Source organism: Klebsiella sp. KPN54798 (assembly GCF_021184225.1).
GTDB lineage: Bacteria > Pseudomonadota > Gammaproteobacteria > Enterobacterales > Enterobacteriaceae > Klebsiella > Klebsiella pneumoniae.
The window spans coordinates 57,672-113,821 of record NZ_CP089234.1 but is presented as its reverse complement, the minus strand read 5'-3'; the positions used below and the strand labels follow the sequence as shown (position 1 = coordinate 113,821).

Here is a 56,150-nt window from a genome sequence, read left to right as displayed (position 1 = left end):
AGGTCGATCAGCATCATGACGATAATCAGCGTCGGCACAAAGCGCCCGACGCCCCACTGCCAGACCTGCGGCAACATCGACCAGTTCCCCGCCAGCAGCATCCACGCCAGAACCATCAGCAGCGCCCACAGCCCGGATTTGCCGCGATCGTGCAGCCGCTTGACCACCACCGCCGCCGTCGGCCACAGCAGGCAGACGATAATAAACGCCGCCGTCTGCAGGTTGAGCAGATTGCTGCCTGCCAGGGTAAACAGGGCGCTCATGGTCACCAGCCAGATGGCAATCCAGATCCAGAAATCGCGGCGGCCAATGCGCCCTTTAATTGAGAATAACCACTGCTGTAGGGTCATGCGTTTTTCCTTATCATCATCGTCTGCGTAGTTTACCCTGGCGTCGTGACTTTTTGACAAGCGCCGCGCTTCCCGATTTAATCGTCAGCAGGCAAAAAAAGGAACGACGGGCATGAAGAAGTGGACAATTTTGTGGTTAAGTGGGCTGATGGGCCTTGCCGTCGGCCCGCACGCGTTGTCCGCAGAGAGCGAATCGACGACCGCGGCAGCGCCCTACCTGCTCGCCGGCGCGCCGAGCTTTGACCAGTCGATCAGTCAGTTCCGCGAGAAATTCAATGCCGATAACCCAAAGCTGCCTCTGAACGAATTCCGTTCCATCGCCACCAGTCGCGATCGGGCTAACCTGACCCGCGCCGCCAGCAAAATTAACGAAAATCTCTATGCCTCCACCGCGCTGGAGCGCGGCACGCTGAAGATCAAATCCATGCAGATCACCTGGCTGCCGATCCAGGGGCCGGAGCAAAAGGCGGCCAGGACCAAAGCGCTGGAGTATATGAGCGCCATGATCCGCGCCTTCGTGCCGACTTTTAGCCAGGCGCAAAGCCAGCAAAAACTGCAGAAACTGCTGGCCGCCGGCAAGGGCAAGCGCTACTTCGCCGATACCGAAGGCGCCGTGCGCTATGTGGTGGCAGATCATGGGGAAAAGGGCCTGACCTTCGCCATTGAACCGATTAAGCTGGCGCTATCTGAAACGCTGGAAGGTAACAATAAATGACAAAAAGCAAAGCCTTTCCAGTGACGAGTCTCTATACTGTTTCACAGACCATGCTGCCCTCTGGGGCGGCTATATTCCTTAATTCGCTTAAGTAGCGTGGAGAATTAAAATGCGACATCCTTTAGTGATGGGTAACTGGAAACTGAACGGCAGCCGCCACATGGTAAACGAACTGGTTGCGAACCTGCGTACCGAGCTGGCTGGCGTAAGCGGCTGTGCAGTTGCCATCGCCCCGCCGGAAATGTATCTGGACCTGGCTAAGCGCGCGGCAGAAGGCAGCCACATTCACCTGGGCGCGCAGAACGTTGACGTGAACCTGTCCGGCGCATTCACCGGTGAAACCTCCGCCGAAATGCTGAAAGATATCGGCGCGCAGTACATCATCATCGGCCACTCCGAGCGTCGTACCTACCACAAAGAATCCGACGAGCTGATCGCGAAGAAATTCGCCGTGCTGAAAGAGCAGGGTCTGACCCCGGTTCTGTGCATCGGTGAAACCGAAGCCGAAAACGAAGCGGGCAAAACGGAAGAAGTTTGCGCGCGTCAGATCGACGCCGTGCTGAAAACTCAGGGCGCTGCCGCTTTCGAAGGCGTGGTTATCGCTTACGAACCAGTATGGGCTATCGGTACCGGCAAATCAGCGACCCCGGCTCAGGCGCAGGCGGTGCACAAATTCATCCGTGACCACATTGCTAAAGCTGACGCCAAAATCGCTGAGCAAGTGATCATCCAGTACGGCGGTTCCGTTAACGCTGGCAACGCCGCAGAGCTGTTCACCCAGCCGGACATCGACGGCGCGCTGGTTGGCGGCGCCTCCCTGAAAGCTGACGCTTTCGCGGTGATCGTTAAAGCAGCAGAAGCAGCGAAAAAAGCGTAATTCGCTTTTCCCGGTGGCGACACGCGACCGGGTTGACTGACAAAACGTGGGAGCCCGGCTTAGCACAGCGCAAGCCGGGCTTTCTTTTGCCGTTACAGTTTCCCCAACAGCTGATACCAGGCGTAGTCCAGCGGCAGTAAAATCAGATAACTCACCGCCGCCAGCGCCAGACACAGTTGCATCCCCGCCCTCGCCGGGACCTTGCCTAACCCCATCGCCACCACGATCGGCGACGCCTGATAGGGCAGCAGCGGCGTGGAATAGCCCAGCACCTGAATCATAATCACGCTTAGCAGCGGGAAGCCGGTGGCGTCGGCAAAGCTCTGGGCAAAGGTGGTATACAGCGCCGGCACGCCGTTGGCGGTCATAATAAAGTTCAGCGCGCTGGTTATCCCGGTCAGGGCGAGAAAGCTGGTGAAAGGATTGTCTTTATCCAGGGGCATCACCTGCAGCAGCGCATTGCCCACTGCGCCGCCAATCCCGGTTTGGGTGACGGCGATCGCTAGCCCCAGAATCCCGGCGACGTAAATGCAGGTGCGCATATTCACCCCGCTGGCAAACTCCTCGCCGTTGATAAAGCCCACCCGCGGCAGCAGCGTGATCACAGCCGCCGCCAGGCCGGTCCACGCCGGGCCGACGCCGTGCCAGCTCTCGGTCACCCATAGCGAGAGGACCACCGCCAGCAGCCACGCCAGACGTTTCTCGTCGCGGCTCATCGGCGGCAGCGGCGTCAGGTCGCGCGGTGGATACGGCTTGCCGGGAAACAGCCAACAAATCAGCGCCACCAGCACCGCCCCTTTCAGCCAGCCAAGCACCGGCGTATGCAGCAGTAAATAGGGAACATAATTCAGATGCATACCGTACGAGCCTTCCGCCGCGCCACTCATCACCAGATTCGGCACGTTGGCGGGCAAAATCGTCGCCGACAGCTGAAAGGTGCCGAACCCCACCGCCAGCGCCAGGCCGAACCAGCCGCGGCTACCGTCGGCAATGCCCGCGCGGCGGGCCATCGCCGCCACGATCGGCATCAGCAGCGCGATGCGCCCCATGTTGGAGGGCATCACGAACGCCAGGGCGTAGCTCAGGAGTACCACGCTGGCGACCATCCGCGGCCAGGAGTCGGTGAGCCTGGCCGACAGCGCCTGCGCCGCCCGGTCCGCCAGTCCTGTTTTACGGATGGCGATGCCGAGCACAAAGCCGCTGAACACCAGCCAGAACGCCGAAGAGGCAAAGCCGCCGAAGATCACCTCCGGCGGAGCGATTTTCGCCATCATTGCCGCTGCGAAGAACAGCAGCGCGGTGATAAATTCCGGCAGCAGCGACGTCGCCCAGAGCACGATGGTGACGCCGACAATCAATGAAGGAAGGAACAGCGGGTGGGTAAGCCAGAGCGACATGCCTGTCTCCTGTCGTTTTTTTCAGCAAGAATACGACGACAGGTAAGACAGGTAAACGCCAGAACTAGTGGTTTGCGTTAAGGATGGCGCAGCGATGATCCTGAATTTCTTCCGCTGAAGCCCGGTTCAGGGTCAGCAGGTTACGCTCCGTCGCCAGCAGCACCAGCGAGCCGTCGCTCTGTTGCGCCATTGCCAGCGCGAAGCGTCCCATATGTTCACGCGCCTCCGGCACCTCTTCCGCCAGCATCAGGAACGGGCTACGCTGGGCCAGCTCCGCCTCCGTCACCCGGCGCGCCAGGTATTCGTGGCCCTGAAGCCCGCCCGGTAGCGGCAGCCAGCGGCTGCTGATCGCTGCGGCATCCTTATCTAACTGCGCGCGCACATCGGGGCGCAGGCAGGAGATATGAATATGGAAATGGTTTTGCGTACGTCCACTGCGCGAGTTGATCGCCAGCGATACCGCGTTATCAGGAACCGGCGCGCCGTGGCGCTGGCTCATGATTTCACGCCCCTGCCAGGCCTGCCAGAAAAAGTTCGGCGTCAACGGATCCAGCAGCAGCGGGCTTTCGGTGCCGTTGATGCGGTAGGTCGGCATCAGCAAATACTGCAGCGGGCCGTTACGGTCTTTAAACAGCACATAGCCGCCCTTGAGGTTCACTTCCGCGCACGGCGACGGGTTTTGCTGCTGTTGCTGATGGGGTACGCACTGCTGCAGGACAATCTTGCGTAATGCGTCCGGGTTGCCAGAGTGCAGCCAGTAGTAGCCGCCCGCCAGCGCCGCGAGGATCGCCACCAGCAGCGCCAGCAAAAAGTATCTTACTCTTCTCATTTTCATTCCCTGTTAAGCCTGAAGCGGAAGAGTAGCGTAATTTGATGACTAAATGAAAACAGATGGTGGACGGGGCGTTATCCCGGGTAGCGGCTGACGCCTTACCCGGGCTACGCACCGCGCAAAACTGTAGCCCTGCTAAGCGTAGCGCAAGCAGGGACAAGAGAATTAACGCTGGCTAATCTGGTCGAAGGTGCCGCCGTTGGAGAAGTGCTCTTTCTGCGCTTTCGTCCAGCCGCCGAACTCCTGATCGATGGTAAACAGCTTCAGTTTCGGGAATTCGTTAGCATATTTCTTCGCCACATTCGGATCGCGCGGCGGTAGAAGTTCTTCGCCGCAATCTCCTGGCCTTCCGGCGAGTAGAGATACTTCAGGTACGCTTCCGCCACCTGGCGCGTGCCTTTCTTATCCACCACTTTGTCGACCACCGAGACGGTCGGCTCAGCCAGAATCGACTCACTCGGGGTCACGATTTCAAACTTGTCTTTGCCCAGTTCGTTGGTCGCCAGCAGCGCTTCGTTTTCCCAGGCGATCAGTACGTCGCCGATGCCGCGTTCTACGAAGGTATTGGTCGAACCGCGCGCGCCGGAGTCCAGCACTTCCACGTTTTTATACAGCGCCTTGACGAATTCCTGGGCTTTCGCCTGGTCGCCGTGATTCTGATGCAGAGCATAGCCCCAGGCCGCCAGGTAGTTCCAGCGGGCGCCGCCGGAGCTTTTCGGGTTCGGGGTAATGACCGACACGCCCGGTTTGATCAGATCGTTCCAGTCATGGATCTGTTTCGGATTGCCCTTGCGGACGAGGAACACGATGGTGGAGGTATACGGCGCAGAGTTATCCGGCAGGCGTTTCAGCCAGTTTTTATCGATGCGGCCGCGTTCGGCAATAGCGTCGACATCGTAGGCCAGCGCCAGCGTGACCACATCCGCTTCAATACCGTTAATCACCGAGGTCGCCTGTTTGCCAGAGCCACCATGCGACTGGCGGATCACCACGTTGTCGCCGGTCTCCTGCTTCCAGTGTGCGCTAAACGCTTTGTTGTACTGTTCGTACAGCTCGCGCGTTGGATCATAAGATACGTTTAATAGCTGAATGTCTTTTGCCAGAACGCTGGCGGATGCCAGCAACAGAGTTAACCCTACGCCCCACTTATTCATCGCACCGCTCTCTTTATGTGTGTTGTGATGGGTTAAGCGTGCCAGAAAGCGATTCAATGATTAAAGAATAAAAAAAGATTGGCTATAACTTGCGGGTATAAAGACGCGAGTAAGGATGACCCCCTCCCGGGCGGGAGAGGGCGCGAAGCGATTAGACTTCTTCCATGCGACCCAGCAGCGCCTGCAGACGTTCCTGCCAGCCCTGCTGCTGCTCTTTCAGCTGGCTGTTTTCGCGCTCCAGCTCTTCACGACCATGCTGCGCGCTCTGAACTTCCTGCACCAGGGTGTTGTTCTTTTCTTTCAGCTCTTCGATTTCCATCTGCAACAGAGTGATGGTATCAATCGCCTGCTGAACCTTAGATTCTAATTTCTCAAACACTTCTAATGACATCGTCATACCTCTCCTGAACTTGCAAGGCGTTGATAGAAACTCGTGTTTCGTATACGCGGTCCCGCCTTAACGAAAATTAGCGCACATAGCGGTGTTATCGTCGATTGTATGAATCCCCGCCGCCCCTGTCCAGCGGCAAGCCGCGTAGATTGCGGTTTGCAACACTTTTCAGTCTTTACCTGGTGCTTTCAGCGCAGTTCGCTCGTAGTTCATGGGTCAATGTTAATTTTATGGTTAACAAAATGCGTGGTGAAACGCTCCGGCAGCGCTCTCGATGCGCGCAAATGGCGCGAAAACGCTCATTTTCTTGACGAGGTACACACATTTGAAGTTCGATATTTCTCGTTTTTGCTCGTTAACGATAAATTAACACTATGCCTACATGGCAATATGGTCGTCTGTGACCACCCTACATACAATAATCATCACCACGCTTCAGGATTCGATTATGAGCCAAACATCAACCTTAAAAGGCCAGTGCATCGCAGAGTTCCTCGGTACCGGGTTGTTGATCTTTTTCGGCGTTGGGTGCGTGGCTGCGCTCAAGGTCGCGGGAGCCAGCTTCGGACAATGGGAAATCAGCATCATCTGGGGTCTGGGCGTCGCCATGGCGATCTACCTGACCGCCGGGGTCTCCGGTGCGCACCTTAACCCAGCGGTGACTATCGCGCTGTGGCTGTTCGCCTGCTTCGAAGGCCGCAAAGTGGTTCCTTTTATTATTTCGCAATTCGCTGGCGCCTTTTGCGCTGCGGCATTAGTTTACGGGCTTTACTACAATCTTTTCCTCGATTATGAAACCACCCACCATATGATTCGCGGCAGCGTGGAAAGCCTCGATCTGGCCGGCATTTTCTCCACTTACCCGAACCCGCACATCAATTTTGTGCAGGCCTTCGCGGTAGAGATGGTGATTACCGCTATCCTGATGGGCGTCATCCTGGCGCTGACCGACGATGGCAACGGCATACCGCGCGGCCCGCTGGCCCCTCTGCTGATTGGCCTGCTGATTGCGGTGATTGGCGCCTCCATGGGACCGCTGACCGGCTTCGCCATGAACCCGGCGCGTGACATCGGCCCGAAAGCCTTCGCCTGGCTGGCGGGGTGGGGTGACGTCGCCTTCACCGGCGGCAAAGATATTCCTTATTTCCTGGTGCCGCTGTGCGCACCGGTGGTCGGCGCGGCGCTGGGCGCATTCAGCTATCGTAAGCTGATTGGCCGTCACCTGCCTTGCGACACCTGCGTGGAGGAAGAGCAACAGAGCCCCTCCTCTTCCACCGCTCAACATAAAGCTTCGCTGTAATCTGACTACGGGACACCGACTATGACCGACAAAAAATATATCGTTGCGCTTGACCAGGGCACTACCAGCTCCCGGGCCGTTGTGATGGATCATGATGCCAATATCGTCAGCGTCTCCCAGCGAGAATTTGAACAGATTTATCCTAAGCCAGGCTGGGTCGAACACGACCCGATGGAAATCTGGGCTTCCCAAAGCTCGACGCTGGTCGAAGCGCTGGCCAAAGCGGATATCAACTCCGATCAGATCGCGGCCATCGGCATCACCAATCAGCGTGAGACCGTGGTGGTGTGGGAGCGAGAGACCGGTAAACCCATCTACAACGCTATCGTCTGGCAGTGCCGCCGTACCGCGGAGATCTGCGAGCAGCTCAAGCGTGACGGGATGGAAGAGTATATCCGCAAGGCCACAGGCCTGGTGGTGGACCCGTACTTCTCCGGCACCAAGGTGAAATGGATCCTCGACCATGTCGAAGGTTCCCGTGAGCGTGCGAAGCGCGGCGAGCTGCTGTTCGGCACCGTTGACACCTGGCTTATCTGGAAGATGACCCAGGGCCGCGTGCACGTCACCGACTACACCAACGCCTCGCGTACCATGCTGTTCAACATCCACGACCTCGACTGGGACGACAAGATGCTCGACGCGCTGGACATTCCGCGCGCCATGCTGCCGGAAGTGCGCAAGTCTTCCGAAGTGTACGGCCAGACCAACATCGGTGGTAAAGGCGGGACCCGTATTCCTATCGCCGGGATCGCCGGTGACCAGCAGGCGGCCCTGTTCGGCCAGCTGTGCGTCAAGGAAGGGATGGCGAAAAACACCTACGGCACCGGCTGCTTTATGCTGATGAATACCGGCGAAAAAGCGGTCACCTCCACCCACGGTCTGCTGACCACCATCGCCTGCGGCCCGCGCGGCGAGGTGAACTACGCTCTGGAAGGGGCGGTGTTTATGGCCGGCGCGTCTATTCAGTGGCTGCGCGACGAGATGAAGCTCATCAGCGATGCCTTCGACTCCGAGTACTTCGCCACCAAAGTGAAGGATACCAACGGCGTGTACGTGGTACCCGCGTTCACCGGTCTTGGCGCACCGTACTGGGACCCGTATGCCCGCGGCGCGATTTTCGGCCTCACCCGCGGCGTGAACTCCAACCACATTATCCGTGCGACGCTGGAGTCCATCGCCTTTCAGACCCGCGACGTGCTGGAGGCGATGCAGGCTGACTCCGGCATTCGTCTGCACGCCCTGCGCGTAGACGGCGGCGCGGTGGCTAACAACTTCCTGATGCAGTTCCAGTCCGATATCCTCGGCACCCGTGTCGAGCGTCCGGAAGTACGCGAAGTGACGGCGCTGGGCGCGGCCTATCTGGCCGGTCTGGCGGTCGGTTTCTGGCAGAATCTGGATGAACTGCAGGAGAAAGCGGTGATTGAGCGCGAATTCCGCCCGGGGATTGAAACTACTGAGCGTAACTATCGTTACAGCGGCTGGAAGAAAGCGGTGAAACGCGCGTTAGCGTGGGAAGAGCACGACGAAGCGTAAGATTGTGAAGTTATTCCCGGCTTGCGGCGTAAACGCCTTAGCCGGGCTACAAAACCCCAAACAGCACGATCTTGTAGCCCGGACAGGTGCGCAGCACCGCCTCCGGGTTTTTTATCAACCAAACATCGGCAGCAGCAGGTACAGCTTAATCACCAGCGCGTTGACGATATCGATAAAGAACGCCCCCACCATCGGCACTACCAGGAAGGCCATATGCGATGGCCCGAAACGGTCGGTAATCGCCTGCATATTGGCGATCGCCGTCGGCGTTGCCCCCAGGCCAAATCCGCAATGCCCGGCTGCCAGCACCGCGGCATCGTAGTTTTTGCCCATCATCCGATAGGTGACGAACACCGCATACAGCGCCATCGCCAGCGCCTGCACCGCCAGGATAATAATCATCGGCAGCGCCAGCGAGGCCAACTCCCACAGCTTGAGGCTCATCAGCGCCATGGCGAGGAACAGCGACAGGCTGACGTTGCCCAACACCGATACCGCGCGATCGAACACCCGATACAACCCCGCCAGCGCCAGGCTGTTGCTGAGGATCACGCCGATAAACAGCACGCAGACGAAGGTCGGCAGCTCGAAGACGCTCCCCGCCAGCAGTTGCGCAACCACCTTGCCCAGCGTCAGACAGATGGCGATCAGGGCGATACTTTCGATCAGCACCAGCGAGGTGATCACCCGCCCCACGTCCGGCTTTTCAAAGGCGGTTGGCGCCACCTGATCGTCCGGTGTCCCGTCCGGTGAGGAAGAGTGCTTCACCAGATAACGCGCCACCGGGCCGCCGATCAGGCCGCCCAGCACCAGGCCGAAAGTCGCGCAGGCCATCGCCACCTCGGTGGCGTTGGCAAAACCGTAGCGCTCAACGAACAGCTTACTCCACGCCGCCCCGGTGCCGTGGCCGCCGGATAAGGTAATCGACCCGGCCAGCAGACCCATTAGCGGATCCAGCCCCAGCAGCGTCGCCATGCCGATACCGAGGGCGTTCTGCAGCAGCAGCAGGCCAACCACCACGATCAGGAAAGTGCCCAGCACCTTGCCGCCGGCCCGCAGGCTGGCGAGGTTGGCGTTAAGACCGATGGTGGCGAAGAACGCCAGCATCAGCGGATCTTTCAGACTCATATCGAAATCAATTTCGATATCCATGCTTTTTTTCAGCGCCAGCAGCGCCAGCGCCACCAGCAGACCGCCGGCAACGGGTTCAGGAATAGTGTATTTCTTAAGGAAGGGAACGGTTTGTACGAGTTTTCTGCCGAGTAACAGCACGAGCGTTGCGGCAACGAGCGTCGATAAGGTATCGAGATGAAACATAAAAAGCTCCTTATGGGCGCATGATCCATTCACACGCGACGATATTCCTGGTGTCTTTAGCTTCTCATCATGAGGAGTCAGAGGGGGATTTTACGCAGAACGGCGGAAAAATTGACAGAAAAAGATATTTTGTATCCTGAATGATGCGATTTAGCATACAAAATGTTAATTATCTCGTTGCGCATATTCACGGTATAAATTTTTATGAGCAAACGCTGGCAAACGTTTGCTTTTGGTCTACAGTCCGATAAAATTCCCGCTTTGCCACCTTGGGATTGCTTGTGATGTCCGTTAACACCGCAGAGTCAGAAAATGCGCAACCGGTTGCGCATAAACCAGCCAGCGAATTAATCTACCGCCTCGAAGATCGCCCGCCGCTACCGCAAACCCTGTTCGCCGCCTTCCAGCACCTGCTGGCGATGTTTGTCGCGGTGATCACCCCGGCGCTGTTAATCTGCCAGGCTCTCGGTCTCCCGGCGCAAGATACCCAACATATCATCAGCATGTCGCTGTTCGCCTCCGGCGTCGCCTCTATTATTCAGATCAAAGCCTGGGGCCCGGTCGGCTCCGGACTGCTCTCCATCCAGGGCACCAGCTTCAACTTTGTCGCCCCGCTGATCATGGGCGGTACCGCCTTGAAAACCGGCGGCGCCGACGTCCCCACCATGATGGCCGCCCTCTTCGGCACCCTGATGCTGGCCAGCTGCACCGAAATGGTCCTCTCCCGGATCCTGCACCTGGCGCGCCGTATCATTACCCCGCTGGTTTCCGGCGTGGTGGTGATGATTATCGGCCTGTCGCTGATTCAGGTCGGACTGACCTCCATCGGCGGCGGCTACGCGGCGATGGCCGACCACACCTTTGGTGCGCCGAAAAATCTGCTGCTGGCGGGTATCGTGCTGGCGCTGATTATTATCCTCAACCGCCAGCGCAACCCGTACCTGCGCATCGCCTCGCTAGTGATTGCCATGGCTGCCGGTTATCTGGCGGCGTGGTTCCTCGATATGCTGCCAGCCAACACCGCCCCGACCAACAGCAGCCTCATCACCGTCCCGACGCCGCTCTATTATGGCCTCGGCATCGACTGGAGTCTGCTGCTGCCCCTGATGCTGGTGTTTATGATCACCTCCCTGGAAACCATCGGCGATATCACCGCCACCTCCGACGTCTCCGAACAGCCGGTTTCGGGTCCGCTGTATATGAAGCGCCTGAAAGGCGGCGTGCTGGCTAACGGCCTGAACTCCTTCGTTTCCGCGGTCTTCAACACCTTCCCGAACTCCTGCTTCGGCCAGAACAACGGCGTGATCCAGCTGACCGGGGTCGCCAGCCGCTACGTCGGCTTTGTGGTTGCCCTGATGCTGATCGTCCTCGGCCTGTTCCCGGCGGTGAGCGGCTTTGTCCAGCATATCCCTGAGCCAGTGCTCGGCGGCGCCACGCTGGTGATGTTCGGCACCATCGCCGCGTCCGGCGTGCGCATCGTCTCCCGTGAACCGCTGAACCGTCGGGCAATCCTGATTATCGCTCTGTCGCTGGCGGTAGGCCTCGGCGTGTCGCAGCAGCCGCTGATCCTGCAGTTCGCCCCGGACTGGCTGAAAAACCTGCTTTCCTCCGGGATTGCCGCCGGCGGTATCACGGCGATTGTTCTGAATTTAATTTTCCCGCCAGAAAAGGCGTGATCTCATGCGTTCCCGGTCGCGCATCGGCCGGGACGTCCTCCAACCACCAGCCCCATCACGGAAATAAACCACGCCTGCCTTGAGAAGTGCGCCTAAATCGGGCATAACACGGTGATGTGCATCTCACAGAATGGAAGACCATGAAATTTCTTGGAAAGCTGATTCTCTGGCTGCTAGTCGCTCTGCTGCTCGTCATTATTGGCGCGTGGTTCCTGCTGCAAACCCACTGGGGCGCCCGCCAGGCCAGCGCCTGGCTCAGCAATGGCACCGGCTGGCAGGTCTCCTTCGATGAGATGGAGCACGATTTCTCCTCCCCCCTTCATGTGCAGTTGCGAAACGTCACCTTTGGTCGGGAAGGCAAGCCTGCCACTTTGGTGGCAAAAACGGTCGACATTGGCTTCAGCACCCGCCAGTTTAGCGATCCGCTGCATGCGGATGAGATAGTCCTTAACGACGGCACTCTGAATCTGTCACCCCACTCTGCAGACCTACCGTTCGCTGCCGACCGGCTGATGTTGCGCAATATGGCTTTCAACAGCCCGGAAACCGGCTGGGCGCTCAGCGCGCAGCGCGTCACCGGCGGCGTCAGCCCATGGACGCCGGAGGCGGGCAATGTGCTGGGGAAAACGGCGCAGATCCAGATGAGCGCGGGCTCGATGACGCTCAATGGCGTCGAAGCCAGCAACGTTCTGATTCAGGGTAAGATTGATCAGGGCGAGGTCACCCTCTCCACCCTCGGCGCCGATGTCGCCCGCGGCACCTTAACTGGCAATGCCAAACGCAGCGCCGATGGCAGCTGGCGGGTGGATAACCTCCAGCTCAACGAGATTCGACTGCAGAGCCCCGCCTCGCTGGCCGAGTTTTTCGCGCCGTTAACCACGGTCCCCTCTCTGCAGATTGGCCGCCTGGACATCACCGACGCCCGCCTGCAGGGACCGGACTGGGCGGTAACCGACCTCGACCTGAGCCTGCGCAACCTGACCCTTAGCCACGGCGGCTGGCAGAGCGAGGACGGCACGCTGTCGATGAACGCCAGCGAATTTATCTACGGTTCGCTGCACTTCTTCGACCCGATCCTCAATGCTGAATTCTCTCCCCAGGGCATTGCGCTGCGCCAGTTCACTTCGCGCTGGGAGGGCGGCATGGTGCGCACCTCCGGCAACTGGCTGCGCGCCGGGAACGCCCTGGTGCTCGACGACACCGCCTTCGCCGGACTGGAGTACACGCTGCCGGCGAACTGGAAACAGCTGTGGATGACGCCGCTGCCAGCCTGGCTGCAAAGCCTGACGCTGAAAAAATTCAGCGCCAGCCGCAATCTGATCATCGATGTGGACCCTGCTTTCCCGTGGCAAATTACCGCCCTCGATGGCTATGGCGGCGAGCTACAGCTGGTGAAAAACGGCAGCTGGGGAGTATGGAACGGCAGCGCGACGCTGAACGCCGCGGCGGCGACTTTCAACCGGATCGACGTGCGCCGCCCATCACTCAAACTGAACGCCACAGCCTCGACGGTCAATATCACTGAGCTTAGCGCCTTCACCGAGCGCGGCATTTTGCAGGCCACCGCCGCGGTATCCCAGCTGCCGCAGCGCCAGGTCAATCTGAGCTTCAGCGGCCGCGGCGTGCCGCTGAATATTCTGCAGGCCTGGGGCTGGCCGTCGCTACCTATAAGCGGGGATGGCAATCTCCAGCTGACCGCCAGCGGCAGCGTGCAGGCCGATGCCCCGCTCAAACCGACGATCAACGGGCAGCTCAGCGCCGTGAATATGGAGAAACAGCAGGTGGCGCAAATCATGCGCAACGGCGAGGTCAGCCCCGCCCCCGCCGCGCCAGCGCCCGCTCCCGTCACCCCATAGCGATGCCCATTCCCTCTCCTCTATGGGGAGAGGGATTGCTTCCCGGCAAAACTCCACTCTGACTACTCTCTCCCTTTCAGGGAGAGAGTTGGGGTGCGAGTCCTGAAACCTGTGCGCAATACGCGGCTATCTGTACCTATTTAGCGCAACAGGTTCCTTTCAAATATCAGAGTTGCTATAACCAAATCACTGGAAGTCGATAAAAAACCGCTCCCTGTACCTACAAAAATATAAAAGGATCAATCATGCCTGAAATACGTCAGCGTATTCTGGAGAATATGCAAAAATTCTCCCGGGCCATGATCGGCGCCGTATTGTTCTTGCCGGTCATTGGCTTAATTCTGGCCCTCAGTTCAGTATTAACTAATCCGACATTAATTGCTGAAACCAGTTTCTTACATCAGCTTGGGCAAATGCTCGGCGACACCTTTTGGCCTTTATTTGGCAACCTCGGCTTATTATTTTGCGTCGGCATCAGCTATGGCCTGGCAAAGGATAAAAAAACCGAAGTCGCACTGGTTTCAGTGATGTGCTTTATTATGTTTCTTGGCGCCAACCACTCCTGGCTGGAACACACCCATGGACTCGCCGAAAAAATTAACGGTGAATATTATGGCACCGGGCAAACCCAGCTGCTGGGCTTTGTGGTGGTGGATATGGGCGTTTTCCTGGGCATTATTCTCGGCTGCACGATTGCGTGGGTGCACAATAAAGTCTCTGCCATTGAGCTGCCTGGCGCGCTGTCGATGTACGGCGGCGCCAAGCTGACGCTGGTGGCGATGACGCCGGTGGTTATCTTCTACGCCATCGCCTTTACCTGGATTTGGCCCTTTATGACCCACGGCATCTCCGCCCTCATCGGTTTTATGAAAAATGCCGGGGTCGCCGGGGTCTTCGTCTATGGTTTCTTTGAAAAATTCCTTATCCCCACCGGCCTGCACCATTTCGTCTGGTCCCCCTTCCAGCTCACCCAGATTGGCGGCACGCTGAACGTGGATGGTCAGGTGGTCTCCGGCACCCAGGCCATTTTCCTCGCCTATATGCGCCATCCCGACCTGACGCCGGTCATGAACGACGCATTACGTTTTTCGCAGCAAGGGATGACCACTATCTTTGGCCTGGCGGGCGCCTCGCTGGCGTTCTACCACACCGCGAAACCGGAGAAGAAAGCGATGGCGAAGGCGATTCTGCTGCCGGCGATTATCACCTCGATGCTGACCGGCATCACCGAGCCGATTGAGTTCACCTTCTTATTTGTCTCACCGCTGCTGTGGGTGATCCACGCGACGTTAACCGCCGCCTCGCAGGCCATTTGCGACATCTTCACCGTACGTCCCTGGGGAGCATCGGGCCTGATCGAGTTTCTGATCTATAACCTGCCGCTGCCGGTCTCCTTAACGCGCTGGCCGGGCTATGTCCTTATCGGTATCGGCCAGTTCGCCGTCTACTACGTGATTTTCCGCACCCTGGTGGTGAAGCTGAACCTGAAAACGCCGGGCCGGGAAGATGACGAGAACGTGAAGCTCTACAGCAAAGCAGAGTACCGCCAGAAAGTCGCGCAACCGCAGTCGGTCACCGATGACATTATCCGCGGCCTCGGGGGCAAGGAGAATATTCTCTCCGTCGATAATTGTTTTACTCGCCTGCGCGTGGCCGTGCGCGATATGGCGCGGGTTGATGACACGCAATTAAAAAATACCGGCGCCAACGGCGTCGTACGCAATCGAAATGAAGTTCAGGTTATTTATGGCGTCAAAGTGGGACAGGTACGTTCCCGGGTTGATAACTGGTTAGCAGAAAATTAATGAGGAGTATTTATGAAATTAACCGTATTAGGCGGGGGCGGCGTTCGCTCTGCATTTTTAGCGAAATCTCTGGCCTATAACGCTCACCGCATTGGTTTAACAGAAGTCGTTTTTCTCGATAACTCTGCTGATAATCTGGCGATATTTGGCGAAATTGCCCGCTATGTATTTAATACCATTCGCCCGGATATTCAGTTTAGTACCACCACCGACCCGGTCGCAGCGCTGCAGGACGCCAACTATATCATTACCACCCTGCGGGTTGGCGGCGATGAAAGCCGCATTCGCGACGAACGAATTGCGCTTGAGCATAACACTCTCGGCCAGGAAACCACCGGCGCCGGCGGTTTCGCGATGGCCATGCGCTCGATCCCGGCGATCCTTCGCTATTGCCGGCTGATCGAAGAACATGCCGCCGAAGACGCTATTCTGTTTAACTTTACCAACCCGTCAGGTCTGGTGACGGAAGCGATTATTAAGTCCGGCTTTAAGCGCCGGGTCTATGGAATCTGCGATGCCCCCTCCGAGCTGATTCGTGAACTGCCGGCGATCCTTGGCTGTGAGGAGCGCGACCTCAGCGTGGAATGCTATGGTCTGAACCATTTCTCCTGGTTTACCCACTTCACCGTCCGTGGGGAAGAGGTGACCGAACGGCTGATCGCCAGCCCGGAACTGTACCAGAAGACGGCGATGCAGTACTTCTCCCCGGAGCTGGTACGGCTTTGCGATAATCAGCTCCTCAATGAATATCTCTATTATTACTACTATCGCGACGAGGCGCTGAAGGCGATTCAGGGGGCCGGCGAGACGCGCGGAGAGCAGATCGCCCGCATCAATCAGGAGATGCGCGAGGCGCTGCGCACCGTGGATGCCAGAACGCAACCGGAGGCCGCCTTCACCATCTGGATGCAGCATTATCTGCGCCGGGAAAACAGCTATATGCAGAACGAATCCCGGCAGGAGAAATTCCACACCCGCGAACCGCTGACGCTGCGCCAGTTTATCGAAGAGCCGGACACCGGCGGCTATGCCGGAGTGGCGCTGGATATCCTGGAAGCGGTGAACAGCACCACCACCAAGCGGATCGTGGTGTCGATCCAGAATAATGGCACGCTCGATTTTTTACGCCCGGACGACGTGATCGAGATCAGCTGCGACCTGAGCCGGGATGGCCTCAAGCCGGTGACGCCGGTGAAGGTGCCGACAGCGCAGAAGAATATGATTGCCTGCGTGAAGGAGTATGAGCGGCTGGCGGTGGCGGCGATCCTGCAGCAGGATAAATCGCTGGCGGTGCGGGCGCTGATGGCGCACCCGCTGATCGGTTCCTATTCGCTGGCGAAAACCCTGGTCGAAGCCTACCTCGACGATGAGCAGTTCGCCGCCTGGCGGTAATCCGCTGCCGATGGGATTCCCCCGCTCGCACCGCGCTTAGCGGGGCTACGAACGGAGCGGTTTGTGTTTTATGTAGGCCGGGTCAGGCGTAAGCCGCCACCCGGCAAAATAGCCGTATCACCCGGTAGCCCGGATAAGGCGCCAGCCGCCATCCGGGAACTCCCCCCGCTCGCACCGCGCTTAGCGGGGGCTAACTATTGCTGCGTAGACTGGTAAACCACATCTTCAATAGTCGCTCAAAGCCTAAGATGCAGTAGCCGAAAAACGGGTTGCTCCAGTAAATATCATCATCGAACTTCTGCGGGTCGTGAATAATAAACGCCGTATCCGCGGCCTGCGCCAGCGGGCTTTGGTAGTCGCCGGTAAAGCAGACCAGATTAATCTCCTTCCCCTCCAGGGCCTTCACCCAGTTAAGCGCCGAGCTGCTGCGCCCGGATTTAGAAACGATCCAGATGGAGTCGAAGCGGGCGGCGTTTTTCTGTTCGAGGATTTCATAATCCGGCCACAGCGCCAGGCTGGCATTCACGCCGGTGACGAGGAACTTGTTGTAAATATACTGGGCGATTAGCTGCGAAAAGCCGCTGCCGTGGATCAGGATGCGCTGCTGTTTAAGGCTTGCCAGCAGCGGCGTCAGCGCTTCTTCCGGCTGAACGCTCATGTAGTCGATATCGTTGGTGACATCGAGCTTCGGCATGGTGATATTGAACTTGATGAAATAGACCAGCTCCAGCCAGCCGCTGAACTTCAGTTTCTTTGCCAGCCGGACCAGGGAAGAGGGGTTGCTGTAGCACTGTTCGGCCACAGCGCGAACTCCCTGGCGGATACACTGCTCCGGGTCGTTCTGAATAAAGCGCAGCACGGTCATTTCCGTTTTGCTTAGCTTCACGTCACGAAAGATATTTTCTACGTCCATGGCGGGCTCCTCTCAGCGGCAGAATACGCTAACACCGTTCGACAACCGCGTCTGCGGCCTGAGTCACCACAATGAAATGAACGTTACTTTTTGTACAAAAATGGAATAAAAAAACCCTCTCCGCCGGGCGAAGAGGGCTGCTGCTGTTAACCTATTTACAACGTAATCGTCAGCGTATTGCCCTCGGCGCTCACCACCACTCCCCATTCGCTACCGGTCTGCGTACCGCCCTGCACGCCCGCGACCTGCGGGATATTGCGCAGACATAACGTCCAGCCGCGGGCCTCGCCTTCGCCGCTCACGGCGATGGCGTTGCCCTGGCGCCTGGCCTTCAGGGTGAAGATCGTCGAGCCGTCTGCCGCCGGAACGTCACAGCGTGCCTCGCGTCCATCCTCAAGGTGGAACAGCTGGAAGGCGGTGCCCTCATGCCAGGCGTAATCCGGCTTCTGGTCATTGTTGCCCAGCGCCAGCAGGGTGTTGTCGCGAACGTAGACCGGCAGGCTCAGTGCATCGTGATGCTGCTTATGCCAGCGGCTACCCGGCAATTCATCGTTATGCCACAGATGCGTCCAGTGCCCTTCCGGCAGATAAAACTGCACTTCGCCGGCCTCGGAGAACACCGGCGCCACCAGGACCGAATCGCCCAGCATATACTGGCGGTCGAGATAGTCGCAGGCCGGATCGTCCGGAAACTCGAGCATCATCGCGCGCAGCATCGGCGTGCCGCACTCGTTGGCCAGCGCCGCCTGACGATAGAGATACGGCATCATGCGGCATTTCAGCTGCGTGAAGTGGCGCACCACGTCGCAGGACTCGTCATCGTAGGCCCATGGCACCCGATAGGATTTGCTGCCGTGCAGCCGGCTGTGGCTGGAGAGCAGGCCGAAGGCGCACCAGCGCTTGTAGACGTGGGCCGGCGCGGTGTTTTCGAAACCGCCGATATCGTGACTCCAGAAACCAAAGCCGGACATGCCGATCGACAGCCCGCCGCGCAGGCTTTCCGCCATCGATTCGTAGTTGGCGTAGCAGTCGCCGCCCCAGTGCACCGGGAACTGCTGCGCGCCCACCGAGGCGGAGCGGGCGAACAGCACCGCCTCCTGCTCGCCGACGGTCTCTTTCAGCACCTTCCACACCAGCTCGTTATAGATGAAGGCGTAGTGGTTGTGCATTTTCTGCGGATCGGAACCGTCAAACCACTGGACGTCGGTCGGGATACGCTCGCCGAAGTCGGTCTTGAAGCAATCGACCCCCATCGCTACCAGACCTTTTAACTTGTCGGCGTACCACTGGCAGGCTTCCGGGTTGGTGAAGTCATAAATCGCCAGCCCCGGCTGCCACTTATCCCACTGCCACAGCGAACCGTCCGGGCGCTTCAGCAGATAACCCTTCTCTTTCAGCTCCTTGAACACCGGCGAGCGCTGACCGATGTACGGGTTGATCCACACGCAGACCTTCAGCCCTTTCGCCTTCAGGCGCTTGATCATCCCTTCCGGGTCCGGGAAGGTCTGCGGATCCCATTCAAAATCGCACCACTGGAAGGCCTTCATCCAGAAGCAGTCGAAGTGGAAGACGTGCAGCGGCAGATGGCGCTCAGCCATACCGTCGATGAAGCTATTCACCGTCGCTTCGTCATAGTTGGTGGTGAACGAGGTCGTCAGCCACAGACCAAACGACCATGCCGGCGGCAGCGCCGGGCGGCCGGTGAACTGCGTATAGCGGTTAAGCACCGCTTTCGGTGTCGGGCCGTCGATGACGAAGTACTCGAGGTATTCGCCTTCAACGCTGAACTGGACTTTAGAGACTTTCTCCGAGCCCACCTCGAAGGAGACGCGCTGCGGATGGTTGACCAGCACGCCGTAGCCGCGGTTGGTCAGATAGAACGGGATATTTTTGTAGGATTGCTCGGTGCTGGTGCCGCCGTCCTCGTTCCAGGTTTCTACCGTCTGGCCGTTGCGCACCAGGGCGGTAAAGCGCTCGCCGAGGCCGTAGACGGTTTCGCCGACGCCGAGGTCGAGGCGCTCAAACATGTAGTTGCGCTGGGTCTTACTATCCTGCACGTAGCCGTTGTTTTTTAGCTGGCTACCGGTGATACGCACGCCGTCGCGCAGAAAATCCAGCGCCCAGAATTCGCCTTTAGTCACCCGCACGCTGAGGCTGCCGCTTTTCAGCTCAGCGAACCCGGCCGTATTTTCTATTTCGACATGGACGTCTTTCTGCACGTTCAGCGGATAGTGCGGACCGTTATCCAGCGCGCCCTGAAAGTGCTCCATGCGCACGCCGATTATCCCTTCCTGAGGCGAGAAAAAGCGCAGGGTGAACAATGGCGTATCCAGCTGCCAGGCGCGTTCGCGGACATCGCGCGGCGCGGCATAGACCACCATTTCATTCCCCTGCTGCTCCACCTCGTAAACCTGTACGGGTTGGATCAGGTTGAGCCCTGGTTGAATGAGCCAGTTTCCATCACTGATTTTCATTAAAACGTCCTCTTAGTTTTGCCATTCTTTGTCGATCGGGGCGGCGGTGAATTCTTGTTCGTTGCGACGCGCGCCCTCGGCCAGCTCGGCCATCATTTTTTTCAGGAACGGCGTTTTCAGCGTGTAGTAGCGTTTGGCGATCACCGCGCTCAGCAGGTAGCACACCGCCGGAACGAGGGTGAACAAGGCGATAATGATGGTGAGGGTGGCGCTGTTCTGGGTTTTAGCGGCGGCGTCATAGCCGCCGCCGGCCAGCATCCAGCCGATCAGCGCGCCGCCCAGCGCCAGCCCTAACTTGAGCACAAACAGGGTACCGGCGAAGCTGATGCCGGTCAGGCGTTTGCCGTTACACCATTCGCCGTAGTCGACGGTGTCGGACATCATTACCCACTGGATTGGCGTCACCAGCTGGTGCAGTACGCCAATGACGAAGATAAAGACAAACATGGTGATTTCGGCGTCCATCGGTACGAAGAACATCGCCACGCTGAGCACCGCCAGGAGGGCGTTGGTCCACCAGAAGACGCTGACTTTGCATTTCCAGTCGGTCAGCGGTTTCGCCAGCGCCGAGCCAATCAGGTTGCCGACGCAGTAGGTCGTGAGGAAGGCGGTGAACAGCGCCGCCGAGCCCATGATCCAGGTGGTGTAATACATCATCGCGCCGCCGCGAACGCAGACCGCGAGGATATTGAGGATGGTGAGCACGCCGACCACCCGCCACTGGTCATTGCGCCAGATATCGCGCAGGTCTTCACGCATCGAGGTACTGCTCGGCGGCGCTTCGACACGCTCTTTGGTGGTAAAGAAGCAGAAGGCCAGCATCAGGAAGGCAATCACCGACAGCACCGCGATGCCCCCCTGGAAGCCGAGCGCTTTGTCTTCGCCGCCGATAAAGTTGACCAGCGGCATCATCAGCACGGTAGAGAGCATGCCCCCCGCCGTCGCCAGCACGAAGCGCCAGGACTGCAGCGAAATGCGCTGCGTCGGGTTGTCGGTGATCACGCCGCCCAGCGCGCAGTAAGGGATATTCACCACGGTGTAGAGCAGGGTCAGCAGCGTGTAGGTCACGGCGGCGTAGATCAGCTTGCCGTTGTGGCTTAAATCCGGCGAGCTGTAGGCCAGCACGCAGACGAGGCCGAACGGGATAGCGCCAAAGAGGATCCATGGGCGGAACTTACCCCAGCGGCTGCGGGTACGGTCGGCAAGCAGACCCATACACGGGTCGGAAATCGCGTCCAGCGCGCGCGCCAGCAGGAACATGGTGCCGACAAAGCCGGCGGGGATACCAAAAATATCAGTGTAGAAAAACATCATATACAACATGACGTTATCAAAAATAATGTGGCTGGCGGCATCACCCATGCCGTAACCAATTTTCTCTTTGACGGACAAAATGTGATCTTTCATATGCGCACTATTCCCTTAGCGGCACCGAGGGTTGGTACCGGTTACGGTTTTTGTAAACCTTTGCCGCACTAAGATGAATTGCGATATCTCGTTATCAGATTACGTTTCTTGTTTTCTGTGATCGTGGTAGGGAATCAGGGAGTGAAAAAGTGTAACTCACGGATTTTGTGAGGATTTGTCCAGGACTGTTCTGTAAAGTCCAGTTTTAACAGTAAAAAAGTGCGTTTAGGTATGTGGTAAACGGCTGAAAGTAGCTATAATGCGCCCCGCCTCCATGTAGCAATCGAGGCGCGGAAGATCGTCATCTCCGGTGAGGTGGCTGGACTTCAAATCCAGTTGGGGCCGCCAGCGGTCCCGGGCAGGTTCAACTCCTGTGATCTTCCGCCAAAATTTCTCCGCAGCCATCCGAGAACGTCTAAAAAACCTTTATTTTCAACACATATTGTAAATGACTCATCCGTAACCGTCCGACAAGTTCTCACTGAATCCAAGATAAATATGTATAGTGATGTGTATAGATTTTTTATACACATTTTTGGCTTATACACATGGCACTTACAGATATACAAATCAAACGAGCAAAGCCCCAAGAAAAGCCATATACATTGAACGATGGGCAAGGCCTGTCGTTGCTTATCAACCCCGATGGCTCGAAGGGCTGGCGGTTCCGTTTCCGCCTTGCTGGGAAAGCGCGGTTAATGTCATTTGGTAGCTACGACCTTGTGAGCCTCGCAGAAGCACGTGAGAAACGCGAGACGTCCCGTAAGCAGGTTGCAAATGGCATTGACCCCGTTGAGGAACGCAAATCACAAAAACTCGCTCAGAAGCTATCAACAGAAAACTCTTTCGAAGCCATATGTCGAGAATGGCACACTAACAAAGCTGACCGCTGGACAGTGGCCTATCGCGAAGAAATCATTAAGACATTCGAGAAAGATGTGTTCCCGTTCATTGGTAAACGCCCTAACAGTGAAATCAAGCCGTTAGAACTGCTTGAAGTATTGCGGCGAATAGAGAAGCGTGGAGCGCTGGAGAAAACACGCAAAGTGCGCCAAAGATGTGGCGAGGTTTATCGATATGCAATTATAACTGGCCGCGCTGAATATAACCCAGCACCTGATTTAGCTATCGCCTTGGCCGTTCCTAAGCAGAAGCACCACCCTTTTTTATCTGCCGAAGAATTACCTCATTTTATTCGTGATCTGGAAGCGTACACCGGTAGCATCATCACCAAAAATGCTACAAAGATAATCATGCTAACTGGTGTAAGAACGCAGGAGATGCGCTTTGCTACGGGGGATGAAATTGATTTAGAAAAGGCAATTTGGGAAATCCCAGCAGAACGGATGAAAATGCGTAGGCCGCATATTGTTCCTTTATCTACCCAGGTCATTGACCTCTTTAGGCAACTCAAGCCTATTACCGGTCATTATCCTTATATTTTTATCGGCAGAAAAAACCGCAGTAAGCCAATTTCGAAAGAAAGTGTCTCTCAAGTGATTGAGTTACTTGGCTACAAAGGCCGTGCCACAGGTCACGGATTCAGACATACAATGTCCACTATCCTGCATGAGCAGGGATTTGATAGTGCATGGATTGAAATGCAATTAGCGCACGTTGATAAAAATAAAATTCGCGGCATTTACAATCATGCTCAATACATAGAAGATCGAACGAAAATGATGCAGTGGTATAGTGATCTTTTCACTGAGCCCAAAAGGTGAAAATAATGAGTGCAAGTTTAGATGATGTAAAAGATTTTGACTTTGTGATCTCAGAAGCATTTAGAATAGATGTTGGATTAGATTCACCTAATTTTAGAGAGTTTTATAATCAAGAGTACAATAGAGATTTTGGTTCAATCGGAATGACAATAAATGCACCGATTGAGTTAATCTCAAAGAATAGAACAATTCCACAAAGGCAAATACATCTTTCATACGCTTCAAATGAGAGATTGCATTTAATATCCGCAAGGTTCATAAAATCAAATAGGCTAGAAATGTTAGTCACAGTTGATGAGTTTGTTGAAAATATAAAGAAAAGTCTTTATGTTCATACTTTCATTGATGACGGTGACGATGGCATAAAAGGATATACCCAACTTCTCAATAAAGCACTAAAAAAAACAAAGAGAGAAATGATACAAGAAGATTTCTTTTTCCCTATCTTGGCCCATGGCCTTGATAAAGAGAAGATATGCATTGGTCGCGCTGAGATTATATCAGCACAGCATATGTACTCAATGATTAACGATAACCTTACAGAAGAACAAATATTATTATCCAGAAGATTTTGCTCTGCACATAAATATCACTACGGACATTTCTTAAGAATTCCAGTTAGCAAGCGCTCTAAGAAAAGCCGAGAGAGAATAGCTAAAAACATTGCAGGGTTTGTAGTTGGAATACTCCAATTATTCAGTGAACATTATCACATATCACCTGATTTCTTGAGCCTTTCAACGAGTCCATATCCTAATTATGAAGGTTTTTACTTCACAAGAACATCAAATAATGATTTCAACTATAATCACTCATCCAAGGGAAGAATAACTTGGAGCGACAAATTCTGGGATAAATTTGAAAGTGATTATAATTCAGACTTAGGGGAGGTACTGTCTCGTCTAATAGATCTAGCCATAGAACCCAATGAGAGAACAATAATTGCTGATCGATTGATTGATGCCATTTATTTGTTTAGCAGCGCTCAACAGGATAAAGATGATAGTTCACGCATAGTAAAATTAGCAACAGCCCTAGAACGATTGGTAAGCCTTCCAAGCGAGAAAAAGGATGAGTCTACAACTAAAAACTTCGTAAGCCGAGTATCGTCATTGGTTTCCATTTATTATCCTGATGAAAAAGACTGGGCTAAGGTTTCAAAAGAAATGTATGAAATCAGATCTAATATTACTCACGGCGCATGGTCTTTATATCGTGGGGTAGATCCATTATATTCATCTAGATATAGCGAATTAACAAGCAGAGCCATTTTCTCTGCGTGCATAGGGTTTTATAAACGAAGTTTTACTAGCGATAACAATGATCGATTAGTAAAAGAATTCTTCGATTTTTTAGAAAATGCCATAAAAGAAAAATAAATTGTTGTTGCTATCTCGGCGCGCAATGCTCTCCCCGCCACGCCTGCCCGCTTAAGGGACTACTTTTAATGCAGGTGCAAAGGTGGCCTCAGGCTGCGCCGCGGCTGGCGCTGGCAGGGAATGCAGGAGCAGGAAAACGCATGCAAAACCATGCACCTTATGGATGCATGGCTTAATTCGGGAAAAATGACGGGATTTACGGGGATTTTTTGACAGGCTACTGCGCGGCCAGCCCGGCGCGTCGGCGGGCGTAAATCATGTTCTGTGCAGGGGTGAATTTTTCATGATTATCATCCCGCGACGGCGCGTCAGGCCTGTATCCGATGGCCGTTAAAATATCGCTGTCCTGTGCAGAATAATTAATGTCATTTCCTGTGATCTTCCGCCAGTTTGCCTCTGCTCTCCCAAAGCCACGCCATACCAACCTGAGCCCCCAAACTCATCATCCCAGCCAATCATTTTCATCCAAACCCTGCGTTATTTTGTCTCTCGCAAACCCGTTACACTGGCGCGGTGGCCGCGTGCCGTTAGCAACCGAAACAGGAGAGCCATAATGACCCCGAACTCAGACACTGTTTTTCCATTACCATCCAGGTTGATAAACCGATAATCGTCTCCCGCAGCCCGCAGACCGGTAAGCGCCAGCTGATCCCGATTGTCGGCGGCAGCGTCTCGGGTCAACTTCGCGGCCACGTATTACCCGGCGGCGTCGACAGCCAGATAATCGAACCCGACGGCACCTGCAGGCTGTCCGCCCGCTATGCCCTACAGGTGGCGGAAGGCACGGTCTATGTGGAAAACAATGGCATCCGCCGGGTGCCGGCCCAGTATCATGACCAGCTTTTCGCCGACGATATGCGCTTTTTTAGCGATATTCCGCCTGAAGCCATCTATTTTCGCACCGTGCCCACCTTTGAGGTGGATGCTCCCGCGCTCAGCTGGCTAACCACCTCGCTGTTTATCTGCGCCGGTGGCCGGACCCAGGATGGGGTGATGCTCGACTTCTATCAGGTGGGCTGATTTTCACTTTCTGCATATAACTGTTATTGCCGTTAGCCCGTTTTTCCCCTCCCGGCAGCGGTCTACGATGGCTCCATCTTTTCATTCACCCGAATCACAGACCGGAGCAGTTATGAAAGCTATCGCCATTACTCAAGCCGCCGCTGACGGCAACAACATCCCTTCTTTAACCGAGATCGACCTGCCGATCCCCACCGCCCACGGGCGTGATCTGCTGGTCGCTGTGAAGGCTATCTCGGTCAATCCGGTAGACACCAAAGTGCGCGCCGGCTTTCAGGGTGACACGCCGCGGGTGCTGGGCTGGGACGCCGTTGGCGTGGTGCAGTCCGTCGGTGAGGAAGTGACGCTGTTCGCGCCCGGGGACGAGGTCTGGTACGCCGGCGCGCTGGGCCGGGCCGGCAGCAACAGTGAATATCAGCTGGTGGATGAGCGCCTGGTGGCGCACAAACCGCGCACCCTCGATAATGCCTCCGCCGCCGCGCTGCCGCTGACGGCGATCACCGCCTGGGAGCTGCTGTTTCACCGTCTCGGCGTTGAGGAAGGCGGCAATGCGGGCGACACGCTGCTAATCGTCGGCGCGGCGGGCGGCGTGGGGTCTATCCTGACCCAGCTGGCCAGTAAACTGACCGCCATGACGGTGATCGGCACCGCCTCGCGTCCCGAGAGCCAGCAGTGGGTCCGCGAGGCGGGCGCGCACCATGTGATCGATCATAGCAAGCCGCTCGCCGACGAGCTGGCGCGCATTGGTATCACGTCGGTAACCCATGTCGCCAGCCTGACCAATACCGAGCAGCACTTCAACGCGCTGATCGACGCCCTCGCCCCGCAGGGCAAGCTGGCGCTGATTGATGACCCGGAGACCCTGGACGTGGTGCCGCTGAAAGCGAAAAGCCTGTCCCTGCACTGGGAATTTATGTTCACCCGTTCAATGTTTGAGACGGATGATATGATCGCCCAGCATCAGCTGCTCACCCGCGTGGCGGCGCTGATCGACAACCACACTATCAAAACCACCCTTGGCGAACACTACGGCGCCATCACCGCCGCCAATCTGCAGAAAGCGCATCGCCAGCTGGAAACCGGACGCGCCGTCGGCAAGATCGTGCTGGAGGGGTTTTAAGATGATATCGCTTATCGCCGTGCTCAAGGCGAAACCGGGCCAAACGGACGCCCTGCGTCAGGCCCTGCAGGCGCTGCTCCTGCCGACGAGACAGGAGCCGGGCAACCTCGACTATGCCCTGTTTCAGCTGCGCGACGCGCCGGACACCTTCTATATGCGCGAGGCGTGGCAGGGACAGGACGCCCTCGATGCCCATGTCGCGATGCCCTATTTTCAGGCGTTTATGGCGCAGATGGAGTCTCTGCTGGCTGAGCCGCTGCGGCTGGACTTTCTGACGCCGGTTGAGCCTTAGCAGGTTTGATTCACGAGGGGTGGGAAAATCACGCCCCTCCGCCGCGCGGGTTTAAAAGTGGGCGGGAAGCGGGTGGGCGATGGTCCTCAGCACACCGCGATGGACCGTAATGTAACCACCTTTGCGCAGCTCCGACAGAATCGACATAATGCGGCTGCGCGACAGGTTGGTACGGCGCTGAATAAAGCTCAGGACGTTGATTTGGCGACGATATGCCTCCGGATAGTCCGCCAGCTCTGTTAGCAGGGTTCGCACCATCGGATAAGAATCCACCCCCACCATCTCCTGCGAACGCATGCTCAACACCATCAGCCGCTGCGCCAGAACATGGGCCATCTCCTGCCACAGGTTTTGCGCATTGAGGATCTCGACCGCGGCCTGGTGTCCTATCCAGCGTCCGCGCAAATCTGTCTCAGCAAACAGAGAGCAGTGGTGTTTTTCCGGAATACCGTTAAAGACGCCGTAACCATCGATTAATCCCAATAGCGAAGGGGCAAATATCGTTGATATCACCATGTTGTTTTCCGCATGGCATAGCGAGGCAATCCCCTCTTCGAGCAGAATTAATCCGGATTCAGCCTGGGTCGGCGGAAAACGATAATAGGTCGATCGCGGCAGCGCAAAGGGTGAGCTGGCGGGCAGGAACGCAGATAACAGGGATTCCACCGCGAATAACGGCTTTGTCTGTCTTCCGTAATAAAAAGACGGTAACGCCTGGTCAGTAGAGAGGCTGGCTGCAGGGATCGACATGGTTTTTATGCCATCAGGTCAGGTTGAAAAAGTGATTCGTTGAGAATCATAGTATCAACAGGTGAATTAACGAATAAAAGACAAGACGTTACGAGGATAAAAAGAGTGTAAGCATCATTATCTGCAATAACTATTTATCTCTATTTTACAGGAATAAAAAATACGATGAGCCTTAATTACCTATAAGGCTTAGCGGCGATAAAGATAAGGCCACCTTATTATTTACTGCGCTGGCTAACGCCGCGCCTGAGGGTTTCTCTACCGCTTTCCCCCTCGCATCTCGGCCAGTCCAGGCTACGCTTATCGATGCCACTGACCACCCGCATTCCCCTCCCGTTCTATTGAGTCCATTCATCAAGAAGAGGTTTCGCTATGCTGATCAACGCTATTGGTACCTACTCCGCCAGCCAGCCGCTGGAATCAATGGCCATCACCCGCCGCGACCCGGGGCCGCAGGATGTACAGATCGCCATCGCTTACTGCGGCGTCTGCCACTCCGATCTCCACCAGGCGCGATCGGAATGGGCAGGAACGCTGTATCCCTGCGTGCCGGGGCATGAAATTGTGGGTCGGGTGACCGCGGTCGGCAACGCCGTCTCGCGCTACGCCGTCGGCGATCTGGTGGGCGTCGGCTGTATGGTCGATAGCTGTCAACAGTGCGAAGAGTGCGCCGAGGGGCTGGAAAACTACTGCGACCACATGGTGCTGACCTATAACGGGCCGACCCAGGACGCGCCGGGACACACGCTTGGCGGTTATTCACAGCAGATCGTGGTCAATGAACGCTACGTGCTGCGGATAACCCATCCCGAAGCGCAGCTGGCCGCCGTCGCGCCGCTGCTGTGCGCCGGGATCACGACATACTCGCCGCTGCGCCACTGGCACGTCGGGCCGGGTAAAAAAGTCGGCGTGGTCGGCATCGGCGGCCTCGGGCATATGGGGATCAAGTTGGCCCACGCCATGGGGGCCCACGTGGTGGCCTTTACCACCTCCGAATCCAAGCGTAATGCGGCCAGAGCGCTGGGCGCCGATGACGTAGTGGTGTCGCGCAATGAAGACGAAATGGCGGCCCACGTCAAAAGCTTCGATTTCATCCTCAACACCGTGGCGGCGCCGCACAATCTCGATGCCTTCACCACGCTGCTGAAACGCGATGGCACCATGACGCTGGTTGGCGCCCCGACCACGCCGCATCCGTCGCCGGAAGTGTTCAATCTGATCTTCCGCCGCCGGTCGATTGCCGGCTCGATGATCGGCGGTATTCCGGAAACTCAGGAGATGCTCGACTTCTGCGCCGAACACGGCATCGTCGCCGATATCGAACTGATCCGCGGCGATGAGATCAACGAAGCCTGGGAAAGAATGGTCAAGGGTGACGTGAAATACCGCTTCGTGATCGACAGTGCGACCCTCGCCGGCTAAGCGCCGCGACGAAAGGTACGCCGCCATTCCGTCGGGCTGACGCCAAAGCGCGCTTTAAACTGCTGGCGCCAGGTGACCGCTGAAAGATAGCCCACCGCCTCCGCCACCTGCTCGACCGGCAGATCGCCCGCCTCAAGCAGAGTCTGGCTGCGGCGCAGACGTTCGGCGGTCAGCCAGTCGGTAATGCTCATCCCGGTTGCCCGGGCGAAGTGGCGGGTCAGGGTACGGCGGCTCATCGCCACCACCCGGGCCAGCGAATCGAGACTGTGCGGCTCGGCAATATGCTGCTGCAGATAATCCAGCAGGCAGTTGATTCGCGCATCGCGGGTGTTTTTCGGCACCGGCTGGGCGATAAACTGCGCCTGGCCGCCCTCGCGGTGCGGCGAAACAATCATCCGCCGGGCGATCTGGTTGGCCGCGAGGCTGCCGAAACGCTGGCGGATGATGTAGAGGCAACAGTCCAGCGCCGCCGCGGTGCCCGCCGAAGTAATGATCCGCTGGTCGTCGACGTACAGGGCGTTGATATCCAGCTGCACCTGCGGAAACCGGCGCTGGAAATCCTGCTCGAACTCCCAGTGAGTCGCCGCTCGCCTGCCATCCAGCAGCCCGGCGTAGCCGAGGACAAACGCGCCGAGACACAGGCCGACAATCTCCGCGCCGTTATCCCGGGCCCGCACCAGGCTATCAAGCAGCGCCTGCGGCGGACGCCGATCGACCTCGCCCCAGTAAGGCACCACCACGATATCCGCCTGTTCCAGCGCGGCGAAATCGCCGGTGGCGTACAGCGCAAAACCATCGCGGGCGCGCAGCAGCCCCGGCCGCTCGGCGCAAATGTGCAGATTAAAGCGTTTGATTTCCGAAACCGAATCGCCAAACAGCATGCAGGGGACGGCGTAGTGAAACGGGCTAAAGCCCTCTACAGCGACAATCGCCACGTCGGTGAGTTTCATCGTCCTTTCCCCTTGCGCATGTTAATAAACCACGGTTTCCCCATCCTGCGGGATACTCACCACATCGGCAATCTGATTATCCAGCGCATACTGGCGCATCTCTTCCCGGCTCACCAGACAGTGGTTGACCGCCTCGAGGTGGATAGCCATGATTTTCGCTTCCGGCAGGGTGAAGTGCACGTTCAGGAGATCTTCCTTGCCCATGATAATCGGGCCAAAGCCGATGACGTGGGCGTAGCCGGCGTTCAACACCACCACGTCCGGGCGCAGCTTCAGCAGGTCGGCTGCAATGTCATCACGCCAGATGGTATCCCCCATCAGCCACAGCGTCTTCTCCTGCGGATGGCGAAACACCACGCCGCAGGCCTCGCCCAGGCGTTCAGCCATCGCCGGCACCGCGTAGGTGCGGTCGCTGCCGTGTTGGCCGGAGGTGGTTTTCAGCAGACGCACGCCGGCAAATTCGCTGTCTGCCGACAGCAGGCGCAGATCCTGAAATCCCTGGCTGCGCAGCAGCGCGGCGTCGGCCTCATGCTGGACGAACACCGGCAGGGTTTTCGGGATCGCGGCGATCGCCGCCGCGTCCCAGTGATCGTCATGGGTATGGGTGACGATCACCGCATCAACGTCGATAATTTTATCGCGGGAAAACGGCAGCTCAACCAGCGGATTGCGCAATTCGCTGCGCGCGGTGCCCGGAAAACCCGGCCAGGCGCCTTTGTCCGCCAGCATCGGATCGATGAGAAATCTTTTCCCGGCGTAGTCAATAATCTGGGTCGCATTACGGATGTGGGTGATGTTCATGTTGGCGTTCCTCTGGGGTCATCTGACGAACATCGTACTGAGTCCCCGCCTGGCTCAACAGGGGCGTTTGGGCAATGATCGATGAAATCGGGCCAACCTGCGGCGGTTGCCATCCGCCTCCGGCTATGTTGTTCTTAAGGCTCAATTTTTGACAGGAGTGGCAGGATGAAAAAGAAACTGACCGCCGCCGATATGCACGACCCGCAGGTCATCGCCGAGACGCCGTGGTTCAGCATGCGTAAGGTGGGTATTGATGTCGCCCCCGGCGAGCGCCGCGACTTTTATTCCATTTATTACCCGCGCCCGGCGGTGGGGATTGTGGCCATCCAGGATGAGAAAGTGCTGCTGATTCGCCACTACCGCTACCTGATCGATAAGGTGGTGTGGGCGATACCTTCTGGCGGCGTCGATGAAGGGGAAGACCCGGCGGTCGCCGCACTGCGCGAGCTGCGGGAAGAGACCGGCTGGCAGGCGCAACGCGTTGAGGAGATCATTCGCTTTAACCCCTCCTACGGCAGCAGCGATCAGCTATTTATCACCTGGCTGGCCACCGGTTTACGCTGGGTGGGGATGGATGCAGATCAGGATGAGGTGATGGAGACCGGCTGGTTTACCTTCGACGAGATAAACCAACTGATCGCCCGCGGCGAGATGCCGGACGGGCTGTCGCTGGTGCCGCTGCTGCAGCTGATGGCGCAGCGGCGAAGCGGCTCGCTTACGGCTTAAGCATCCGCCAGCGGAACCACAGCTGGGCCACGAGGATCAGCACGCCGCCGATAATCTTCTGCAGCGGCAGCTGTTCGCCGTACCACAGCGCGGCGGCAATGACCGTCAGCAGCGGTTCGAGCACCATGATGATCGCCGCGCTGGCCACCGCCGCGTACTTCTGCCCCTTCATCTGCAGACCGAAGCGCAGGCTGGTAGCGATGACAATGCTGGCCACCAACCAGCCGAGAGTCGGCAGGGTCATCGGCTGGTCCCAGCGTTCAACGGCAGCGGAGATGGTCAACCCGACGATACCGGTGATCGCCAGCTGCACGGTGGTCAGGGGGATCAGCGGTACTTCACGCGCGCAGCGGCTGGTGTAACAGAACCAGATTGACTGCACCAGCGCCGTCAGCAAAAACCAGCCCTGGCTGGGGTGGAAGGCTATCGGCATATGCAGACTGAGCAGCCCCAGGCCTACCACCGCGATCGGCAGGCACTCCCACCAGGCGCGAGGCGGGCGCACCTTCATCATCACCCATGCGGTCAGCGGGACGAACATCATCGACAGGCTCATGATAAACGCCCCTTCGCCGAGCGACGCCGTCGTGGAGACCGAATAGATCCACAGGCAGAGGTTGAGCGCAAACCAGAGTCCGCTGATGATGAGTTTTGGCCAGTGCTGCTTTTGCGGGCGAAAACCGCGGCAGAACGGCAGCAGAAGCAGCGCGGCGAAGAAAAAACGCAGCCCAAGAAACGCGAACACCGGCATGCCGGCGATCGCCTCGCGGGAAAATATCCAGCCGCAGGCGGCAATCACCGTCGCGGCAATCAGCAGCAGGTCAGCCTGCCGTTGGCGTACCATACGCGCCTCTCCCTGTGTGTTGGCTTACCAGCCAGGCACCGCGCCGCCGTTGAAGATAGTCTCTGCCGCCTTCGCCACCTCCGGCGACTGGTACGACTGCATAAACTCCTTCACGTTTTCCGCGTCTTTATTGTCTTCTCGGGTCACGATGATGTTCACGTAGGGCGAGTTTTTATCTTCGATAAAGATGCCGTCACGAACCGGCGACAGCCCGGTTTGCTGCAGGTAGGTGGTGCTGATGATGGCCACGTCGACTTTGGGATCGTCGAGTACGCGCGGCAGTTGCGCCCCTTCCAGCTCCATGATCTTCAGGTTATGCGGGTTGTCGGTGATATCCACCGCCGTCGGCAGCAGGCCGGTCCCGGCTTTGAGGGTAATCAGCTTCTCTTTTTGCAGCAGCAGTAGCGCCCGCCCGAGGTTGGTCGGGTCGTTGGGGATAGCGATCGTCGCGCCGTCTTTCAGTTCGGCGACTGACTTGATCTTGCGCGAATAGCCGGCCATCGGGAAGACGAAGGTATTCCCGACCGCCACCAGATGATAGTTATGCGCTTTGTTGTCCTGCTCAAGGAAAGGCCGATGCTGGAAGACGTTGGCGTCCAGATCGCCGGCGTTGGTCGATTCGTTAGGCAGCAGCGAGCCGCTGAACCCCACCAGCTCGACCTCCAGACCGTACTTCTCTTTGGCCACCTTCTTCGCCACTTCCGCCACATCCTGCTCGGCGCCGTTAATCACGCCGACCTTAATGTGCTTCGCTTCATTACCCTTTTGGTCGCAGCCGACCAGCGCCAGACCCGCCAGCATTACCGCGGCGGCGGCCCGTAAACGTAATCTCATCCTCTTCACCCTGTCTGTCCTGAATGTCATTGTTTTTTTTCGTGCAAAACTATAGCGACTTTCGGGTCGGGTAATAAACAGCAAACCACGCAACTGGAAATAAAATCATCTTCGCGAAACGCGAGGCGCTAGCCCCGGCGCCACTCGCCCGGCGTCACGCCATAGCGCATTTTGAAGCGCTTCGAGAAGGACGCCAGCGACTGAAAGCCGCAGCGTTCGGCAATGACCTCGAGGTTGGTCTGACGCTCCAGGCGCAGCAGCCGGGCGGCCAGCGCCATTCGCAGCTGCGACAGCCACGCCTGCGGCGTCAGGTGATAAACGCGGGCAAAATGACGGGCGAAGGTGGCCCGCGACAGAAAGGCACGGGCGGCCATACTCTCCAGCGTCCACGGTTGCTCCGGGGTCGCCATCACCGCCAGCACCGCCGGCATCAGGCGTTCATCGCTCATCAGGCGCAGCAGCCCGCCGGGCGGCTGTTGCTCGCCAAGCAGCATGCGCAGCAGGAGCACCAGCAGCGTATCGCCGAGGCTGCGCACGATAGCGCTGCCGCCGGGACGCTGCGCCAGGCTCTCGCGCACCAGTATATTAAGCAGCGCGTCCAGCTCCGGGCAGTCTTCACGCGCATCGGTATGGAGATGGATCAGCGTCGATGCTTCACTGAACAGCCAGCTGACGTGCGGACCAAAATAGAATTCGCCGCACAGCATCTCCAGCGCCCCCTCCGCCGGGCCGGCGCGCATTTCCGTCACCGTGCCGTTAAACCGGTGCGCCACCGGCAGCACCTGGCCCCACTCCACCAGGCTCTCCATCAGGTGCGGCGAACCGTGGGGCAGGAGGACGACATCTCCCGCGCGCAGGTGATGGGTCTGGCCGCCGACGTTGAGCCGCCCCTCGCCGCGCAGCACCACGTGCCAGGGCACCACGCCGCTGCGCATTTGCTGGTGCCCGGCCTGCCAGCGGCCGCCGAAGCGACAGTGCAGGTTCACTTCGCAGCGCGGCGCCAGCAGCGCCAGCAGATGACTGAGACTGTCCATGCTTCTCCTGAGACGATAAGACAAAAAGGTGAGACGAAGACCGCCAGTCTAGCATGCGGCAAGCGCCTAAGATGACCCCATTGCCAACACACCCTCGATAACAACAGGAGTTAACCATGAGCCGTTTAGCAGATATCCGTGAACAAGACGCCACCGGCAAAGCCGCCGATATTTTCGCCGGGATTAAAAAAGCGATGGGCAAAGTGCCGAACGCCTATCTCACCATCGGCGGCCACTCGCCGGCGGCGCTGCAGCAGGCGCTGGCGCACAATGCGATGCTCCATAAAGGCAGCCTCAGCGCCCAACAGCTGGAGGCGATTAATCTGTCGGTCAGCGAAGCCACCGGCTGTGACTACTGCCTGGCCGCGCACACCCTGATGGCGAAAAAAGCCGGCTTCAGCAGCGAGCAGATCCACGCCCTGCGCCGCGGGGAGTATGCGGAAGAGACGCAGCTTGATGCGCTGGTGAAATTCGCGCAGACCCTGGTGACCACCACCGGTACGCTGCCGGAAGCCGACGTCGCCGCGCTGCGCAACGCCGGTTTTAGCGACCAGCAGGTGATTGAGATTATCAGCGCCATCAGCGCCATCCTGTTCACCAACATGGTGAACCGGGTTAACGACACGGTGGTCGACTTCCCGAAAGCCGATTAATCCGTCGCGCAGCGCCGGTTTTACAGCCCCAGATCGCTGAGCCCCGGATGATCGTCCGGGCGGCGCCCCTGCGGCCAGTGGAACAGGCGCTCGCTTTCGCTAATTGGCAGATCGTTGATGCAGGCGTAGCGCGTCTGCATCAGTCCATGCTTATCAAACTCCCAGTTCTCATTGCCATACGAGCGAAACCAGTTGCCGCTGTCGTCGCACCACTCATAGGCGAAGCGCACGGCAATGCGATTCTCCTGCCATGCCCACAGCTCCTTAATCAGCCGGTATTGCTGCTCCTTGCGCCATTTTCGCTGCAGGAACTCAACAATTTGCCCCCGACCGTGGACAAATTCGCTGCGGTTACGCCATTCGCTATCCACGGTGTAGGCCAGGGCGACTTTTTCCGCATCGCGGCTGTTCCAGCCATCTTCCGCGGCGCGGACCTTCTGGATAGCGCTGTCGCGGGTAAACGGCGGTAACGGGGGACGTTGTTCGGTCATGCTTACTCTCCTCTACGGGCTAATTGCTGCTGCAGGCGCTGATTCTCCTGCTCCAGGTCATGAATACGTTGCTGCAGGTTCTGGCTGTACTCCGCCACCTGCTGCGCGCTGTAGCGCGGCGTAATGTGCTGCGGGCAGTTCCAGTCAAACGCCTGCAAATGAAAAAGAAACAGACGTTCAATGCGGGCGCGATAGTTGGCCGGCGCCACCTGCGCCAGCAGCTGCGGGTGGTCCTCTGCCGCCAGGACCTCGACGGTGGCGTAGATTTTCAGCCTGGCACGGCGCGGATAATCCATCAAAAACAGGCAGGCCCGGTCGCTGCCGCGCAGATTGCCGGTAGTAATGTACTGGCGGTTACCGCCGAAATCGGCCATCGCCAGGGTGGTGTCATCCAGCAGATGCAGAAACCCCGGCGGGCCGCCGCGATGCTGAATGTAGGGCCAGCCGCTCTGCGACACCGTCGCCAGATAAAAGCTGTCGCGGGTGGCGATCATCCCCGCTTCGCTGTCGCCGAAGCGGTCGGCCTGGCGGCGACTGCGCGGCGTTTGCCACAGCGAGTCGCTGCCCATTTCATGCTGCACATCCATCACGTCCGGGGTGATAGCGATATCGAGAAAGGTTGCTGCCATAGCGCCTCCTGTTGTCTGGCGCCATCATGGACTGTACTGTGAAGAATGATAATACGGGTAAAGTGGCAATCATCTTTCCGCAAAACGGGAGAATAATGGATCGATTAAGCGCGATGGCGCTGCTGGTGAAAGTGACCGAGCTGGGGAGCATGTCGGCAGCGGCGCGGGCGCTGAATATGCCGTTGACCACCGTCAGCCGCCATATTGGCGAACTGGAGAGCGCGCTGGGCGTACGCCTGCTGGCGCGAACCACCCGCAAACTGACGCTCACCGACGCCGGGGTCGATTATGTTGCCGCCGCGCGGCGGATCCTTGAGGAGGTGGAAAACGCCGAACGCCAGGCGACGGGCGAATATCAGGAGCCAAAGGGTGAGCTGGTGATCTCCGCGCCGACGATGTTTGGACGCCAGCACGTTCTTCCGGTAATCAGTGAATTTATCGCCCGCTACCCGCTAATTCGCGTCCGTTTGCTGCTCAGCGATCGCAATGCCGACCTGGTGAGCGACCATGTCGATCTGGCGGTGCGGATTGGCGACCTGGCGGACAGCAGCATGGTGGCCACCCGCCTCGGCACCATGCGGATTGTGGCCTGCGCCCATCCGGCGCTGCTGGCGAAATACGGCGAGCCGCAGCGGCCGCGCGATCTGGCGGCGCTGCCGATCATCCGCATTGAATCGCCGATGCCCTATCGCGGCTGGCGCTTTCGCGCCGCTGAGCGCGAGGACCAGCTGATTAACCTGCCGCCGGTGCTATCCGTCACCACGCCAGAGAGCGCCGCCGATGCCGCGCGGCTGGGGGTGGGGGTGGCCCGCTTACTGCATTATCAGGCGCTGGATGGCCTGCGCCACGGGGAGCTCCGTCTGCTGCTGGAAAACGTCGAGCCGGATCCGGCGCCGGTCCATTTGCTGTATACCGCTCGGGATCTGGCGCCGCTTAAGCTGCGCAAATTTATCGATTTTGCCGCACCGGCGCTGCGTCAGGCACTGCTGCGCATCGCCGGGGCCGCTTAATGCGTCGCGGTCTTCAGCGGCGCCTCCTTTAACAGCCATGAGAGGACAAACGCCACCGCCATAATGCCGGCCGCCATCAGAAACGCCGCGTGGATCGCCGCGCCGAAGGCGTCGAGGTAGTCGAGGCGGATATCCGCGGGCAGGTGCTGGACCGCCACCGGATTCATTCCCGGCGGCAGCACCGCGCCTTCCGGCAGCAGTTGTTGCAGGTTGCTCTGCAGCACGTGCGTGAACACCGCGCCAAACAGCGCCACGCCGATGGAGCCGCCAATCGAGCGGAACAGGGTCACGCCGGAGGTGGCGACGCCGTACATCTGCGCCGGCATCGCATTCTGCACCGCCAGGACCAGCACCTGCATCACCAGCCCCAGACCCGCTCCCAGCACGCCGGTAAACAGGTACAGCTGCCACAGCGGCGAGTGAATGGTGATGCGGGTCAGCAGTACCATGCCGGTCACGCCGAGCAGGGTGCCGAGGATCGGAAACAGGCGATATTTACCGGTACGGCTGATAATCCGCCCGCTGATAATCGAGGTCAGCAGCAGGCCTCCCATCAGCGGGATTAACTGTAACCCGGCCTCGGTGGGCGTCGCCTCCTTCACCACCTGCAGATAGAGCGGCAGGAAGGTGACTGACCCGAACAGCGACATGCCGATGACGAAGCCGATCAGGCTGCACAGCAGGAAGCTGCGGTTGCGGAACAGCGCCAGCGGAATAATCGGCTCGGCGGCCATCCGTTCTTCGTAAATAAAGCCGATGATCCCCACGATGCCGAAGGCCAGAATGCACCACAGCTGCGGGTCATTCCACGCATGGACGCTGCCCCCTTCCGAGGTAAACAGGATGATGCACAGCAGCGCCATGCTGAGATAAATCGCCCCCAGCCAGTCAATCTGATGCTGGCTGCGTTTATTGCTGCTGTGGAATACCGCGCCGATCACCAGCAGCGCGAACAGGCCGAGCGGCAGGTTGATATAGAAGATCCAGCGCCAGGAGGCGTGCTGCACCAGAAAACCGCCGATCAGCGGGCCGATCACCGTCGCCAGGCCGAAAACGCCGCCGAACAGCCCCTGATAGCGGCCGCGGTTGGCGGGCGGGATGACGTCGGCGACCGCCGCCATGCTGATCACCATCAGGCCGCCGCCGCCGAGCCCCTGCAGGCCGCGCATCAGTACCAGTTGGGTCATATTCTGCGCCAGCCCGCAGAGCGCGGAGCCGACGAGAAACAGCCCAATCGCCACCTGCAGCACAATTTTGCGGCCGAACAGATCGCCAAATTTACCGTACAGCGGCACCGCGATGGTGGAGCTGAGGATATAGGCGGTGACCACCCAGGAAAGCTTGTCCAGCCCGCCCAGTTCGCCGACAATCGTCGGCAGCGCGGTGGAGACAATGGTCTGATCCAGCGCTGAAAGCAGCATCACCAGCAGCAATGCGCTGAACAGCAGGCGTATCGACTGCACCGGTGGGTTAGCGACTTGAGAAGTCATTGCAACGCTCGCTTGAAATTAATTAAATGCATAATTAATATTTAGTGAAAGAATGAGTCGGGTCAAGAGATCGCCATATCATGACAGCACAAAAGGATCAGGATGCTCCCCGCCGCCCGGGTCGGCCGCGCGGTAAAAAACCGGGTACCGCCAACCGCGAACAGTTGATGGACATCGCCCTGACGCTGTTTGCCCGCGACGGGGCGGGCCGCGTATCGTTGAACGCCATCGCCAAAGAGGCCGGGGTGACGCCGGCGATGCTGCATTACTACTTCAGCTCGCGGGATGCGCTGGTGACTCAGCTGATTGAGGAGCGCTTTATGCCGCTGCGCAATCACATCAGCCGCATCTTTGTCGATCATCCACAGGACCCGGTGCTGGCGCTGACGATGATGGTCGAAACGCTGGGGCATATGGCGGAGAAAAACGCCTGGTTCGCGCCGCTGTGGATGCAGGAGATCATCGGCGAAATGCCGATTCTGCGCCAGCATATGGATGCCCGCTTCGGCGAGGAGCGTTTTCAGGTGATGCTGGGGACGGTGCGTCGCTGGCAGCAGGAAGGCAAGATCAATCCGGCGCTGGCGCCGGAGCTGCTGTTTACCACGGTGATTAGCCTGGTGCTGGTGCCATTTTCACGCATTCACAGCGATCCGCGTTTACAGGCGGTCAACCGTCAGACCATCGTCAGCCACGCGCTGGCGTTAATGGGCCACGGCGTTGGAGGTTAAGGCGTGGTTTTGACGCTTTTGTAGTCCGGATAAGACACCACGCGCCGCCATCCGGGATTTTCCCTGCTCGCGCTACGCTTAGCAGGGCTACAACTTCTATGTTAATTCCCGGCAGATTGCGCTCCCGGTTGATCTTCTGCGTTATGTCTCTTATGCCGCAGGGAGCGCACAGCACGAACCGTAGGCCGGGTAAGGCAACAGCCGCCACCCGGCAAGAATACAGGTGCCGTGCCTGATATCCTGCCCGGCGGCGTTGCGCTTGCCGGTCCTGGGTGGGGCGAAACTACGGGAGGACTGTGTAGGCCGGATAAGGCATTTATGCCGCCATCCGGCACAACCACAGGTGCGGTACCTGACCGCCCGGGGATACCAGGATCGTTACAGCGCCTTCGACAAATAGTGGCGCTGCATGCCTGCGTGCGGGAAGTCGGGCAGCGACATCTGCAGCTGATAGCCTAATTTCTGATAAAACGGCAGCGCCTGGAAGCTAAAGGTATCCACCAGCAGATGGCTGCAGCCTTGCGCCTGCGCCTGCTGTTCCGCCTCCTGCATCAGTTCGCTCCCCAGCCCGCGCCCGCGCGTCGTCTCGCTAACCCACAGATACTCAATGCACAGCCAGTTGCCCTTGCGTTTGGCAATCAGCCCGCCCTGCATTACCCCTTGCGCATCGCGCGAGTAAATCCCCAGATCGCCAAACTGCGCCGCATCGAGATACTGCTGATTATACTGCCGCAGACCGGAAAATAATTCTTGTTGATCGTTGGGATTAATGCTTTTTGTAATGATTAGTGTCATTAACTATCTCCAGTATCGCGCTGCCGAATGGTTATTTTCCCTCTCCACTTTCACAAAATATTCTTATTTTCTCCATGATTATTTGCCTTAATTTTTTGCGTTCTAAAAGTAAGCAAAAAAACCTTTCCATTATCGCGACGGATCGTATAATGGGGAAAAATGAGAATGATCATTCTCACAACAAAACCAGAGGAGATGCGCTTTTCACCTCCTGAAGACCGAAGAGGTTGGCTTCAGCGGAGACACAATAACAATCACGTTCAGGAACATCTGTGTTCCTTTTTTGTCATTTTCGCTCACCCGAAAATGCCTCAGCGCCCAACCTATTCCCTCGTTTTTAAATAAACGGGGCGGACGTCTTATATCTTGAGAAAATATAATGAAATACATCATAGCTCCCATCGCGACAGCATTATTTCTCCTTAGCGGATGCGATAATGCGCAGACATCTGCTCCGCAGCAACCCACGCCGGAAGTGGGCGTGGTCACCCTGCAAAGCCAGCCGGTGCCGGTAGTCAGCCAGCTCACCGGCCGCACCACCGCCTCGCTCAGCGCCGAAGTTCGCCCGCAGGTGGGCGGCATCATCCAGAAACGCCTGTTTACCGAAGGCGATATGGTGAAGGCCGGGCAGGCCCTTTACCAGATCGATCCCTCCAGCTATCGCGCGGCCTGGAACGAAGCGGCGGCGGCGCTGAAACAGGCCCAGGCGCTGGTGGTCTCCGATTGCCAGAAGGCCCAGCGCTACGCGTCGCTGGTCAGGGATAACGGCGTTTCCCGCCAGGATGCTGACGACGCCGCCGCCACCTGCGCCCAGGACAAGGCCAGCGTGGAATCGAAGAAAGCGGCGCTGGAGAGCGCGCGCATTAACCTGAACTGGACCACCGTCACCGCGCCGATTGCCGGGCGCATCGGCATCTCGTCGGTTACGCCGGGGGCGCTGGTCTCCGCCGATCAGGATACCGCGCTGGCGACGATCCGCGGGCTCGACACCATGTATGTTGATCTGACGCGATCCAGCGTCGATCTCCTGCGTTTACGCAAGCAAAGCCTGGCCAGCAACAGCGACACCCTCAGCGTGACGTTAACCCTGGAAGATGGCAGTACCTATCCCGAAAAAGGGCGTCTGGCGCTCACCGAAGTCGCCGTCGATGAATCTACCGGCTCGGTAACCCTGCGCGCTATCTTCCCCAACCCGCAGCACGTCCTGCTACCGGGGATGTTCGTCCGCGCGCGCATCGATGAAGGCATCATGAACGACGCGATCCTCGCCCCGCAGCAGGGGATCACCCGCGATGCCAAAGGCGACGCCACGGCGCTGGTGGTCGATGCCGCCAACAAAGTTGAGCAGCGTACCGTGGAAACCGGCGACACCTACGGCGATAAATGGCTGGTGCTGAGCGGCCTGAAAGCGGGCGACAAGCTGATTGTCGAAGGCACCGGTAAAGTGGCCCCCGGACAGACAGTGAAGGCCGTCGCCGTCAACAATAACGGAGGCAACGCCTGATGTTCTCCCGTTTCTTCGTGCGTCGCCCGGTATTTGCCTGGGTGATCGCCATTCTGATTATGCTCGCCGGGGTGCTGGCGATCCGCACGCTGCCGGTAGGCCAGTACCCGGATGTCGCCCCGCCGGCGGTGAAAATCTCCGCCACCTATACCGGGGCGTCCGCCGAAACCCTGGAGAACAGCGTCACCCAGGTGATCGAGCAGCAGCTCACCGGCCTCGACCATCTGCTCTACTTCAGCTCCACCAGCAGCTCCGACGGCTCGGTCAGCATCACCGTCACCTTTGAGCAGGGGACCGACCCGGACACCGCCCAGGTGCAGGTACAAAATAAAGTGCAGCAGGCGGAATCGCGGCTGCCGAGCGAAGTCCAGCAGTCCGGCGTAACGGTGGAAAAATCGCAGAGCAGCTTTCTGCTGATCCTCGCGGTGTATGACAAAACCAACCGCGCCACCAGCTCCGATATCTCCGACTGGCTGGTCAGCAATATGCAGGACCCGCTGGCGCGCGTGGAGGGCGTCGGCAGCCTGCAGGTATTCGGCGCCGAATACGCGATGCGCGTCTGGATGGACCCGACCAAACTCGCCTCCTACTCGCTGATGCCTTCCGACGTCCAGTCGGCGATTGAGGCGCAGAACGTGCAGGTTTCCGCCGGTAAAATCGGCGCCCTGCCGTCGTCCAATGCCCAGCAATTAACCGCCACCGTGCGCGCGCAGTCCCGGCTGCAAACCCCTGACCAGTTCAAAGCGATCATCGTGAAAAGCCAGGCCGACGGCTCGGTGGTGCGCCTGAGCGATGTCGCGCGGGTGGAAATGGGTAGCGAGGATTACACCGCCACCGCCAATCTGAACGGCCACCCGGCCGCCGGGATCGCGGTGATGATGGCCCCCGGCGCCAACGCGCTGGACACCGCGACGCTGGTGAAAAGCAAAATCGCCGAATTCCAGCGTCAGATGCCGCAGGGTTACGATATTGCCTATCCGAAGGACAGCACCGAGTTCATCAAAATCTCGGTCGAGGACGTGATTCAGACCCTGTTCGAAGCGATTATCCTCGTAGTCTGCGTGATGTATCTGTTCCTGCAGAACTTCCGCGCGACGCTCATTCCGGCGGTGGCGGTGCCGGTGGTGCTGCTTGGCACCTTCGGCGTGCTGGCGCTGTTCGGCTACTCGATTAACACCCTGACGCTGTTCGCCATGGTGCTGGCGATCGGCCTGCTGGTGGATGACGCCATCGTGGTGGTGGAGAACGTGGAGCGCATTATGCGCGACGAAGGGCTCCCCGCTCGCGAAGCCACCGAAAAATCGATGGGCGAAATTTCCGGCGCGCTGGTGGCGATTGCCCTGGTGCTGTCGGCGGTGTTCCTGCCGATGGCCTTCTTCGGCGGTTCGACTGGGGTCATCTATCGCCAGTTCTCGGTAACCATTATCTCGGCGATGATGCTGTCGGTAGTGGTAGCGCTGACCCTCACCCCGGCGCTGTGCGGCGCGCTGCTCAGCCACTCCAAACCGCACACCAAAGGGTTCTTCGGCGCCTTTAACCGCCTGTGGGGGCGCACGGAAGCAGGCTACCAGCACCGCGTACTCGGCGGCCTGCGCCGGGGCGCAGTGATGATGGGCGCTTACGCGCTGATTTGCGGGGCGATGGCGCTGGCGATGTGGAAGCTGCCTGGCAGCTTCCTGCCGGTGGAGGACCAGGGGGAGATAATGGTCCAGTACACCCTGCCCGCCGGGGCGACGGCGGTGCGTACCGCCGAGGTGCGCCGCCAGGTCACCGACTGGTTCCTCACCAAAGAGAAAGCCAATACCGACGTCATTTTCACCGTCGACGGCTTCAGCTTTAGAGGCAGCGGGCAGAACGCCGGGATGGCCTTCGTGTCGCTGAAAAACTGGTCGCAACGCAAAGGGGACGATAATACCGCCCAGGCCATCGCCCTGCGCGCCACCAAAGAGCTGGGGACGATCCGCGACGCCACCCTCTTCGCCATGACCCCGCCGTCGGTAGACGGTCTCGGGCAGAGCAACGGCTTCACCTTCGAACTGATGGCCAGCGGCGGTACCGACCGTGACAGCCTGATGAAGCTGCGCAGCCAGCTGCTGGCGGCGGCCAACCAGAGCAGCGAACTGCAGTCGGTGCGCGCTAACGATCTGCCGCAGATGCCGCAGCTGCAGGTGGATATCGATAACAACAAAGCCGTCTCGCTGGGGCTGTCGCTGAGCGACGTGACCGATACGCTCTCCAGCGCCTGGGGCGGTACCTACGTGAATGACTTTATCGATCGCGGCCGGGTGAAAAAGGTCTATATCCAGGGCGAAAGCGACGCGCGCGCGGTGCCGTCGGACCTCGGCAAATGGTTCGTTCGCGGCAGCGATAACAGCATGACGCCGTTCTCCGCCTTCGCCACCACCCACTGGCAATACGGCCCGGAAAGCCTGGTGCGCTACAACGGCTCCGCCGCCTTTGAGATCCAGGGCGAAAACGCCGCCGGCTTCAGCTCCGGCGCGGCGATGGACAAGATGGAAAAGCTGGCCGACAGCCTGCCGGCGGGCTCCACCTGGGCGTGGAGCGGCATTTCGCTGCAGGAAAAGCTGGCCAGCGGCCAGGCGATGAGCCTGTACGCCATCTCGATTCTGGTGGTGTTCCTGTGCCTGGCGGCGCTGTATGAGAGCTGGTCGGTGCCGTTCTCGGTGATCATGGTCATCCCGCTCGGCCTGCTTGGCGCGGCGCTGGCGGCGACGCTGCGCGGCTTAAGCAACGACGTCTACTTCCAGGTGGCGCTGCTGACCACCATCGGCCTGTCGTCGAAAAACGCCATCCTGATCGTGGAGTTCGCTGAATCCGCCGTGGATGAGGGGTATTCGCTCTCCCGGGCGGCGATCCGCGCCGCGCAGACTCGCCTGCGCCCGATTGTCATGACCTCGCTGGCGTTTATCGCCGGGGTGCTGCCGCTGGCCATCGCCACCGGCGCCGGAGCCAACAGCCGCGTGGCGATCGGCACCGGGATTATCGGCGGCACCCTGACGGCCACCCTGCTGGCGGTGTTCTTCGTACCGCTGTTCTTCGTGCTGGTGAAACGTCTCTTCACCCGCCAACGTCCTTCTCAGGAGTAAGGTATGTTTCGTTTAAGTTTTATGTTTATCGCGCTCCTGACCGCGGGCTGCGTCTCGCTTGACCCGCATTATGATCGCCCGGCCGCGCCGGTGCCGGCCACCCTGCCCGGGGCGCACGGCGAATCGACGGCGGTGGTCGGCGACTGGCAGAAAGTGGTCAATGACGCGCGGCTGAAAAAATTGGTCAGCATCGCGCTGAACAGCAACCGCGATGTGCAAAAGGCGCTGGCCGATATCGAGGCCGCGCGCGCCCAGTATGGCGAAACGCGGGCATCGCTGTTTCCCACCGTTGATGCCGAACTGAGCCACACCCGCAGCAAAACGGTGGCCAGCGGCCTGAGCTCCGCTTCACAGGCCGACGGCGCGGTCTCCAGCTTCGAACTGGACTTGTTCGGCAAGAACCAGAGCCTGTCGCGCGCGGCGCGCGAAACCTGGCTTGCCAGCGAATTCACCGCGCAGAATACCCGGCTGACGATGATTGCCGATTTGACCACCGCCTGGGTGACGCTGGCGACGGATAACAGCAATCTGGCGCTGGCGCAGCAGACCATGGACAGCGCGGCAAACTCGCGCAACATCGTCGCCCGCCAGATGGCGGTTGGCACCGCCTCAGCCGGCGATGTAAGCTCGGCGGAAAGCGTCTATCAGCAGGCGCGCGCCAGCGTCGCCAGCTATCGCACGCTGGTGGCGCAGGATAAAAACGCCATTAACCTGCTGGCGGGGGAAACCGTGCCGGAGAGCCTGCTGCCCGGCACTCTCGAGAGTCTCGGGGATAACAGCATCGCGCTGGTGCCGGCGGGCGTGTCGTCGTCGGTGCTGCTGCGTCGGCCGGACATTCAGGAAGCGGAGCACAATCTGAAGAGCGCCAATGCCGATATCGGCGCGGCGCGGGCGAACTTCTTCCCGTCGATTTCCCTGACCGCCAGCGCCGGGGTCGGCAGCGACTCGCTGTCGTCGCTGTTCAGCCACGGGATGCAGGTGTGGTCGTTCGCCCCCTCCATCAGCCTGCCGCTGTTCACCGGCGGCAGCAACCTGTCGCAGCTGCGCTATGCGGAAGCGGAGAAAAAGGGGCTGATCGCCACCTACGAGAAATCGATTCAGAGCGCGTTTAAGGACGTTGCCGATGCGCTGGCGCGCCGGGAAACGCTGAGCGAAGAGCTTGATGCTCAGCGGCAGTATGTCGCCGCCGAGCAGACATCGCTGGATATCGCCATGAAGAGCTATCAGGCCGGGGTCGGCGATTATCTGTCGGTGCTCACCGCTCAGCGCACGCTGTGGTCGGCGAAAACGACGCTGCTGTCCCTGCAGCAGACCGACCTCAATAACCGGATCACCCTCTGGCAGTCGCTGGGCGGCGGCGCCAGTTAAACTTACCCGCCGGGCGACCGAGCCCGGCCTCTACAAGGAATCGTTATGGCACGTGTTTCCCTCTCCTGGGCGCTGATCCTCGGCCTGCTGTCGGGTATCGGCCCGCTGTGCACGGATTTTTATCTGCCGGCGCTGCCGGAGATCACTCAGCAGCTGCAGGCCACCAGCACCCAGACCCAGCTGTCGTTGACCGCCGCGCTGATTGGTCTCGGCCTGGGTCAGCTGTTTTTCGGCCCGCTGAGCGACCGCATTGGCCGCCTGAAACCGCTGGCGCTGTCGCTGCTGCTGTTTATCTTCTCTTCGGCGATGTGCGCCCTGACCCGCGATATCAACATGCTGATTGTCTGGCGCTTTTTACAAGGCTTTGCCGGCGCCGGCGGCTCGGTGCTGTCGCGATCCATTGCCCGCGATAAATACCAGGGCACCCTGCTGACCCAGTTTTTCGCCCTGCTGATGACCGTGAACGGCATTGCGCCGGTGCTGTCCCCGGTGCTGGGCGGCTACGTTATCACCGCCTTCGACTGGCGAATTCTCTTCTGGACGATGGCCGCCATTGGCGGCGTGCTGCTGGTGATGAGCCTGGCGATCCTGCGGGAAACGCGCCCGGCCACAGCGGCGCATGCCAGCCGCCAACGGCCCGGCCAGCCGGTGCTGAAAAATCGCCGCTTTCTGCGCTTCTGCCTGATCCAGGCCTTTATGATGGCCGGGCTGTTCTCCTACATCGGCTCTTCTTCCTTCGTGATGCAGAGCGAATACGGCATGAGCGCCATGCAGTTCAGTCTGCTGTTCGGTCTGAACGGTATCGGGCTGATCATCGCCGCGATGATCTTTTCCCGTCTGGCGCGCCGCTTTAGCGCCGAAAGCCTGCTGCGCGGCGGCCTGACGCTGGCCGTGAGCTGTGCGGCGATCATGCTGCTGTTTGCCTGGCTGCATCTGCCGGTGCTGGCGCTGGTCGGCCTGTTCTTTACCGTGTCGCTGATGAGCGGCATCAGCACCGTCGCCGGCGCGGAGGCGATGAGCGCCGTCGACGCCGCGCAGTCCGGGACCGCGTCCGCGCTGATGGGCACCCTGATGTTTGTCTTCGGCGGCATCGCCGCGCCGCTGGCGGGTCTCGGCGGCGAAACGATGCTGAAAATGAGCCTCGCGATGGCCATCTGCTACCTGCTGGCGCTGCTGCTGGGCCTCAGCAAACCGCGCGACGCACGCTAATCTCCTGCTGCGGTAATAAAATATTCCAGATTTATTACCGCACTATTTCCCGCCATATCTACCATTCTCGTATTATTCTCCACGTACTAATCGTGATACTCTTCACAGGCAAGGAATAAATAATTCCTTATACTGCGCGCCACTGAGAATAACGAGGTTTCTATGAGTATCGACCTGAGCAAACTGCTGACCGAGCGACGTAACGCCAACAGCGCCAACATTGACACCCTCTCCACCCTCGAGATGCTGACGGTGATAAACCAGGAAGACCAGCAGGTAGCCCAGGCGATAACGCCCTATCTGCCGCAGATTGCCGAGGTGGTGGATAAGGTCGCGGCAGCGCTGCAGGCCGGTGGCCGCTTGATTTACATTGGCGCGGGTACCTCAGGGCGTCTGGGGATCCTCGATGCCAGCGAATGCCCACCGACCTTCGGCACCCGCCCGGAGCAGGTGGTGGGGATCATCGCCGGCGGACATAAAGCGATTCTCAGCGCCGTGGAAAATGTGGAAGACAACAAAGCGCAGGGGGCGATGGATCTGCAGAACCTGAACTTCAGCAACCGCGATGTGCTGGTGGGGCTGGCGGCCAGCGGACGCACGCCGTACGTCATTGGCGCCATGGAATACGCCCATAGTCAGAATGCCTTTGTCGCCATCGTCAGCTGTAACCCGCATGGCGAAATGGCCCAGCTGGCGGACGTGGCGATCACCCCGGTGGTCGGCCCGGAAGTGGTCACTGGCTCTACCCGCCTGAAAGCCGGCACCGCGCAGAAGCTGGTGCTGAACATGATCTCCACCGGGGCGATGATCCGCGTCGGCAAGGTGTACAGCAACCTGATGGTCGACGTCGAAGCGACCAACGCCAAGCTGATTGAGCGCCAGGTCTCTATCGTGATGGAGGCTACCGACTGCGATCGCGCCACCGCCCAGAAGGCGCTGGAGGCCTGCGGCCGCCACTGTAAAACGGCGATCGTGATGGTGCTGGCGGACTTAAGCGCCGCAGAGGCGCAGTCGCTGCTGGCGAAAAACAACGGCTATATCCGCAAGGCGCTCAGCAACACCTGAGCGCCGACAGACAGGTAACGGGCAATGGCAAAAATAACGAAAGAGATGATAGCGCGGATCCTCGCCCACGTGGGCGGCGCCGCAAACGTCGCGCAGGCGGGCAACTGCATGACGCGCCTGCGCTTGACCCTGCGCGATGAAAGTCTGGCCGACAGCGCCGCCATCCGCCAGATTGACGGCGTGATGGGGGTGATCGTCAGCGACGAGCAGTTCCAGGTGGTGCTCGGCCCCGGCAAGGCGCAAACCGCCGCCGAAATGATGAACGGCCTGCTGGAGGCGGCGCCCGCCGCCGCGCCGACGCTGGCCGACGTCGCGGCGGAGAAAAAGCAGGCGCTGAAGGGCAAGCAGACCAGCGCGGTGCAGAAGTTTCTCGCCAAATTCGCCACCATCTTTACGCCGCTGATCCCCGGCTTTATCGCCGTCGGGCTGCTGCTGGGCTTCGCCACCCTGGCGGAACAGGTTTTCGTACTGGAGAACGCCCATCCGAACGCCAGCCTGGTGGCGCTGATTGGCTATATGAAGGTCTTCAGCAAAGGGATGTTCACCTTTCTGAGTATCCTGATTGGCTATAACGCGCAGAAGGCGTTCGGCGGCTCCGGCGTGAACGGCGCGATTATCGCCTCGCTGTTCGTGCTGGGCTACAACCCGGAGGCAACCAGCGGCTTCTACGCCGGCATTTCCACCTTCTTCGGCCATGGCATCGATCCGCGCGGCAATATCATCGGCGTACTGATCGCCGCTATCCTTGGCGCGTGGGTTGAACGCCAGGTGCGGCGGGTGATGCCGGCCAACCTCGATATGATCCTCACTTCGGCGGTGACGCTGCTGATCATGGGCGCGGTGACCTTTACGGTGATCATGCCGATTGGCGGCTGGTTGTTTACCGGCATGTCGTGGCTGTTCCTGCATCTTAACGGCAACCCGTTTGGCTCGGCGGTGCTGGCCGGCCTGTTCCTGCTGGCGGTGATGTTCGGCGTCCATCAGGGGTTTGTCCCGGTCTATTTTGCGCTGGTGGACGCCCAGGGCTTTAACTCGCTGTTCCCGATCCTGGCGATGGCCGGGGCCGGGCAGGTGGGGGCGGCGCTGGCGCTGTTCTGGCGGGCGAAGCGCGATTCGCTGCTGCGAACCCAGATTAAAGGGGCGATTATTCCGGGCTTCCTCGGGATTGGCGAGCCGCTGATCTACGGCGTCACCCTGCCGCGGATGAAGCCGTTTGTCACCGCCTGCCTCGGCGGCGCCTGCGGCGGGTTCTTCGTCGGACTGATCGCCTGGCTGGGGCTGCCGGTCGGCCTGAACACGGTGTTCGGTCCGTCCGGTCTGGTGGCGCTGCCGCTGATGACCTCCGGCAGCGGAATTTACGCCGGGATGGCGGTCTACGCCGGCGGGCTGGCGGTCTCCTACCTGTGCGGTTTTGTCCTCACCTGGCTGTTCGGCAGTAAAAATGTCGATTTAAGCTAGAACGCGACTATCGGTTAATGCCCGGCGGCGGCTTCGCCTTACCGGGCCTGCAAAATAGTTACGCCGCCGCGCCCGACTACCATTTCCTGCCCCGCCGCCCGGGCGCGCGCATGCTATGATTCCCCTTTGTCATATTTCGCTTGAGGAAAAGATGGGCTCCAGCAAAAAAGGGATGCTGAACGTACTGATTGCCGCCGTGCTGTGGGGCAGTTCCGGGGTGTGTGCGCAATTTATTATGCAGGAAAGCCAGATGTCGTCGCCGTTTCTGACCATGACGCGTCTGCTGTTCGCCGGGCTGATCCTGCTGATGCTCGGCTTTGTTCACGGCGACCGCATTTTCCGCGTGCTGCAAAACCGCCGCGACGCCCTAAGCCTGCTGTTTTTCTCGCTGTTTGGCGCGCTAACCGTGCAGTTCACCTTTCTGATGACCATTGAAAAATCCAATGCCGCCACGGCCACGGTGCTGCAGTTTCTGTCGCCGACGATCATCGTCGCCTGGTTCGCCCTCGCCCGCAAAGCGCGTCCCACTCCGCTGGTGCTGGGGGCTATCTGCACCTCGCTGGCGGGCACCTTTCTGCTGGTGACCCACGGCAACCCAACGACGCTGTCGATTTCGCCGGCGGCGCTGTTCTGGGGGATCGCCTCGGCGTTTGCCGCCGCCTTTTATACCACCTATCCTTCAACGCTGATTGCCCGCTACGGGACGCTGCCCATCGTCGGCTGGAGCATGCTGTTCGGCGGCGCGATGCTATTGCCGTTTTACGGCGGCCAGGGCACCGATTTTGTGGTTAACGGCAGCCTGCTGTTAGCTTTTTTCTACCTGGTGGTGATCGGTACTTCGCTGACCTTCAGCCTCTATCTCAACGGCGCGCAGAAGATTGGCGGCGCAAAGGCCGGGATCCTCAGCTGCGCCGAACCGCTGAGCAGCGCCCTGCTGTCGCTCCTGCTGCTGGGGATCACCTTCACGCTGCCGGACTGGCTGGGCACTCTGCTGATCCTCGCGTCGGTGGTGCTGATCGCCATCGACTCGCGGCGGCGGGTGAGAGCCGCCTGAGCAGGCGAGAAAAAGCGCATTTTCAATAAGTTAAACTGACCACTATTTGCGTGTTTTCGCGCCTGCGCATATAGTTGACGGAAGCGATTACGGAAGGAGAAGCCTGATGAAAGCATGTTGGATGGTATGCCTGGTCACCGCCCTGAGCGCCACGTCGGCGTGGGCCGAATCACCGCTGCAAAGCCTGCAGTTCGAGCAGCAAAAACAGCAGGTGCTCAAAGCGGTGAAGGAAAAATGCGCGCCAGCAAGCCACCTCAGCGACAACGATTTTGCCAATAAAGTGCTGGCGACCGACGGTAACAAGAACGCGGTCCGCGAAGCAACGCTGGCGAAGGAGCGCAATAACCAGAAAAGCTACCAGGCCGCAATCGACAAAATCGTCTGTCCGGCCAAATAGCGGTTATTTCAGCCTCGCGACCAGCGTTTTCCAGTCAAACGGCGTAAGCTGCCTGTAGCTCAGGCTACGGGCGGCCATCTGCTCCGGCAGCTGGCGCTGGCTTTTCGCGATCGCCTCGCTCATTATCCCGGCGCTCCCCACGTCACGCAGGGTTTTCACCACCTCTTCCATCTCTTCGCTGCGCCGAATGCCATGTTCCGCCACCCGGCTGATCAGATAGTCGGGGAACGCGCCTGTCCAGCCCAGAGAGGGGAAACTATGATGCAAGGAGCTAAGCACCTCCTCCTCAACGCCGTATTCACGGGCCGCGAACAGGCATTCTGTGGTAAGCGCTTCAAGACCTTTGATCATCACGCTACGGCACATTTTTATCGCCGACACCTGGCCCACCGTACTGGCGCCATAGCGGGCATTCAGCCCCAGCCCCTGCAGACGCGGCGCGATCGCCTCCGCCTGCGGCCCGCCGATCAATAACGGTGTCTGCAATCGGGCCGGCGGTACCGGCGCCATCACCGCGACATCAATGTAGGCGCCCGGCAGAAAATGTTCAGCCGCCTGCCGTTTCGTCTCCGGCGCCACGGAGTTGAGATCGAGGAAATATTGTCCCGGCTGCAGCAGCGCGGCCGCCTGCTGCGCCACCTTTAGCGCCTCACCGGCGGTCACAGTAGAAAAAACCAGCGTGGCCCCCTCCAGCGCCTGCGCCAGCGAATTTCCCACCTGAACGCGCGAATCACGGGCTTTACTGAGCATTGCCTCTCGCTCCGGGCCATTGAGCTTGCAATCCCAAATGGTCACCGCATGCTCACGGGCCAGATCCGCCGCCAGAATGCCACCCGCCTCGCCAAAACCAATAAACGCGATTGTCATCATCACTCCTCACGCGGCCAGACGCGGGCCGGAATAAAAACCTCGCCAGCAAACAGCAGTCGCGCCGTGCGTAACAGGCCGCAGCCAGCCAGGGCGCCGTCAGCATCAAGCTGAAGCGTCACGCTAAATTCGCCTGTCGGATGCTCGACGCTGAGCAGCGGCGTATCGCCTGGCGCTACCTGCGCCAGGCCCTGCGCGACAGAGCCGGGGAGCAGACAAGCGCTGGCCACGCTCACCGCGCCAAATACGCCGATCGACGCGTGGCAGCGGTGGGGGATAAAGGTGCGGCTGCTGATGGCGCCGCCGTGTCGCGGCTCGGCGATCAGGGTCATCTTGGGCACCGTGCGCTGGCTGACGTCGCCAAGCTGCATCAGCGGCCCGGCCTGCAGGCGAATCGACTCCAGGCGACGTTTAAGCGCGTCGTCATTATCCAGCTGTTCGCGCGTCTCATAGCCGGTGCAACCGAGGTCGCACGCGCGCAGCAGGATCACCGGCATTCCGTTATCGATGCAGGTCACCTCGACGCCGTCAAAACGGTCACGAACCCGGCCGGTCGGCAGCAGGGCCCCGCAGCTGGAGCCGGCGACATCAAGAAAATGGAGCAGGATCGGGCTGGCGCTGCCCGGCACGCCATCGATACGACTCTCGCCGACGTAGTCAACCCCGTCGGCATCGCAGGGGATCTCTGCCACCGCCAGTTGCCCCGTGTTCTCCATAAAAATACGCACCCGAGTGAGCGGCGCATCGTGGCGAACCAGACCGCGCTCGATGGCGAAAGGGCCAACGGCGGCGAGAATATTGCCGCAGTTTTGGCCATAATCCACGGTAGCCGCCGCCACGTTCACCTGGGCAAACAGATAGTCCACATCGGCGTCAGGCCGTGCGGAGCGGCGGATAATCGCCACTTTGCTGGTCAGCGGATCGGCGCCGCCGATCCCGTCAATTTGCCGGGGATCAGGCGAGCCCATCACCGCCAGCAGCACCGCATCACGTCGCACCGGATCGGCAGGCAGATCGTCGGCCAGAAAACAGGCCGCTTTAGAGGTGCCGCCGCGCATCCATAGACAGGGGATTCCGCGTTGCGCCATTTATTCCTCCACCTCGTCTGCGCGGTCGTAATACCGCAGGCCCTTTTCCGCCAGACGCGGACGCATAGCGTAAATATCCAGCCCCAACTCGCCATTGCGCATCCGCTCACGTTTCGCAAGCTCATTGCTCATGCGGGCTTCCGCTTTATGGAGCACATCACGGACCCGGGCGTGAGGCAGCACCACGACGCCATCGTCGTCGGCCACTACGACATCGCCCGGCTGTACAAGCTGACCTGCGCATATCACCGGGACGTTAACCGAACCGAGGCTCTCTTTCACCGTCCCCTGGGCATAAACCTGACGGGACCAGACGGCGAATCCCATTTCCCGCAACGTTTGCGAATCACGAATGCCGATATCGCCCACCAGCCCGACCACGCCGCGCGATTGGAGAGACGTCGCCAGTAGATCGCCGAAGAAGCCATCGCCGCACGGCGAGGTCGGGGCCACCACCAGAATATCGCCGGCGCGGCACTGCTCGACCGCGACATGAAACATCCAGTTGTCGCCAGGCGTCACCAGCACGGTTACCGCGTTGCCCGCCCGGCTGACGCCCTGCTGAATCGGACGGATTGCCGGCCCCATCAGCCCCTGACGATCCCAGGCTTCATGGAGCGTCGCCACCCCGGCCGCCTCACAGCGGCGCAAAACCGCCTCGTCATGGCGCGGCAGGTGGCGGATCACAAGGCCTTTTTTATTTAACAGGTTCATGCCAGGTTCTCCGTTACGCGGGGGAAGATGCTCTGGAAGGCTTCGCCGTGAACGATATCGCGCGCGGCCGTGATGCCGATATTGCGCTTGGCCTGCACCCCGCGCTGCAGCGCCACGCGGGTGTAGTATTCCCACAGATGCTCCTGACCCTGCATGCACTGAATGGCCTGATACTTTTTCTCCCAGACGGCGGTGATGTCCAGCAACACATCGGGTTTCCAGTTGCACTGCTCCGGCTGGTGCGGTTCGAAACAGTAAACCGGGGGAGCAGCGACAATTTTCTCACCGGGGCGATAGCCCTCTGCCTGGGCGATAATCCGCGCTTCCTGCGCCAGATGGGAGGCCAGGGGGTGATCGTAGTTATAGGGATCCTGCAGGGAGTGCGTCAGGACAAAGTGGGGCTGGATACGGCGATACACATCCGCCAGACGAAATAGCGTCTCTTTATCGGCGCGCAGCGGATAATCGCCGATATCAAAGAATTCGACGCTGGCGCCCAGGATCGCGGCGGCGGCCTGCGCCTCTTCGCGACGCACCTGCTTCACCGCCTCCTCGGTCATGTTGCCTTTACGCCACAGTTTGGCGGACTCGCCGCGCTCGCCATAGGATAAACAGACCACATGGACCTGATAGCCCTGCAGGGCATGCAGCGCTATCGCACCGCCCGCGCGCCAGACGAAATCGGCCGAGTGGGCGCTGACGACAAGGGCACTTTTTTCGCTAACCGGATGAGACATGATGGCTTCCTCTGTTGTTTTTTTCAGCTTGTCATGTCCCGTCGTGGGGAGGTAATTCGTTAACTTGCGAAGGCTATGATTTTTATTTATGTTGTCGTCTCACTCACTTTTTCAGGCCTGACGAACAATGCTAAAGAGAAAGCACGATAAAATTATAAATATCATGCAGCTGCGCTTTTTCTGTCAGGTCGCGCTGCGCGGTAGCGTCTCACGCGCGGCCGATGACTTATTCCGCACGCAGTCAGCGATAACCCGGGCTATTCGCGATCTTGAAGCCGCGTTGAACGTCACGCTGTTCGAACGCCATTACAGCGGCATGGTGCCCACCGAGTATGGAAAGTGCATCCTGCCGCGCGCCCGGCGGGCGATTGACGACCTGCAGGCCATCCCGGCGCTGCTGCAGAAGCACCATACCCGCAGCAGCGGCCCGCTGGCGGACGCCGGCTGGCTGTTCAATACCCGCCGCTTAGCCATTTTTATTCAGCTCTATCACGTCAACCATACCCAAACCGTCGCGCAACAGTTGGGGATCACTCAGCCGGCGGTCAGTGCCGCGCTGAAGGTCCTGGAAAAAGGAGCGGATTCGGCGCTATTTCGCCGGACGCCAGAGGGGGTGCGTCCCACGCCTGCCGCAGAGCTACTCTATCCCCCGGTGAGCAGAGCGCTCAACGAGCTGGAAAACATCTGGAGCGATCTCGCTGCCCGTCGCGGGGTGCTGGAGGGCACCGTGCGCATTGGCGCCCTGCCGCTGAGCCGGACCCGGCTACTGCCCTCCGCCATCGCCGCCTTTCTGGCCCAGCACCCGGGCATCACCCTCATGACCAATGAAAGCCCGTATGAGTCGCTGGTCGCCGATATGCGGGCAGGTAATATTGATTTTATTATCGGCGCCCTGCGCCAGGATGAAGATCTCCCGGACCTCTGTAGCGAAGCGTTATTCGAAGAGGATATGTTGATTTTACTGCGTAATAACCACCCGCTGCTTCGCCATCCGGACCCGCGCAGCCAGCTGGCGACAGCGCAATGGGTGCTGCCGCGCGCCAACGCGCCGGCGCGCAATTTGCTGGATAAGGCGTTTGTCACCCTGGGGCTGCCGCTGCCCCAGCCGACGGTAGAGACCGGGGATGCGGCGATGGTGCGAGGATTGCTGCAGGGCTCCGACATGCTGGCGGCGGTCTCCGCCAGCCAGATGCGTTTTGAAACTGACAATGGGCTGCTCAGCGTGTTGCCGGTTCCCCTGCCCGATACCACCCGGCGTATCGGGCTGACGTTTCGCGCCGGCAGCCTGCCCTCCCCGGCGACGCAGGCGCTGTTGCGTTTTATTTATCAGCAGGTTCAGGACGGGGCCGTTTAACGTTTACCCGCCACCGAATAGGTTACCTGCTGGTTGCGCGTTTGCTGAAACGCCTCCAGCGTCTGCCCGCGCATCGCGGCGTAAATATGCAGGTTGGATACGCCGACCACCGCGCCCATTTTCTCCAGCAGGAAGAAGCTGGCGCCA

At 59.1% G+C, this 56,150-nt stretch carries 52 protein-coding genes, 1 tRNA gene and 2 pseudogenes (2 of these 55 cut by a window edge); 29 read left to right on the top strand and 26 right to left on the bottom strand.

Features of this window, described 5'->3' with window-relative positions:
* On the bottom strand, positions 1–350 hold the 5' portion of the coding sequence (locus LPQ25_RS00560; protein WP_004901418.1) for a DUF805 domain-containing protein. Its footprint begins 79 nt before the window's first position; 350 of the gene's 429 nt are visible here — the first part of the coding sequence; the start codon lies at positions 348–350; the stop codon falls past the left edge of the window.
* Between the two features lie 112 nt (positions 351–462).
* Here LPQ25_RS00560 and LPQ25_RS00555 point away from each other — a divergent pair, with 112 nt between their 5' ends.
* Entirely contained in the window at positions 463–1,065 is a 603-nt protein-coding gene (locus LPQ25_RS00555) for a YiiQ family protein (RefSeq protein WP_002922908.1), read from the top strand.
* A gap of 109 nt (positions 1,066–1,174) precedes the next feature.
* Positions 1,175–1,942 carry a triose-phosphate isomerase gene (tpiA, locus tag LPQ25_RS00550; RefSeq protein ID WP_002922909.1) on the top strand — a complete coding sequence of 256 codons (768 nt, stop codon included), beginning with the start codon at positions 1,175–1,177 and terminating at the stop codon, positions 1,940–1,942.
* Positions 1,943–2,034: 92 nt separating this feature from the next.
* On the opposite strand, the gene LPQ25_RS00545 is transcribed toward tpiA, so the two are convergent.
* From LPQ25_RS00545 to zapB, 4 genes and pseudogenes are all read right to left on the bottom strand, one after another.
* Positions 2,035–3,339, bottom strand: a complete 1,305-nt coding sequence (locus LPQ25_RS00545) for an SLC13 family permease (protein WP_014906768.1) — start codon at positions 3,337–3,339, stop codon at positions 2,035–2,037.
* Between the two features lie 64 nt (positions 3,340–3,403).
* Entirely contained in the window at positions 3,404–4,174 is a 771-nt protein-coding gene (locus LPQ25_RS00540) for a CDP-diacylglycerol diphosphatase (RefSeq protein ID WP_014906767.1), read from the bottom strand.
* Between the two features lie 162 nt (positions 4,175–4,336).
* A pseudogene (locus LPQ25_RS00535) lies at positions 4,337–5,325 on the bottom strand (sulfate ABC transporter substrate-binding protein).
* A gap of 151 nt (positions 5,326–5,476) precedes the next feature.
* Entirely contained in the window at positions 5,477–5,722 is a 246-nt protein-coding gene (gene zapB / locus LPQ25_RS00530) for a septal ring assembly protein ZapB (RefSeq protein ID WP_004150222.1), read from the bottom strand.
* A 442-nt stretch (positions 5,723–6,164) separates the two neighbouring features.
* Here zapB and LPQ25_RS00525 point away from each other — a divergent pair, with 442 nt between their 5' ends.
* Together LPQ25_RS00525 and glpK are read left to right on the top strand one after the other, a co-directional pair.
* A complete protein-coding gene (locus tag LPQ25_RS00525; protein WP_002922941.1) occupies positions 6,165–7,016 on the top strand; it encodes an MIP/aquaporin family protein in 852 nt (283 codons plus the stop codon).
* A gap of 21 nt (positions 7,017–7,037) precedes the next feature.
* Positions 7,038–8,549 (top strand): glycerol kinase GlpK, encoded by a 1,512-nt coding sequence (glpK, locus tag LPQ25_RS00520; RefSeq protein ID WP_002922944.1) that lies wholly within the window; start codon positions 7,038–7,040, stop codon positions 8,547–8,549.
* Between the two features lie 114 nt (positions 8,550–8,663).
* On the opposite strand, the gene gltS is transcribed toward glpK, so the two are convergent.
* A complete protein-coding gene (gene gltS, locus LPQ25_RS00515; protein WP_002922948.1) occupies positions 8,664–9,866 on the bottom strand; it encodes a sodium/glutamate symporter in 1,203 nt (400 codons plus the stop codon).
* A 284-nt stretch (positions 9,867–10,150) separates the two neighbouring features.
* Here gltS and LPQ25_RS00510 point away from each other — a divergent pair, with 284 nt between their 5' ends.
* The 4 genes from LPQ25_RS00510 to LPQ25_RS00495 all read left to right on the top strand — a co-directional run bounded on the left by LPQ25_RS00510 (position 10,151) and on the right by LPQ25_RS00495 (position 16,595).
* Entirely contained in the window at positions 10,151–11,542 is a 1,392-nt protein-coding gene (locus tag LPQ25_RS00510; RefSeq protein ID WP_002922950.1) for a nucleobase:cation symporter-2 family protein, read from the top strand.
* 140 nt (positions 11,543–11,682) lie between these two features.
* The gene (locus LPQ25_RS00505) at positions 11,683–13,398 is read left to right on the top strand and encodes an AsmA family protein (protein ID WP_014906765.1); all 1,716 of its coding nucleotides are present in this window, start codon (positions 11,683–11,685) and stop codon (positions 13,396–13,398) included.
* 245 nt (positions 13,399–13,643) lie between these two features.
* Positions 13,644–15,203 carry a PTS transporter subunit EIIC gene (locus LPQ25_RS00500; protein ID WP_014906764.1) on the top strand — a complete coding sequence of 520 codons (1,560 nt, stop codon included), beginning with the start codon at positions 13,644–13,646 and terminating at the stop codon, positions 15,201–15,203.
* 12 nt (positions 15,204–15,215) lie between these two features.
* The gene (locus LPQ25_RS00495) at positions 15,216–16,595 is read left to right on the top strand and encodes a family 4 glycosyl hydrolase (protein WP_004150228.1); all 1,380 of its coding nucleotides are present in this window, start codon (positions 15,216–15,218) and stop codon (positions 16,593–16,595) included.
* Positions 16,596–16,785: 190 nt separating this feature from the next.
* On the opposite strand, the gene LPQ25_RS00490 is transcribed toward LPQ25_RS00495, so the two are convergent.
* The 3 genes from LPQ25_RS00490 to LPQ25_RS00480 all read right to left on the bottom strand — a co-directional run bounded on the left by LPQ25_RS00490 (position 16,786) and on the right by LPQ25_RS00480 (position 21,389).
* Positions 16,786–17,508 carry a MurR/RpiR family transcriptional regulator gene (locus tag LPQ25_RS00490; RefSeq protein WP_014906763.1) on the bottom strand — a complete coding sequence of 241 codons (723 nt, stop codon included), beginning with the start codon at positions 17,506–17,508 and terminating at the stop codon, positions 16,786–16,788.
* A gap of 155 nt (positions 17,509–17,663) precedes the next feature.
* Positions 17,664–19,982, bottom strand: coding sequence for an alpha-xylosidase (gene yicI, locus LPQ25_RS00485; RefSeq protein WP_014906762.1), 2,319 nt, complete (start codon positions 19,980–19,982; stop codon positions 17,664–17,666).
* A 12-nt stretch (positions 19,983–19,994) separates the two neighbouring features.
* A complete protein-coding gene (locus tag LPQ25_RS00480; protein ID WP_014906761.1) occupies positions 19,995–21,389 on the bottom strand; it encodes a glycoside-pentoside-hexuronide family transporter in 1,395 nt (464 codons plus the stop codon).
* A gap of 292 nt (positions 21,390–21,681) precedes the next feature.
* Here LPQ25_RS00480 and LPQ25_RS00475 point away from each other — a divergent pair.
* The 3 genes from LPQ25_RS00475 to LPQ25_RS00465 all read left to right on the top strand — a co-directional run bounded on the left by LPQ25_RS00475 (position 21,682) and on the right by LPQ25_RS00465 (position 24,492).
* A tRNA-Sec gene (locus LPQ25_RS00475) sits at positions 21,682–21,776 on the top strand.
* A gap of 161 nt (positions 21,777–21,937) precedes the next feature.
* Complete coding sequence (locus tag LPQ25_RS00470; protein ID WP_014906760.1) at positions 21,938–23,113, top strand: tyrosine-type recombinase/integrase; 1,176 nt, start codon at positions 21,938–21,940, stop codon at positions 23,111–23,113.
* A gap of 5 nt (positions 23,114–23,118) precedes the next feature.
* Positions 23,119–24,492 carry a HEPN domain-containing protein gene (locus LPQ25_RS00465; RefSeq protein WP_041937799.1) on the top strand — a complete coding sequence of 458 codons (1,374 nt, stop codon included), beginning with the start codon at positions 23,119–23,121 and terminating at the stop codon, positions 24,490–24,492.
* Between the two features lie 217 nt (positions 24,493–24,709).
* Here the strand turns inward: LPQ25_RS00465 and LPQ25_RS00460 are convergent.
* Positions 24,710–24,865: pseudogene (locus LPQ25_RS00460) on the bottom strand (phage polarity suppression protein); the annotation flags it as partial.
* 209 nt (positions 24,866–25,074) lie between these two features.
* Between LPQ25_RS00460 and LPQ25_RS00455 the strand changes: the two are divergent.
* From LPQ25_RS00455 to LPQ25_RS00445, 3 genes are all read left to right on the top strand, one after another.
* On the top strand, positions 25,075–25,512 hold the full coding sequence (locus LPQ25_RS00455; protein WP_232160807.1) for a DUF3237 family protein: 438 nt from the start codon (positions 25,075–25,077) through the stop codon (positions 25,510–25,512).
* Between the two features lie 112 nt (positions 25,513–25,624).
* Complete coding sequence (locus tag LPQ25_RS00450; protein ID WP_002922964.1) at positions 25,625–26,632, top strand: zinc-binding alcohol dehydrogenase family protein; 1,008 nt, start codon at positions 25,625–25,627, stop codon at positions 26,630–26,632.
* Between the two features lies 1 nt (position 26,633).
* The gene (locus LPQ25_RS00445; protein WP_004889187.1) at positions 26,634–26,924 is read left to right on the top strand and encodes a putative quinol monooxygenase; all 291 of its coding nucleotides are present in this window, start codon (positions 26,634–26,636) and stop codon (positions 26,922–26,924) included.
* A 51-nt stretch (positions 26,925–26,975) separates the two neighbouring features.
* Here the strand turns inward: LPQ25_RS00445 and LPQ25_RS00440 are convergent, their stop codons facing one another.
* Positions 26,976–27,674 carry a winged helix-turn-helix transcriptional regulator gene (locus LPQ25_RS00440; RefSeq protein ID WP_014906756.1) on the bottom strand — a complete coding sequence of 233 codons (699 nt, stop codon included), beginning with the start codon at positions 27,672–27,674 and terminating at the stop codon, positions 26,976–26,978.
* 372 nt (positions 27,675–28,046) lie between these two features.
* On the opposite strand from LPQ25_RS00440, the gene LPQ25_RS00435 reads away from it, so the two are divergent.
* The gene (locus LPQ25_RS00435) at positions 28,047–29,096 is read left to right on the top strand and encodes an NAD(P)-dependent alcohol dehydrogenase (protein ID WP_014906755.1); all 1,050 of its coding nucleotides are present in this window, start codon (positions 28,047–28,049) and stop codon (positions 29,094–29,096) included.
* Here LPQ25_RS00435 and LPQ25_RS00430 read toward each other — a convergent pair.
* The gene (locus LPQ25_RS00430; protein ID WP_014906754.1) at positions 29,093–30,046 is read right to left on the bottom strand and encodes a GlxA family transcriptional regulator; all 954 of its coding nucleotides are present in this window, start codon (positions 30,044–30,046) and stop codon (positions 29,093–29,095) included. The genes LPQ25_RS00435 and LPQ25_RS00430 overlap by 4 nt on opposite strands.
* Before the next feature lie 21 nt (positions 30,047–30,067).
* Complete coding sequence (locus LPQ25_RS00425; protein ID WP_014906753.1) at positions 30,068–30,847, bottom strand: MBL fold metallo-hydrolase; 780 nt, start codon at positions 30,845–30,847, stop codon at positions 30,068–30,070.
* A 165-nt stretch (positions 30,848–31,012) separates the two neighbouring features.
* Between LPQ25_RS00425 and LPQ25_RS00420 the strand changes: the two genes are divergently transcribed.
* Entirely contained in the window at positions 31,013–31,573 is a 561-nt protein-coding gene (locus tag LPQ25_RS00420; RefSeq protein ID WP_014906752.1) for an NUDIX domain-containing protein, read from the top strand.
* Here LPQ25_RS00420 and LPQ25_RS00415 read toward each other — a convergent pair.
* The 3 genes from LPQ25_RS00415 to LPQ25_RS00405 form a co-directional block, all read right to left on the bottom strand.
* Positions 31,563–32,417: a DMT family transporter gene (locus tag LPQ25_RS00415; RefSeq protein WP_002922972.1), complete on the bottom strand. Its 855-nt coding sequence runs from the start codon at positions 32,415–32,417 to the stop codon at positions 31,563–31,565. The genes LPQ25_RS00420 and LPQ25_RS00415 overlap by 11 nt on opposite strands.
* A 24-nt stretch (positions 32,418–32,441) precedes the next feature.
* Positions 32,442–33,251, bottom strand: coding sequence for a lipoprotein NlpA (gene nlpA / locus LPQ25_RS00410; protein WP_004212461.1), 810 nt, complete (start codon positions 33,249–33,251; stop codon positions 32,442–32,444).
* Positions 33,252–33,379: 128 nt separating this feature from the next.
* Positions 33,380–34,285 carry an AraC family transcriptional regulator gene (locus LPQ25_RS00405; RefSeq protein WP_004150236.1) on the bottom strand — a complete coding sequence of 302 codons (906 nt, stop codon included), beginning with the start codon at positions 34,283–34,285 and terminating at the stop codon, positions 33,380–33,382.
* A gap of 116 nt (positions 34,286–34,401) precedes the next feature.
* Between LPQ25_RS00405 and LPQ25_RS00400 the strand changes: the two genes are divergently transcribed.
* Positions 34,402–34,938, top strand: a complete 537-nt coding sequence (locus tag LPQ25_RS00400; protein ID WP_004151510.1) for a carboxymuconolactone decarboxylase family protein — start codon at positions 34,402–34,404, stop codon at positions 34,936–34,938.
* A gap of 20 nt (positions 34,939–34,958) precedes the next feature.
* Here LPQ25_RS00400 and LPQ25_RS00395 read toward each other — a convergent pair whose 3' ends face one another.
* Both LPQ25_RS00395 and LPQ25_RS00390 read right to left on the bottom strand, forming a co-directional pair.
* Positions 34,959–35,429, bottom strand: a complete 471-nt coding sequence (locus LPQ25_RS00395) for a nuclear transport factor 2 family protein (RefSeq protein WP_002923016.1) — start codon at positions 35,427–35,429, stop codon at positions 34,959–34,961.
* A gap of 2 nt (positions 35,430–35,431) precedes the next feature.
* On the bottom strand, positions 35,432–36,058 hold the full coding sequence (locus tag LPQ25_RS00390) for a pyridoxamine 5'-phosphate oxidase family protein (protein ID WP_002923018.1): 627 nt from the start codon (positions 36,056–36,058) through the stop codon (positions 35,432–35,434).
* A gap of 38 nt (positions 36,059–36,096) precedes the next feature.
* On the opposite strand from LPQ25_RS00390, the gene LPQ25_RS00385 reads away from it, so the two are divergent.
* Positions 36,097–37,068, top strand: a complete 972-nt coding sequence (locus LPQ25_RS00385; RefSeq protein ID WP_014343450.1) for a LysR family transcriptional regulator — start codon at positions 36,097–36,099, stop codon at positions 37,066–37,068.
* Here LPQ25_RS00385 and LPQ25_RS00380 read toward each other — a convergent pair.
* On the bottom strand, positions 37,065–38,558 hold the full coding sequence (locus LPQ25_RS00380) for an MDR family MFS transporter (RefSeq protein ID WP_004145022.1): 1,494 nt from the start codon (positions 38,556–38,558) through the stop codon (positions 37,065–37,067). The two genes, LPQ25_RS00385 and LPQ25_RS00380, sit on opposite strands and share 4 nt — an antisense overlap.
* Before the next feature lie 80 nt (positions 38,559–38,638).
* Here LPQ25_RS00380 and LPQ25_RS00375 point away from each other — a divergent pair, with 80 nt between their 5' ends.
* Positions 38,639–39,286, top strand: coding sequence for a TetR/AcrR family transcriptional regulator (locus LPQ25_RS00375; protein WP_002923038.1), 648 nt, complete (start codon positions 38,639–38,641; stop codon positions 39,284–39,286).
* A 378-nt stretch (positions 39,287–39,664) separates the two neighbouring features.
* Here LPQ25_RS00375 and LPQ25_RS00370 read toward each other — a convergent pair whose 3' ends face one another.
* A complete protein-coding gene (locus tag LPQ25_RS00370; protein WP_002923062.1) occupies positions 39,665–40,081 on the bottom strand; it encodes a GNAT family N-acetyltransferase in 417 nt (138 codons plus the stop codon).
* Here LPQ25_RS00370 and LPQ25_RS00365 point away from each other — a divergent pair.
* On the top strand, positions 40,056–40,172 hold the full coding sequence (locus LPQ25_RS00365; protein WP_014343452.1) for a hypothetical protein: 117 nt from the start codon (positions 40,056–40,058) through the stop codon (positions 40,170–40,172). The two genes, LPQ25_RS00370 and LPQ25_RS00365, sit on opposite strands and share 26 nt — an antisense overlap.
* On the opposite strand, the gene LPQ25_RS00360 is transcribed toward LPQ25_RS00365, so the two are convergent.
* The gene (locus LPQ25_RS00360) at positions 40,132–40,254 is read right to left on the bottom strand and encodes a hypothetical protein (RefSeq protein ID WP_004150240.1); all 123 of its coding nucleotides are present in this window, start codon (positions 40,252–40,254) and stop codon (positions 40,132–40,134) included. The genes LPQ25_RS00365 and LPQ25_RS00360 overlap by 41 nt on opposite strands.
* A gap of 206 nt (positions 40,255–40,460) precedes the next feature.
* Between LPQ25_RS00360 and eefA the strand changes: the two genes are divergently transcribed.
* The 8 genes from eefA (at position 40,461) to LPQ25_RS00320 (ending at position 51,243) form a co-directional block, all read left to right on the top strand.
* Positions 40,461–41,585 (top strand): multidrug efflux RND transporter periplasmic adaptor subunit EefA, encoded by a 1,125-nt coding sequence (eefA, locus tag LPQ25_RS00355; protein ID WP_014906750.1) that lies wholly within the window; start codon positions 40,461–40,463, stop codon positions 41,583–41,585.
* Complete coding sequence (gene eefB / locus LPQ25_RS00350) at positions 41,585–44,692, top strand: multidrug efflux RND transporter permease subunit EefB (protein WP_048333411.1); 3,108 nt, start codon at positions 41,585–41,587, stop codon at positions 44,690–44,692. Before eefA ends, eefB begins: the two co-directional genes overlap by 1 nt.
* A gap of 3 nt (positions 44,693–44,695) precedes the next feature.
* The gene (gene eefC / locus LPQ25_RS00345; RefSeq protein WP_015875255.1) at positions 44,696–46,060 is read left to right on the top strand and encodes a multidrug efflux RND transporter outer membrane subunit EefC; all 1,365 of its coding nucleotides are present in this window, start codon (positions 44,696–44,698) and stop codon (positions 46,058–46,060) included.
* A 45-nt stretch (positions 46,061–46,105) separates the two neighbouring features.
* Complete coding sequence (locus LPQ25_RS00340; RefSeq protein WP_002923107.1) at positions 46,106–47,269, top strand: multidrug effflux MFS transporter; 1,164 nt, start codon at positions 46,106–46,108, stop codon at positions 47,267–47,269.
* A 162-nt stretch (positions 47,270–47,431) separates the two neighbouring features.
* On the top strand, positions 47,432–48,334 hold the full coding sequence (murQ, locus tag LPQ25_RS00335) for an N-acetylmuramic acid 6-phosphate etherase (protein ID WP_002923109.1): 903 nt from the start codon (positions 47,432–47,434) through the stop codon (positions 48,332–48,334).
* A gap of 24 nt (positions 48,335–48,358) precedes the next feature.
* Positions 48,359–49,792: a PTS N-acetylmuramic acid transporter subunit IIBC gene (gene murP, locus LPQ25_RS00330; protein WP_002923111.1), complete on the top strand. Its 1,434-nt coding sequence runs from the start codon at positions 48,359–48,361 to the stop codon at positions 49,790–49,792.
* A 151-nt stretch (positions 49,793–49,943) separates the two neighbouring features.
* Positions 49,944–50,846: a DMT family transporter gene (locus LPQ25_RS00325; RefSeq protein ID WP_002923118.1), complete on the top strand. Its 903-nt coding sequence runs from the start codon at positions 49,944–49,946 to the stop codon at positions 50,844–50,846.
* Between the two features lie 106 nt (positions 50,847–50,952).
* Complete coding sequence (locus LPQ25_RS00320; RefSeq protein ID WP_002923120.1) at positions 50,953–51,243, top strand: YicS family protein; 291 nt, start codon at positions 50,953–50,955, stop codon at positions 51,241–51,243.
* Between the two features lie 3 nt (positions 51,244–51,246).
* Here the strand turns inward: LPQ25_RS00320 and LPQ25_RS00315 are convergent, their stop codons facing one another.
* The 4 genes from LPQ25_RS00315 to galB are packed head-to-tail and all read right to left on the bottom strand — an operon-like array spanning position 51,247 to position 54,649.
* Positions 51,247–52,110, bottom strand: coding sequence for an NAD(P)-dependent oxidoreductase (locus tag LPQ25_RS00315; RefSeq protein ID WP_014906748.1), 864 nt, complete (start codon positions 52,108–52,110; stop codon positions 51,247–51,249).
* Positions 52,111–52,112: 2 nt separating this feature from the next.
* Positions 52,113–53,198, bottom strand: coding sequence for a 4-oxalomesaconate tautomerase (locus LPQ25_RS00310; protein ID WP_004186236.1), 1,086 nt, complete (start codon positions 53,196–53,198; stop codon positions 52,113–52,115).
* Complete coding sequence (locus LPQ25_RS00305) at positions 53,199–53,912, bottom strand: 4-carboxy-4-hydroxy-2-oxoadipate aldolase/oxaloacetate decarboxylase (protein ID WP_004145036.1); 714 nt, start codon at positions 53,910–53,912, stop codon at positions 53,199–53,201.
* Entirely contained in the window at positions 53,909–54,649 is a 741-nt protein-coding gene (gene galB, locus LPQ25_RS00300) for a 4-oxalmesaconate hydratase (RefSeq protein WP_014906746.1), read from the bottom strand. The genes LPQ25_RS00305 and galB overlap by 4 nt, the downstream gene beginning before the upstream one ends.
* 127 nt (positions 54,650–54,776) lie before the next feature.
* Here galB and LPQ25_RS00295 point away from each other — a divergent pair, with 127 nt between their 5' ends.
* Complete coding sequence (locus LPQ25_RS00295) at positions 54,777–56,003, top strand: LysR family transcriptional regulator (protein WP_002923147.1); 1,227 nt, start codon at positions 54,777–54,779, stop codon at positions 56,001–56,003.
* Here the strand turns inward: LPQ25_RS00295 and LPQ25_RS00290 are convergent.
* A protein-coding gene (locus tag LPQ25_RS00290; protein ID WP_002923152.1) for a gallate dioxygenase crosses the window boundary here: on the bottom strand, positions 56,000–56,150 show its 3' end. The gene runs 1,112 nt beyond the window's last position; the window shows 151 of its 1,263 coding nt (coding positions 1,113–1,263); its start codon lies beyond the right edge, outside the window; its stop codon occupies positions 56,000–56,002. The genes LPQ25_RS00295 and LPQ25_RS00290 overlap by 4 nt on opposite strands.

Bases quoted from the DNA above. Each gene is read 5' to 3' on its own strand.
- gltS (WP_002922948.1), bottom strand. From the start codon at position 9,866: ATGTTTCATCTCGATACCTTATCGACGCTCGTTGCCGCAACGCTCGTG.
- glpK (WP_002922944.1), top strand. From the start codon at position 7,038: ATGACCGACAAAAAATATATCGTTGCGCTTGACCAGGGCACTACCAGC.
- LPQ25_RS00445 (WP_004889187.1), top strand. From the start codon at position 26,634: ATGATATCGCTTATCGCCGTGCTCAAGGCGAAACCGGGCCAAACGGAC.
- LPQ25_RS00405 (WP_004150236.1), bottom strand. From the start codon at position 34,285: ATGGACAGTCTCAGTCATCTGCTGGCGCTGCTGGCGCCGCGCTGCGAA.
- LPQ25_RS00505 (WP_014906765.1), top strand. From the start codon at position 11,683: ATGAAATTTCTTGGAAAGCTGATTCTCTGGCTGCTAGTCGCTCTGCTG.
- LPQ25_RS00420 (WP_014906752.1), top strand. From the start codon at position 31,013: ATGAAAAAGAAACTGACCGCCGCCGATATGCACGACCCGCAGGTCATC.
- nlpA (WP_004212461.1), bottom strand. From the start codon at position 33,251: ATGAGATTACGTTTACGGGCCGCCGCCGCGGTAATGCTGGCGGGTCTG.
- LPQ25_RS00305 (WP_004145036.1), bottom strand. From the start codon at position 53,912: ATGAACCTGTTAAATAAAAAAGGCCTTGTGATCCGCCACCTGCCGCGC.
- LPQ25_RS00395 (WP_002923016.1), bottom strand. From the start codon at position 35,429: ATGACCGAACAACGTCCCCCGTTACCGCCGTTTACCCGCGACAGCGCT.
- LPQ25_RS00425 (WP_014906753.1), bottom strand. From the start codon at position 30,847: ATGAACATCACCCACATCCGTAATGCGACCCAGATTATTGACTACGCC.
- LPQ25_RS00295 (WP_002923147.1), top strand. From the start codon at position 54,777: ATGCTAAAGAGAAAGCACGATAAAATTATAAATATCATGCAGCTGCGC.
- LPQ25_RS00525 (WP_002922941.1), top strand. From the start codon at position 6,165: ATGAGCCAAACATCAACCTTAAAAGGCCAGTGCATCGCAGAGTTCCTC.
- LPQ25_RS00470 (WP_014906760.1), top strand. From the start codon at position 21,938: ATGGCACTTACAGATATACAAATCAAACGAGCAAAGCCCCAAGAAAAG.
- galB (WP_014906746.1), bottom strand. From the start codon at position 54,649: ATGTCTCATCCGGTTAGCGAAAAAAGTGCCCTTGTCGTCAGCGCCCAC.
- LPQ25_RS00360 (WP_004150240.1), bottom strand. From the start codon at position 40,254: ATGATCATTCTCATTTTTCCCCATTATACGATCCGTCGCGATAATGGA.
- LPQ25_RS00430 (WP_014906754.1), bottom strand. From the start codon at position 30,046: ATGAAACTCACCGACGTGGCGATTGTCGCTGTAGAGGGCTTTAGCCCG.
- LPQ25_RS00540 (WP_014906767.1), bottom strand. From the start codon at position 4,174: ATGAAAATGAGAAGAGTAAGATACTTTTTGCTGGCGCTGCTGGTGGCG.
- LPQ25_RS00465 (WP_041937799.1), top strand. From the start codon at position 23,119: ATGAGTGCAAGTTTAGATGATGTAAAAGATTTTGACTTTGTGATCTCA.
- eefA (WP_014906750.1), top strand. From the start codon at position 40,461: ATGAAATACATCATAGCTCCCATCGCGACAGCATTATTTCTCCTTAGC.
- murP (WP_002923111.1), top strand. From the start codon at position 48,359: ATGGCAAAAATAACGAAAGAGATGATAGCGCGGATCCTCGCCCACGTG.
- LPQ25_RS00480 (WP_014906761.1), bottom strand. From the start codon at position 21,389: ATGAAAGATCACATTTTGTCCGTCAAAGAGAAAATTGGTTACGGCATG.
- LPQ25_RS00440 (WP_014906756.1), bottom strand. From the start codon at position 27,674: ATGTCGATCCCTGCAGCCAGCCTCTCTACTGACCAGGCGTTACCGTCT.
- LPQ25_RS00310 (WP_004186236.1), bottom strand. From the start codon at position 53,198: ATGGCGCAACGCGGAATCCCCTGTCTATGGATGCGCGGCGGCACCTCT.
- LPQ25_RS00450 (WP_002922964.1), top strand. From the start codon at position 25,625: ATGAAAGCTATCGCCATTACTCAAGCCGCCGCTGACGGCAACAACATC.
- LPQ25_RS00435 (WP_014906755.1), top strand. From the start codon at position 28,047: ATGCTGATCAACGCTATTGGTACCTACTCCGCCAGCCAGCCGCTGGAA.
- LPQ25_RS00325 (WP_002923118.1), top strand. From the start codon at position 49,944: ATGGGCTCCAGCAAAAAAGGGATGCTGAACGTACTGATTGCCGCCGTG.
- LPQ25_RS00370 (WP_002923062.1), bottom strand. From the start codon at position 40,081: ATGACACTAATCATTACAAAAAGCATTAATCCCAACGATCAACAAGAA.
- murQ (WP_002923109.1), top strand. From the start codon at position 47,432: ATGAGTATCGACCTGAGCAAACTGCTGACCGAGCGACGTAACGCCAAC.
- yicI (WP_014906762.1), bottom strand. From the start codon at position 19,982: ATGAAAATCAGTGATGGAAACTGGCTCATTCAACCAGGGCTCAACCTG.
- LPQ25_RS00545 (WP_014906768.1), bottom strand. From the start codon at position 3,339: ATGTCGCTCTGGCTTACCCACCCGCTGTTCCTTCCTTCATTGATTGTC.
- eefB (WP_048333411.1), top strand. From the start codon at position 41,585: ATGTTCTCCCGTTTCTTCGTGCGTCGCCCGGTATTTGCCTGGGTGATC.
- LPQ25_RS00500 (WP_014906764.1), top strand. From the start codon at position 13,644: ATGCCTGAAATACGTCAGCGTATTCTGGAGAATATGCAAAAATTCTCC.
- LPQ25_RS00390 (WP_002923018.1), bottom strand. From the start codon at position 36,058: ATGGCAGCAACCTTTCTCGATATCGCTATCACCCCGGACGTGATGGAT.
- eefC (WP_015875255.1), top strand. From the start codon at position 44,696: ATGTTTCGTTTAAGTTTTATGTTTATCGCGCTCCTGACCGCGGGCTGC.
- LPQ25_RS00415 (WP_002922972.1), bottom strand. From the start codon at position 32,417: ATGGTACGCCAACGGCAGGCTGACCTGCTGCTGATTGCCGCGACGGTG.
- LPQ25_RS00400 (WP_004151510.1), top strand. From the start codon at position 34,402: ATGAGCCGTTTAGCAGATATCCGTGAACAAGACGCCACCGGCAAAGCC.
- LPQ25_RS00380 (WP_004145022.1), bottom strand. From the start codon at position 38,558: ATGACTTCTCAAGTCGCTAACCCACCGGTGCAGTCGATACGCCTGCTG.
- LPQ25_RS00510 (WP_002922950.1), top strand. From the start codon at position 10,151: ATGTCCGTTAACACCGCAGAGTCAGAAAATGCGCAACCGGTTGCGCAT.
- LPQ25_RS00555 (WP_002922908.1), top strand. From the start codon at position 463: ATGAAGAAGTGGACAATTTTGTGGTTAAGTGGGCTGATGGGCCTTGCC.
- LPQ25_RS00340 (WP_002923107.1), top strand. From the start codon at position 46,106: ATGGCACGTGTTTCCCTCTCCTGGGCGCTGATCCTCGGCCTGCTGTCG.
- LPQ25_RS00375 (WP_002923038.1), top strand. From the start codon at position 38,639: ATGACAGCACAAAAGGATCAGGATGCTCCCCGCCGCCCGGGTCGGCCG.
- tpiA (WP_002922909.1), top strand. From the start codon at position 1,175: ATGCGACATCCTTTAGTGATGGGTAACTGGAAACTGAACGGCAGCCGC.
- LPQ25_RS00490 (WP_014906763.1), bottom strand. From the start codon at position 17,508: ATGGACGTAGAAAATATCTTTCGTGACGTGAAGCTAAGCAAAACGGAA.
- LPQ25_RS00320 (WP_002923120.1), top strand. From the start codon at position 50,953: ATGAAAGCATGTTGGATGGTATGCCTGGTCACCGCCCTGAGCGCCACG.
- LPQ25_RS00365 (WP_014343452.1), top strand. From the start codon at position 40,056: ATGCTTTTTGTAATGATTAGTGTCATTAACTATCTCCAGTATCGCGCT.
- LPQ25_RS00495 (WP_004150228.1), top strand. From the start codon at position 15,216: ATGAAATTAACCGTATTAGGCGGGGGCGGCGTTCGCTCTGCATTTTTA.
- zapB (WP_004150222.1), bottom strand. From the start codon at position 5,722: ATGACGATGTCATTAGAAGTGTTTGAGAAATTAGAATCTAAGGTTCAG.
- LPQ25_RS00315 (WP_014906748.1), bottom strand. From the start codon at position 52,110: ATGACAATCGCGTTTATTGGTTTTGGCGAGGCGGGTGGCATTCTGGCG.